The following is a 56,067-nucleotide window of genomic DNA, read 5'->3' on the forward strand; positions in this document are numbered from 1 at the left end:
ACCCCCGGCCCCACCTACCTGCGCCTGCTGCGCGGCGCAGTGCCCAGAATCCTGGACGAGTACGACTACCGCTTCGAACTGGGCAGGGCGGCCGAGCTGCGCACCGGGCGCGACGTCGTGCTCATCTCCACCGGGCTGATGACCATGCGCGCCCTGCAGGCCGCCACCCGCCTGGAGTCCGACCACATCGACGCGGCCGTCCTGCACGTGCCGACCATCAAACCCCTCGACACCGAGGCCATCCTGCGCGCAGCCCGTACCGACCGGCTCGTTGTCACGCTGGAGAACCACAGCGTGATCGGCGGGCTCGGCGAATCGGTCGCCGCCGCCCTGGCCTTCGCCGGCGCGGGCACCCGCATCGTCCCGATCGGCCTGCCCGACGAATTCCTGGCCGCCGGCGCCCTGCCCACCCTGCACGACCGCTACGGACTGTCCACCGACGCCGTCATCGCCACCATCCGGGCCGAACTGGCCCGCTCCTGACCCCCGGGGAAAGCTCATGCCCACTTCCGACCTGACCGCCATCGTCACCGGCGCGGGCTCCACCCGCGGCATCGGCCGCGCCACCGCCCACGCCCTCGCCGCCGCCGGCTGGAACCTCGCCATCCTCGACGTGGACGAGACCGGCGCCAAGGACACCGCCGAGCAGGTCGCGCGCCACCACAACGTGCAGGCGTTCGGCCTGGGCTGCGACATCACCGACGAGACCTCCGTCGAGGCCGCGCTCAGCCACCTCGCCGCCGCCGCGCCTGCCGTCGGGGCTCTCGTCAACAACGCCGGCATCACCTCACCGATCCCCTTCCTCCAAGTCACGGGGGCGGAATGGGACCGCATCTTCGCCGTCAACGTCCGCGGCGCCTACAACGTGACCCGCCGCGTCGCCGCCACCATGGCCGAACGCGGCTTCGGACGGATCGTCTTCCTGTCCTCGGTGTCCGCCGAGCGCGGCGGCGGCGTCTTCGGCGGCGTGGCCTATTCGGCCGCCAAGGCCGCCCAGCTCGGCTTCGCCAGAGCCCTGGCCCGTGAGCTCGGGCCGGTCGGCGTCACGGTCAACGCCGTCGCCCCCGGGCTCATTGACACCGACATCACCGCTGGCGCCCTGGACGAGGAACACAAGTCCCGCCTCCTGGACACCATCCCGGTCGGACGCACGGGCCACGTCGAGGATGTCGCCGACCTCATCACCTACCTGTGCCGCGAGGAGTCCGGATACATCACCGGCGCCACCTACGACGTCAATGGCGGCTCCCACATCCACTGATCGCTGCCACGCCCGCGAGACCTGGCCACTACGCGATGATCGAGCGCAGAGCCCCTGAATGCGATCCATGTACGCGATAAGGGACCATTATCACGTATATGAGTGATCATGGCGGCGCGGCGACCAGGAGCACTCCTCGCTGGAGAGGTGCGCGACTCCGGCACGTTATCCGGGACATCGCCGAAGGCGTCGCCCGGCGGGCAGCATGAGCGCCGCCCCGAAGATCACCGCCCTGCGCGGTGGACACGTCACGCTCGCCACGGCCGCCAACGCCTTCCTCGCGATCCCGCGCACCGCCAACCCGAACACCCACCGCGCCTACGCCTCGGCCATCGACCGCACCATCTCCCTGCTCGGCCGTGACCGGCCGCTCGCTGAGGTCGCCGACGCCGAGATCGGCACCGCGCTCGCCGAGCTGTGGGGTACCAGCGCGCCGGCGACCTGGAACCGCAACCGCGCCGCCGTCACCTCCTGGCTCACCTGGTGCCAGGCCAAGAAGCACTGGGCTGCGCCGTCGGTCCCGGCTGAGGCCGAACGCCGCAAAGAAACCGCCGACGAAACCCGCGCGGTCGCCAAGACCACCATCCACCGGCTGCTGTCACGCCGTGATGTTTCGCTGCGGGAGCAGGCTCTCTGGCGAATGCTCTACGAAACGGCGGCCAGAGCCGCGGAGATCCTCGCGCTGAACGTCGAAGACCTCGACCTGGAGCACCGCCGCGCACCCGTCCGCTCCAAGGGCGGCGCCGTCGAATGGGTGTACTGGGAGACGGGCACCGCCCGCCTGCTGCCCCGCCTGCTCCGCCTCCCCGACGGCAGCACGCGCACCCGCGGGCCGGTGTTCCTGTCCGAACGCCGCCCGGTCCCGGCCCGGCGGCCAGCCGCCGGCGACATCTGCCCGCACACCGGCCGCGCCCGCCTCGGCTACGACCGCGCCCGCGTCCTGCTCGACAAGCACGCCGGCCTCGACCTGCACCAGCTCCGCCACAGCGCCGCCACCCACCTCGGAGACGCCGAGATCCCCCTGCAGCTCATCATGGGCAAAACCCGGCACAAGAACCCTCGCACCGCCATGCGCTACGTCAAACCCGGCGCCGAAGCCATCGCCAAGGTCACCGAGGTCCTGGCACCCCGCCGCCGTACCCACTGACCCTCGTTAGAAGAGGCAGCCGACCGATCCGGAACCATCCTCGGCCGGATGGCTCTGGGTCTCCCCGGCCATTTGTCGCCGGAGCCCACAACCACGAGCGTGGTGGTCACGAATCCCTTCGCCTCTCGTACGGGGTTACCCCCGAGTCCGGCCGATCGCCGACAACACCAGAACGCCAGTAAGTCACCCGTCAGCACGTGATGAGAACGCACCGGCGGGGAACCGGACCTACTGGAATTTTCGTGTCGCGACGTACTGACGCTCACGTGTCGCTGCCACTGACATCACGTGTCGCAGGCCACTGACGTTCTCATGTCGCTTGGCAACTAGCGTTGTGGCATGAACACCCCGACAGCGGAAGCCGACATCGACGGCGACCTCGTTGACCGCCTGATCCGCACGCAGTGCCCGGAACTGGCGGGCCCGCTCACGCCCGTCGCCAACGGCTGGGACAACGTCATCTACCGCCTCGGGACGGACCTGTCCGTGCGGCTGCCGCGCCGCCAGGTCGCCGTCGAGCTCATCGTCAACGAGCAACGCTGGCTGCCGGTCCTGGCCGGGTACGTCGAGGTCGCGCTGCCCGTGCCGGTCAGGGCCGGCGTGCCCGGCGAGGGCTACCCGTGGCCGTGGACGATCGCGCCGTGGTTCGAGGGCCGCACGGTCGCCGACGTGCCGCCGTCCGACCGCGCCGGCATCGCCGTCCCGCTGGCCGACTTCATGACGAGCCTCCACCGGCCCGCCCCGCCTGACGCGCCGCGCAATCCCGTCCGTGGCGTCCCGCTCGCCGCCCGCGACGACGCGGTACGGCGGCGCCTGCGGTCCATCCCCCGATCAGCCGAGCTCCTCCCCCTCTGGGAGAAACTGGTCGCCCTCCCGGCCTGGCCGGGCCCCGCGCTCTGGCTCCACGGCGACCCGCACCCGGGGAACCTCCTGCTCGACGGGGAAGGGCTGGCGGCCGTCCTGGACTTCGGCGATCTCACCAGCGGCGATCCCGCCACCGACCTGGCCGCCGCGTGGCTGGTGTTCGACGAGCACGCGCGCGAGGTCTTCCGATCGCGCGTGGACGCCGACGAGGTGACCTGGGAGCGCGCACGGGGCTGGGCCCTTGTCATGGGCACCGCCCTGGCCACCAACTCGGCCGACAACCCCAGCATGGCGGCCATCGGCGAGCACGTCCTCGACCAGCTGCTTCTCACCTGACGCCGGCATACCGCCCGTCCCTGGCACGATCCCGCGGCCTGGGACGGCGTCTGCCACAAGAACACCAGGGGCAAGTGCGTGCCGGTGGGGCGAGCGGTGCCCGCCCCACCGGAAGGGACCCGGCGGAGGCCCGGTCAGCGGTGCTGCGCCGGCGACGCCTCGCGCGACGGCCGCGGCACGCGCTCGCGTCCGAGGCGGCTGGGCCACCACGCGCGCCCGCCGAGGTCCCGCACGAGCGCCGGGACCAGGAGGGACCGCACCACGAGCGTGTCCAGCAGCACGCCGAAGGCGACGATGAAGGCGATCTGCGCGAGGAAGGCCAGCGGGATCACGACCAGCGCGGCGAAGGTGGCGGCAAGCACGACCCCGGCGGAGGTGATCACCCCGCCCGTGGTGACCAGCCCGCGCAGCACGCCCTCGCGTGCCCCGTGCCGGGTGGTCTCCTCGCGTACCCGCGACATCAGGAAGATGTTGTAGTCCACGCCCAGCGCGACCAGGAAGACGAAGCCGTACAGCGGCACGGACGCGTCGCTGCCGGTGAAGCCGAACAGGTGGGTGAAGACCAGCGTCGAGACGCCGAGGGTGGCCAGGAAGTTCAGCGCCACGGTGGCCACCAGCAGCAGGGGCATCGCCAGCGAGCGCAGCAGGACGATCAGGATGAGCAGGATGATGGCCAGCACGACCGGGACGATGAGCAGCGTGTCCTTCTTCGCGGTCTCGGTCGTGTCGTAGCGCTGGGCGCTGTAGCCGCCGACCAGCACGCCGTCCTCGGTGTGCAGCGCGGCACGCAGCCGCTTGACGGTGTCCTGGGCGGCGTCGCCGTCCGGCGCGTCGCGCAGGGTGGCCTCCACCAGCACGCGCCCGCCGACCACCTTGGGCTCACCGCCCGGCCGGCCGTCGGCGGTCACCACCGCGGCTTCGGAGACGCCTTCGACGCCGCCGGCCTTCTCCGTCACCGCCGCCGCCCGCGCGGCCGGCGCGACGATCACCGCGGGCTGCCCGGAGCCGCCGGGGAAGTGCTCGCTCAGTGACGCCTGGGCGGCCACGGACGGCGCGTCGTTGATGAAGGTCTCGTCCAGGGGCACGCCCCTGGCGTTGAGCTGGGGCGCGAACAGGGCGAGGGCGGCGAGGGGAAGGACCGAGGACACCCAGACGAGGCGGGGGCGGCGGTCGACCAGCGCGGCCACGCGCTTCCACAGCCCGCTCGCGCCCGCGTCGGTCGGGCGGAGCTTGGCCGGCCACAGAGCGGCCCGGCCCAGCAGGATCAGGACCGCGGGCAGGAAGGTGAGCGTGCTGAGCGCGGCGCAGGCGATGCCGATGGCGCCCACGGGGCCGAGCGCGCGGTTGTTGGTCAGATTGCTGAGCAGCAGGGCGAGCAGGGCCAGCGCCACCGTCGCGGCGCTGGCCACGATCGGCTCGATCGAGCGCCGCAGCGCGATGCGCCCGGCGGTGAACCGGTCGGCCCCCGTGGCCAGTTCCTCGCGGAAGCGCGCGGTCAGCAGTAGCGCGTAGTCGGTGGCCGCGCCGATGACCAGGATGAACAGGATGCCCTGCACCTGGCCGTCGACCCGGACGACGTCGCGGTCGGCCAGGAAGTAGACCACGGCGCAGGCCAGCCCGAGCGCGAAGACCGCGCTGAGGATGATGATCAGCGGCAGCAGCACGCTGCGGTACACGGCCAGCAGGATGACCAGCACGGTGATCAGCGCGACGCCGAGCAGCAGGCCGTCGATACCGGCGAAGGCGTCGGACAGGTCGGCCCGGGTGGCCGCGGGGCCGGCGAGCTGCGCTTTCAGCCCCTCGACCGGTACCGCCGCGCCGATCCGCTCCAGGGTGTCGCCGAGGTCGCCGCCGAGGTCGGGGCTGAGCTGCACCACGCCCTGCAGCGCCTTGCCGTCGTCGGAGCCGATGGCGGGCGTGGGCGTGCCGACGACGCCGGGCGTGCCGCGCAGGGCGGACAGCGCGCGGGTGGCCGCCGCGCTCTGCCCGGGCGTGACGTCCGCGCCGTCCGAGGTCCACACGACGATGACCGGTTGCGTGTCGCCCTGGCGGAACGTCTCCTGCGCCTCCAGGACGCGCGTGGACTCCGCGCTCTGGGGCAGGAAGGCCGCCTGGTCATTGGTGGAGACCTCGGTGAGCTTGCCGGCGAACGGCCCCAGTCCGCCGCCCACGGCCAGCCAGGCCAGCACCAGCAGTGCCGGGATCAGCCAGCGGATCGATCGCCGCATCATGAGTCATCGTCCCTTCGTCACATCAGATAGCTCAATTATTAAGATACTCAATAATTGAGTTAATGTAACATGGTCAACATGAGCAGCGGTGACGAGGGGGATATCGATCTGCGCTCCTTCGCGGCCCGCCTGCGCAGGATGACCGCCGAGTTCAACCGCATCGCCCACGAGTTCGCCAACGAGCAGGGGCTGCACACCACCGACGTCCAGGCGCTGATCATCATCTTCGACGCCCCGTCGCCGATCACCCCGGGCAGGCTGCGCGAGGAGCTCAACCTCACCTCGGGCGCGGTCACCGCGTGCCTCGACCGGCTGGAGCGGGCGGGGCACATCCGCCGGGCCCGCGACGCGCACGACCGGCGCGTGGTCCACCTGCACTACCGCGACGCGGCCAAGGAGCTGGCCGCCGCCTTCTTCCGCCCGCTGGGCCGCAGCACCGACCGCGCGCTGAGCCGGTTCGGCCCCGACGAGCTGCGCACCGTGGCCGGCTTCCTCGACGCGATGAACGAGGAGCTGGGCGCGCTGCGCTCCTCGCCGGGATCCTCCTGACCGGGCGGAATCGCCACCCGCCCGCTGCGTGGAGGCCGCGGTCACCTGCCTGGCCGGCCTCCACCTCGCGGGCGTCTTCCGCCGATCCGGACGGAAGTCTCTAGGCGCTGTCCGGGCCGTAGAGCGCGGCGATGTCCTCGGAGCCGGCCCACCGGCTGTAGGTGGGCGACTGCGGCCAGCCCTCGGGCGAGTCCTGCCACTCCTCCTGCCGCCCGTACGGCAGCAGGTCGATCAGCGCGAACGTGTGGGTGAGCTGCTCGGTGCCCCGGCCGTTGGTGTGCCAGGTGCGGTAGACGCTCTCGCCGTCACGCAGGAACACGTTGACGGCGAAGCCTTCGCCGGGCCCTGCTCCGACGTCGGCGCCGAACGGGCTGTTCGCGGTGGAGTACCAGGTCATCCTGTTCCCCACCCGCCGCTTGTAGGCGAGTGCCTCGTCGATCGGGCCCTGGGTGACGATGACGAACCGGGCATCGTAGTTCTCCAGGAACTCCAGCCGGGTGAACTGCGCGGTGAACCCCGTACAGCCCGGGCACTGCCACTCCTTGCCCGGGAACCACATGTGGTTGTAGACGATCAGTTGCCTCCTGCCGTCGAAGACGTCCGCCAGCCGGACCGGTCCGTCCTCGCCTTCGAGGGTGTAGTCCGGCATCCGCACCATGGGCAGGCGGCGGCGCTGGGCGGCGATGGCGTCGAGCTCCCGGGTCGCGGCCTTCTCCCGGGCCCGCAGCGCTTTCAGCTCTTTCTGCCAGGTGCCGGCGTCGACGATGGGCGGTAGTGCGTTTGTCATGGTCCCTCACTGATCGGGTGTGCGACTTGTAGTGTGCAGGGGTAGACCTGCCCCGCCCACCGAATTCATCGCTGCCGGCCACTCCGATCGGAAATGCCACGGAAAGAGAGCGCGCCAAGGTCACAGGGTCAGCGGGCTCGGCTGGGCGTCGGGGCGCATGGCGGCGTCGGTGCCGCCGTCCACGTACAGGATCGCGCCGGTGGTGAAGCGGGCCTCGGGCCTGAGGAACTGATGCACCCAGAAGGCGATGTCCTCGGGCTCGCCGAACACGCCCAGCGGCATCGGGGTGGGAAAGGCGTCGGGGTCGCCGTCCGGCCCGGTGGAGCCGAGCATGAGCGGGGTACGCACCGCGCCGGGCGCGATGGCGTTGAGCAGCACGCCCTGCCGCGCCCACTCCGGGCTGACGGCCGTGCGGCGGACCCAACGGGCGAGCGCGAACTTCGAGGTGGCGTACGCGGACAGGCCGGGCACCATCGCGCGCAGCCCGGCGGGCATCGCCTCGGCCGCGGCCCGGGCCCGCTCCCGTGCGGCCTCCTCCTCCCCCGCCAGGGCCAGCTCGACCAGCTCATCGTCGATCATCGGGACGGTGGTCGCCGAGTTCGAGCCGATCACGACGGCACGTCCGGCGCCCGAGGCAGCCAGCGCGGGCCGCAGCAGCTCCAGCAGGCGGACCGGCCCGAAGTAGTTGATGGACATGACCGCCGCGGCGTCGGGCAGGCTCGGCCCGACGCCCGCGATCGCGGCGACGCCGTCCAGCCTCCCGCCGCAGCGGGCGAGGATCTCCCCTGCCGCCGTTTCCCTGCCCTCGGCGGTGCCCAGGTCGGCGAGGATGTCGGCGTCGTGCAGATCGACGCCGATGACGGTGTGCCCGGCGGCGGCGAGGGTGACGGCGCTGGCCGCGCCCATGCCCGACGCCGTTCCGGTGATGGCGAAGGTTGCCATGGTTCTCCTGACGTGAGTGCGGGCTTACGCGGGTGAAGGGGCGCTCAGGCCCGCCGTGACGAAGGCGATGACGGTCGCGGTCTCCGGCAGGGACACGACGGCGGCCGGCGCGGGCGTCGTCGATCGGCCGTAGACCTCCAGCAGCAGGGTGAAGGCCAGCCGCCACCGTTCGGCCACCTCGCGCACCGACAGATACGGCAGCGCCCGGCCCAGCATCACCTCGAAGGGCGCGGCGCCGAACCACGTCGAGACGTTCACCAGCCTCCCGCTGCGCAGCGCCACCCGCGCCAGCAGGTGGCACAGCATCCGCCCCTTCTCCGTACGCGACAGCTCCTCGAACGGCTCCACGATGGCCGCCACCAGATCGCGCACCTCGAACGGCTCTCCCTCGCCCCGCGACCGGCGGGCGACCACGTCCAGCCGGTCGGCCCACAGCGGCGACAGCTCCTGCTCCAGCAGCGCGGCGATGAGGCCGTCCCGTGAACCGAAGTGGTAGTGCACGGCCCCCGGGTTCAGCCCGGCCTCGGCGTTGATCGCGCGTACCGACACCTGCTCGAAGCCCTTGTCCAGGAACAGCCGCTCGGCCGCGTCCAGCAGCCGTGCCCGGGTCGTCGGGGAAATCTCTTTCGTCATGCCTCCCATCATGCGCCAATCAGTGATTGACTGGTGTGAAACCTTCTGAGGGGAGATCCCCGACATGGACGTTTTCCAGCAGGCCAGGCTCGGCCCTCTCTCCCTCCGCAACCGGATCATCAAGGCGGCCACCTTCGAGGGCATGGCCAGAGGCGCTCTGGCCGGCGACGACCTCATCGCCTTCCACCGCGCGCACGCCGCCGGTGGCGTGGCGATGACCACGGTCGCCTACTGCGCCGTCGCCCCCGAAGGACGTACCCAACGCCACCAGATCTGGATGCGCCCCGAGGCCCTGCCCGGCCTGCGCCGCCTAACCGACGCCGTGCACGCCGAGGGCGCCGCCGCCTCGGCCCAGCTCGGGCACGCGGGTCCGGTCGCCAACGGCAAGTCCAACCGCGTTCCCGCCCTGGGCCCGTCGACGTCGTTCAACTACCAGGCGATGCAGCTGACCCGGCAGGCCACCGCCGACGACATCGCACGCGTCACCGCCGCCCACGCCACCGCCGCCCGGCTGGCCATCGAAGCGGGCTTCGACGCCGTCGAGATCCACCTCGGCCACAACTACTTCGCCAGCTCGTTCCTCAGCCCCAGGCTCAACCGGCGTCGCGACGATTACGGCGGCTCGCTGGCCAACCGCGCCAAGGTCGCGCTCGGCGCCGCCCGCGCCGTGCGCGACGCCGTGGGCGACCGCATCGCCGTCCTGGCCAAGCTCAACATGGACGACGGCGTGCCCGGCGGGCTCTGGCTGGACGAGAGCCTGCAGGTCGCGCAGTGGCTCGAACGTGACGGCAGCGTCGACGCCCTGGAGCTGACGGCGGGCAGCTCGCTGCTCAACCCCATGTACCTCTTCCGTGGCGACGCCCCCCTCCGCGAGTTCGCCGCCACCTTCAAGCAGCCCGCCCGCCTGGGCATCAAGATCGTCGGCGACCGCTTCATCCGCGCCTACCCCTACCGGGAGGCGTACCTGCTCGACAGCGCCCGCCAGTTCCGAGCCGCCCTGCAGCTGCCCCTGGTCCTGCTCGGCGGCATCAGCCAGCGGGAGACCATGGACCTGGCCATGGCCGAAGGATTCCAGTTCGTCGCCATGGCCCGTGCCTTGCTGCGCGAGCCCGACCTGATCAACCGCATGCAGGCCAAGCCCGCCACCCGGTCGCTGTGCGTCCACTGCAACAAGTGCATGCCGACGATCTTCACCGGCACCCACTGCGTGCTGGCTTGACCCGGTGCGTGGCCTTACGCGGGCAGCAGATCGGCGATCAGCTTGCCGACCCGGTCCTTGATCTCGTCCCGGATCCTCCGGACGGCTTCGATGTCCTGCCCGGCCGGATCGTCGAGTTTCCAGTCCTCGTACCGCTTGCCCGGGAAGATCGGGCAGGCGTCCCCGCACCCCATGGTGATGACCACGTCGCTCGCCTCGACCGCCCCGGCGGTGAGAACCTTGGGCCGCTCGGCGGTGATGTCGATGCCGACCTCGCGCATGGCCGTCACGGCGACCGGGTTGACCTGCTCGGCCGGGGCGGACCCGGCCGAGCGGACCTCGATCCGGTCACCGCCCATGTGGCCGAGCCACCCGGCGGCCATCTGGGAGCGTCCCGCGTTGTGCACGCAGACGAACAGGACGGTGGGCTTGTCGCTCACGTGATCACCTTTCGCGGTGGAGCATTCATCGTGCTGTCAGCGCCCCGCGTGCGGCGGCGAAGCGGCCGCGCAGGGCCAGGGACAGGTAGACCAGGGCGATCAGGACGGGCACCTCGATGAGCGGGCCGACCACCCCCGCCAGCGCCTGGCCGGAGGTGACGCCGAAGACGCCGACCGCCACGGCGATGGCCAGCTCGAAGTTGTTGCCGGCGGCGGTGAAGGCCAGCGTGGCCGAGCGCTCATAACCCAGGCCGATCGCCTTGCCGGCGAGGAACGAGCCGCCCCACATGAGGGCGAAGTAGGCCAGCAGCGGCAGCGCGATGCGGGCGACGTCGCCGGGCCGGGAGGTGATGGTGTGCCCTTGCAGGGCGAACAGGATGACGATGGTGAACAGCAGCCCGTACAGCGCCAGCGGCCCGGCCTTCGGCAGGAACCGGTTCTCGTACCAGTCGCGGCCTCTGGCGCGCTCGCCCAGCCTGCGCGAGAGATAGCCGGCCAGCAGGGGGATGCCGAGGAAGATCAGCACGTACTGGGCGATGTCCCAGGCCGAGACCTGCAGCGCGTCTTGGGGCAGGCCGAGCCAGCCGGGCAGCACCTGCAAGTAGAACCAGCCGAGCGCGCCGAACGCGACGACCTGGAAGACGGAGTTGAGCGCCACCAGGACGGCGGCGGCTTCGCGGTCGCCGCAGGCCAGGTCGTTCCAGATGAGCACCATGGCGATGCAGCGCGCGAGCCCGACGATGATCAGGCCGGTCCGGTACTCGGGCAGGTCCGGCAGGAGTGCCCATGCCAGGGTGAACATGACGGCCGGGCCGAGCACCCAGTTCAGCGCCAGCGAGGCGAGCAGCAGGCGGCGATCGCCGGTGACCGTGCCGAGCCGGTCGTAGCGGACCTTGGCCAGGACCGGATACATCATCAGCAGCAGGCCGAGCGCGATCGGCAGCGAGACGTCGCCGATCTTCACCGCCTCCAGCGCGGTGTCCAGGCCGGGGACGAGGCGGCCGAGCAGCAGCCCGGCGGCCATCGCGGCCAGTATCCACACCGGCAGGAACCGATCCAGCACCGGCAGGGCCCCTATCACGCCCGTACCGGACCCGACGGTCGTCTGGGGTGGCGAGGAGGACATCGGGTTGCTCCTCAGACGGTCGCGGGCACGTCGAGCAGGGCGGACAGCTCGTTGAGAGCCTCGGGCACCAGCCGGTAGTACACCCAGGAGGCTCGCCGCTCGGAGGTCAGCAGCCCCACCTCCTTGAGCAGCTTCAGATGGTGGCTGATCGTCGGCTGGGCCAGATCGAAGGCGGCGGCGATGTCGCACACGCAGACCTCACCGCCGGCGTGACTGGCCACGATCGAGACGATGCGCAGCCGGACCGGGTCGCCGAGCGCCTTGAAGATCCGCGCCACGCCGGCCGCCTGCTCGGCGCCGAGCGGCTCGCGCGTCAGCGGGGGGCTGCAGGGCAAGAGCTCCAGGTCTTCCACGGCTCCCCTTCCATATAGACAGCTGTCGAAATCGACTACGGTCTATATTGACACACATCGAAATCGTTTGCGGCTGGTTGGCGGCATCCCGGCGGGGCGCCGGCTGCCGCCCACCCCACCGGGCGCGGGCTCAACAACAGGTCGACGCCCCGGCCTGGGCCCGCTCGGCGGGCACCGGCTCGTCCGCCTGCACCGGTTCGCCTGCCTGCACCGGTTCGCCTGCCTGCACCGTGTCGCCTGCCTGCGCCGTGTCGCAGCAGCCGGAGTCGCTCTGCTTGGCCAGGGTGTCGGCGTCGGCCTTGACCACGTACACCTCCCACGGCTCGGCGCCCGGGCCGTGGACCCACACCTTGTCCTGGAGGGCGTAGCAGCAGGTGGTGTCGCTCTCCTCGAAGGTGGCCAGCCCGGCGTCCTTGAGCCGCCGGGCGGCGGCATCGACCTGACCGGTGTCTTCGACCTCGACGCCCAGGTGGTCCATGCGGGTCGCCTCGCCCTCCTCACCCTCGATGAGCACCAGCTTGAGCGGGGGCTCGGCGATGGCGAAGTTGGCGTAGCCGGGCCGCAGCTTGGCCGGCTCGACACCGAACAGCTTGGAGTAGAAGGTGATCGAGCTCTGCAGGTCGGCGACGCGAAGGGCGAGCTGGACACGTGACATGACGGGCCTCCCACTGCTTGTTTCGACGGATGTCTAAGCTGACTTCAGTCTGCGCGGCAGCTTAGACATTTGTCAAATTAGAGACACATCGAATCAATGATGGCCGACGCTCACCTCCGGGATGTGGGGGCCGGTGGGAGTCGAGCCACTCGCCTGTCACGGCCATCCGGTTCCTACTCTTCGACGAAGAGTCCGCTCCCGCCCTTCCTCCGCCGCGCGTTGCTGACCACGAGGCCCGCATGTTAGGGCCGTGCTGACCGGCAGGTCCGCCACGACAACCTGCGGCTGGCAGTGGCCGGCTCTCCAACTAGCCACCGGGCTTAGTTAGAGGCCGGCGTGCTGCTCGACGTGGTGGCCCATCCGAGGGGGCGACGATGGTGCCGGCGTCTCGTCGCTAGCCCGCGATGAGGGCGTTCGCCTCCGTGATGAGCTTCTGTGCGGCGTTGTCAGGGGTCATCCGGCCGAACAGCACCTCGTTCGTGTACCGCTTGAGGATGTCCTCGATGGCGCTGGCGTGCTTCGGCGGGGCGGCGGGCGAGTCCATGAGCTCGCCCTTGATCTCGTCGAGGAAGTCCAGCGTCTTCTTGTCCGCGTTCGGCAGCTTGTCCCTGACCGCCGCCAGCACCTTGGTGCTGGCCGGCAGGCCGCGGTCGCTGAGGATGATCGCACCCGCCTCCGGGTCGTTGACCATGAAGTCGATGAACTTGGCTGCCTCGGCCGCGTGCGCAGACTTCGACGAGGCCGTGTAGAACATGGCAGGCTGCAGGAACATGCCGCCCGTGGTGGCGCCCTGGGCCTTCGGCATCCGCAGCAGCTCCACCTCCTTGCCGCCCGACGCCTTGTTGATCGAGCCGAGCTGGTTGCTCCACCACATCCCCATCGCGCCGTTGCGGGTGGCGAACAGGGACTTGTCCTCGCCGAGGGCGCTGAGCTCGGCGGTCTTGGCGGCGTCAGGAGAGCCCTTGGTCCTGATCAGGTTCTGGTGAACGGCCCACCAGGCCTTGAGCGTGCCGGGCGAGACGCCGAGCTTGTTGCCGTCGTAGAGGGACTCGCCCCGCTGGGCGGCGAAGATCTGCAGGAAAGCCGGGTTGAAGGCCTGCTGCGTGCCATAGACCTTGCCGCCGGTCCTCGCGGTGACCTTCGCCGCCAGGCCGACGTACTCCTCCCAGGTCCAGGCGGTGTCGTCGGGCAGATTCTGCCCCGCGTCCTTCATCGCCTTCGGGTCCACGACCAGGGACCAGGCGTTGACGCCGGTGGGGATGGCGAACTGCTTGCCGTCGATGGCCCCGGTGGCCAGCACCTTGCCGTCGATGTCGGCGGTGGTGACCGTGCTGGACAGGTCGGCGAGCGTGCCGCGATCGGCGTATTCCCGCAGGCCGCGGATCTCGATCGTGATGACGTCAGGCGTCTGGTCGCTCGCGACCTTCGTGGCCAGACTCTCGTAGTAGCTGCCGAAGTCGGAGAACTCCTCCTCGACGTCGATGCCCGGGTTCTTCGCCTCGAACTTCTTGATCGCCTCTTGCGTCATCTTCTGCCGCGCGTCACTGCCCCAGTAGGAGAAACGCAACTTGACCTCGCCGCCGGCGCCTTCTCCGCCGCAGGCCGCAGTGATCGCCAGCACGGCGGTGGCCAGCAACGCCGCCGTCCACGTCTTCTTGCCAGAGCCCACGGCTCTACCTCCTGGGGGTTGGGGGTGCAGGACCCGCTCTCGGTCCTGGGTCGTGACACTGCGGATCAGTTGCTTCCGCCCGGCCAGGAGAAGCCGAAGCCCAGTCTGAACGCCGATCGGCATCGCGAACATCGGGGCCTCACAACGACTCTCCCGTCGGTGTCAAAGAATCCCGCAAGATTACTGGGACAGCGAGGTGGTCGGCACCTGTCGAGGTGGCGGAGGTCGTTCCGTGGCCGAGTGACTGATTCGGCGAGTCGGCGGCAGCGGATCGGGGCCGCGGCGACGGCCGCGAACACCGCTTCTCGCGGGCGATGCCGTCACCGCATGGGACCCATGCGGAACGCTTGTTGGTCAACCGCCGGGCCGTCCGCCTACCGTGAGTTCGTGCCCCCTGCCATCGGACTCCACTTACTCAATGCCTTCGCCACCGCCGACCGCCGTGGCGCGGCCCGCATCGCCCGCCTGGCCGAGGATCTCGGCTACGAATCGCTGTGGGTGGCCGACCACGTCGTGCTCCCCGCCCCGCGCGTCGAATCCTCACCCCTCGACCCCGACGCGCCACTTCTCGACCCGCTCGTCTCCCTGGCGTTCCTGGCCGCCCACACCGACCGCATCCTGCTCGGCACCGGCTGCATCGTCCTGCCCCAACGCCATCCGCTCATCCTCGCCAAGCAGCTGGCCGGCATCGACGTGCTCAGCGAGGGCCGCCTGATCGCCGGCCTCGCTGCCGGATACCTGGAGCCCGAGCTCCGGGCGCTGGGCGTCCCGCCCGAAGAGCGAGGCACCCGTACGGCCGAGTTCCTGCGCGCCATGCGCGCCCTGTGGGAGGGCGACGGGCAGGGTTTCGCCGGCCGTCACATCTCCTTCCAGGGCGTGGTCGCCCACCCGCGCCCCCTCCAGCGGCCCCTGCCCGTCATCATGGGCGGCCACAGCACGGCGGCGCTGAAACGCTCGGTCGAGCTGGCCGACGGCTGGTACGGGTGGATGCTGGGCACGCGGGCGACCGCCGACCATCTGAAGGTGCTGCGCGAGCTGAGTGGCGGCAGGCGGCTCCACGTCTCCATCAGCCCGCCGCGCCGAGCGACCCCCGACGTCGTCGCCGCCTACGCCGACCTGGGCGTGGACCGCCTGATCCTCGTTCCTCCCCTCGGCCTGACCCTGGATGATCTGGCCGCGTTCGTCAAACAGCACGCTCCCTAGTGGCGTCGCCATCACCCATAAAGATCGTTTTTGGGGCGGCGAGGGTTGATAATGGCGTGTGCCGTTCACGCTGAGCCATGTCGCGGCGATCCTGCCGGTGCGGCGGTGGTTGCCGCCGTCTGCGCTGGCGGTCGGGGCGATGGTGCCCGATCTGCCGTACTACCTGCCGCTGCCGTTCTCCTCGGCGAGCACGCACGCGTGGTGGGGGCCGCCGCTGCTGGGAGTGCCGGCGGGCGTGGTACTGCTGGCGCTGTTGCACTGGGTGCTCCGGGCGCCGCTGGCCGCGCTGGCGCCTGAGGGGCTGCGCGCCCGGCTGCCCGACGCGGCGCGCCCGGCGCCGGTGGCGGTGGTGGCGGTGGTGGCGGCGCTGCTCGCCGGGATGGCCACGCATCTGGTCTGGGACGGGTTCACGCAGGTCGGCGGGTTCGCGGTGGCGCACTGGCAGGTGCTGCGGCTGCCGGTCATCGGCCCGCATCGGGTGTTCAACGTGCTCATGTACGCCAGCTCGGCGGGCGGCCTGGTGGCCCTGGCCGGATGGCTCGCGCTCTGGTACCGGCGGACCCCGGTCCGGCCGGGACGGCTGCCCGGCCTCGCGGGCCGGGTGCGCGGCGCGGTCCTGGCCGCGGTCGCGGGGGCCGGGATCGCCGGCGCCGCCGCCGGGGCGATGACCGATCGCGCCGCGGTGAGCGACTACGACCTGGTACGCAGCATGATCCTGGGAGGCGCCGACGGGGCCGCCCTGCTGCTCGCCGGCTACGTGCTCATCTGGCACGTACGGAACATGATGTGCATCCGGCGGGCGGCGCCGGACGCGGGCCCTTCCGCCTGACCCCGAAGAGGTCACCTTCCGTGGCCAGATCCTCGTCCCTGGAGTTCGTCACGTCCGATCGGCTTGACCATCCTGCTCGGTCAGGTGGTCGAGCAGGACCTCGCTGATGCCGGCGAGTTGCCGCAGTTGTTCCGGAGTGAGCAGGTCGATCAGGTGCTCGCGGACGCTGGTCACGTGCCGGGGAGCGGCGGCCTGGAGCGCGGCGAGCCCGTCGTCGGTGAGCACGGCCAGCCAGCCGCGCCGGTCGCCGGCATAGTGCTCCCGGCGCACCCAGCCCTTCTGTTCGAGCTTGTTGACCGCGTGTGAGATGCGGCTCGGCTTGGAGTTGGTCCAGTGCGCCAGCTCGCTCATGCGCATGGTGCGCTGAGACGCCTCCGACAGCAGGACGAGCAGCTCGTAGTAGGTGGGCGGCATGTCGGCCGCGGCCAGCAGATCGCGTTCGAGCCGGTCGGTCAGCAGGCGGGTGGCCAGCCCGAAAGTGCGCCAGGCGTGCTGTTCGTCGTCGGTGAGCCATCGCGTCATGGGAGCGATCGTACTTGATAGTTGCGCACTGAAATAAATCTAGGTACTGTCGTGCCAAATATTCCAGTGCTGAACTAAATCGAGTCGGAGTAATGCCCATGTATCCCAGCGAGCTCACCGGCACCTACACCCTCGACCCGGCGCACAGCCGGTTCGGCTTCGTCGCCCGCCACGCGATGGTGACCAAGGTGCGCGGCAGCATCCCCGTCCAGGAGGCCACCGCCCACCTGGACGCCGGCAACCCCGCCGCCTCCACCGTCCGCGTGGTGCTCGACGTGGCCGGCATCCAGACCGGCAACCAGATCCGCGATGACCACCTGCGTACCGGCGACTTCCTCGACGCGGCCGCCCATCCGCGCATCACCTTCGACTCCACCGTGGTCAAGCACCTCGACGGCGACGGCTTCGAGGTCACCGGGGACCTGACGATCCGCGGCGTCACCCGGCAGATCGCCATCCCCCTCGACTACACCGGCACGGCCGTCGACGCGCAGGGCCTGACCCGGGTCGGATTCGAGGGCGGAACGGTGATCAACCGCAAGGACTTCGGCATCACCTACAACGCCGTGCTGGAGACCGGCGGCGTGATGATCTCAGAGAGGATCACGCTGGAGTTCGACCTGTCCGCCGTCAAGACCGCCTGACCTGGCTGAAGAGCGCACGTCATCCCCCGGCAGAGGGCCGCGACCGGCGAGCAGGTGACGCCGGGCTGTGGTGCCGGCGGTCGCCGCTATGACCGGCCGTCCAGTGCCCGGCCGAGCACGCCGTACGCGGTCAGGCCGATGCCGAGCTGTGGGGAGAACGTCCGCCTCCGCCGCTCGTTGCACCGACTCGGGCTGCTACCAGTTCCGTCACGCCAGCTCGGCGGGCGTTCACTCCCCTGCTCCCGCCGTACCACGCCGGAGGCGACGGTCGCCGCCACGGTCCCGTAGTTCGGCTCCCGCATGCTCCAGCAGGAGGTCATTGGACAGGCGTGGGCGTCGTTCGGCTGGTCAAGGGTGGCGGCGGCCCCGGCTCGGCCGCCCTCCCGCACCAGCTCTGGGACGCCGCGGACTTGCCGTTCCGGGCGGGCCTGAACCTCTGGCGGCCGTACGAGCGGCTGAGCCCGGCGCGTCAGGAAGCGACGCTGCAGGCGGCGGCGACCGCGGTGCAACCGGCCACGGCCAGGAGGATCATTCCCGGCGGCACGCTCGGCCCGGCGCTTCAGCCCGCTCCATATCGGCGGTAAGGCAGCGCGTGGGGCGGTTCAGCAGACCAGGTAACGACGAAAAGGGGCAGTCCCCTGGTCGCGGTAGGTGTGCTCGCGAGGGTTACGGCTCGAACATCGAGGGACAAGTCCGGCGCGACAACGATCACTGGGCCGTTTCCGCAAATCGGAACTGGCAGGGACGGGAGTTGAGGAGCCGGGAGTAGCAGCACGCAATGCGGCTGGAGGTCATTTCCGGCGGATCAGCGCCAGTTCAGGCACCGGCCTCGAGGACGGCGAGGTCGCGCACCGCATAGCGGTGATGCTCGGCCTCTTCCTTCAGCACCACCTTGAGGCAGCGGCGCACGACGTACTCCTGGTCGGGAAACGGGTCCGCCGGCTTGCGACCGCATACCCGGTCGAGCTCGGCCTCGGTGAGCCCGTCGATGACACGCCGCATCGCGGCCATGCGGGCGAGCCGGGGCGCGAGCACCTCGTCGAGCGTCGGGGTGGCTTCGAGGGTGAGGCCGAGCTTCGCCGTCGCCTCGGGCGGCATCCCGCCGTAAGGGAAGCCCAACGGGTGGTACGGCGCTTGCTCCTCCAGCACGGCATTGCCGAGCCAGGCATCGCAGGCGAACAGCAGGTGCCGCTGGGTCTCGACAAACGACCACTCGCCGTTGACCTGCTCGTGCAGCTTGGCCTCGGGCAACAGCCTGGCCCGGTCGAGTGTCTCCGCCCACAGCGTCTCGATGGCGTCCCAAGCAGCCCGATAGTCGTCGGGGGACGAGGCGTCACGCGCCAGCACCCGCGCGGGGTGCCGCCGGTCGAGCTCGGCCTCGACGTAGGCGGTCACGTCGACGTCGTTGACGACGAGACGCTCGAAGTCGCCACCGAGGTAGACGTCGCTCCCATAGCAGTCGACGATCTTCAGACCGCTGACCTCGCAATCGCGGATCTCGAGACCGGCAAGGTCGCACAGGTGGATGCGGGCACCACGGAACTGGTCACTCTGGGCATACTCAGCAGCCATCGAGGCAGTCTGCCGCACCCGTCCCGCGCCCGTCCACCACGAAGGCAGACGCCTCGACGACGACGCGGCTTCGGAGTTGGTGGCCCGCGTGCGGGCGTCGGCGGCCCGGGCGGGATCTGGGGCAGCGGCACGGCGTGCTCCTCAGGGAGGCGGGGGCTGGTCAGTGGGGTTGCCCTCGGCAGCGGCTGCGAGGGTTTGTGGACGACTCCGACGGAGACCTTCACCCCGGCGGCGATGGTGCGGATGGATTCCCCGCGCCGGCGACGGTCGAGGATCGCGGCGCGTTTGTCGTCGTCGACCGCAGGTCGGCCTTGCCGTGCTTTCGGGCGGTCTCCAGGCCGTTCTTGCTCTTGCGGACGATGTCGCGGCGGCGGTCCTCGGCTAGGGCGAGGGCTCGGGCGAGGATGAAGGAGCGTCCGGTGTGCTCGTCGGCCGCGATGCCCTTCAGCACCTTGACGCCGACGCCCCGCTGGAACAGGTCGTTGAGGACGATCAGTCCTCCCAGGAGCTTGCGGCCAAGCCGGTCGACTTCCTGGACGGTCAGCAGGTCGCCTTCACGGTGACGCATACCCGTTTTGTCAGGTCAAAAAGAGGTCCTGGCTGCTCCAGAAACTCGGCTCGACGAGGACGGCAGCTGCGAGCGGCTCATCACGGGAGAGCCGCTCCCTGGCCGGTCACCGGCCCCCGCCTGCCGACGGGGCGGCCCGCCTGGCCCGCGCAGGCCTGATCCGCATGCTCGGCCTGCTCAGCGACACCCCGGCCCTGGTGGTGTCCGACCTGGGCGAGGTCCTTGCCCGGAACCGGGCGGCCGTCCTGCTGGCAGGCGACCCCACCGGCTTCTCCGGCGACCGGCGCCCCGTCGTGTACCGCTGGTCGCCGCCGCCCGTGCCGTGGCCCGCCCGAAGAGTGGGAGCAGCCGCGCCGGCGGCGGGTCTAGGGCGAAGGAGCGCCCTTGGCGAAGTGCGGCAGGACCATCTCGACCAGCGCGATGACGTCCTCGTCCGCCATCGGCTCGCCGGTCATGCCCATCCGGTGGAGCAGGGTTCCGACGACGACGTCGATGAAGAACAGGACCCGGCTCTCCGGCTCGCCGAACGCGTCCTGGAGCGCGAGCCGGTAGGGGTCCTGCAGCCGCGAGGACAGGATCTCGCGCAGGGCCGGATCGCTGACGGCGTCGCTGAACACGCCCGCGAACGCGTCGCCCACTCCGGGCTCGCCGATCTTCGCCGCGATCCAGTGGATGGCCGAGGACATGAACTCCGCCCGCGTGCCGCCCTCCAGCGGCACCGGGCCGAACGCGTCGAGCAGGCAGTCCACGACCAGCGCGCCCTTCGACGGCCAGCGCCGGTAGATGGTCGTCTTGGCGATCCCGGCCGCGGCGGCGATGCGGTCGACGGTGGCCCGCGCGTAGCCGAGCTCGTGGACCGTGCTCAGTGTCGCGGCGAAGACCACGGCGGTGACACCGGAACGCGGGCGGCCGGGCGGTCTGGCGGAAGTGGTCGAGCTCATGCTCACACGATACCCAAATGCGCTACCGTAGGTATCGAAACCTTCAGTAGCGAAACTCAGGAGGAGACGATGAGCGAGACCACTGCCACCGGGCGACCGTCGGCGCCGGACTGGCTGGCGATGACGGCCGAGGAGCTGTACGCCTACCAGGACGCGGAGAACCGATTCCGGGCGTCAAGCGCGGCGCGGGCGATCACCGGGGACCCGGATCCCGGCGCGGCGATCGACTGGCGACAGGTGACGCTCCCCGGCCGCGAGCTCCCGGTCCGGGTGCACCGGCCCGCACCCGGGGGCCGCGGGGACGCGGACCGGGCCGGTCTGCCGCTCGTGATCCACGTGCACGGAGGCGGCTTCGTGGGCACGGCCGTGCAGTCCGACTGGGTGACCAGCCACCTGGCCGCCCAGCTGCCCGCGGTCGTCGTGTCGGTCGAGCACCGCCTCCTCGGCCCGGACAGCCCGCTGTCGGCGGCTGTCGACGACGGCTGGGACGTGCTCAGGCACGTGCTGGACCACGCCGATCAATGGGGTGTCGACCCGGCACGGACCGCCGTCTTCGGCGAGAGCTGCGGCGCGCTGATCAGCACTCTGGCCGCGATCAGGGCCAGGGAGTCCGGCCTGCGCCTGCGGGCGCAGGTGCTGGTCAACCCCGCGGCGGACGTGACCGAGACGATGTTCGACCACCCCTCGATCACCCAGTACGCCGACAGCCCGGCTCTCACCGAGACGCAGCTGCGGCTGTTCCACCGGTACGCCGTTCCGCCAGGGGCCGACGCTCGGGCGCTGTCGCCGTTGCATGCCGACGACCTGGGCGGGCTGGCCCCGGCGCTCGTGCTGGTGCCGACCCACGACCCGGTGGCCGATCACGGCCGGCGTTACGCCGAACGGCTGCAGGCGGCGGGCACACCCACGCGGCTCACCGAGTACCCCGAGACGGGCCACGCGTTCCTGAGCATGCCGGGCGCGGTGCCGCAGGCCGAGGCCGCGCGAGCGGAGATCTTCGAGTTCCTCCGAGGGGCTCTGGCGGAGTGACGGTTCCGATGCAGCTGTGCCGGGAGGTCTCTCGTGGACAGCCCGGCCCGCCCCGGTGGCGGTCTCAGGGCATCATGGGCGGTCACCATCGATAACCGGACGATACCGTCCGGTTGTACGATGGCCGTTGTGACTGCCGCGCGCCGACCCAACAGAGGACCCAGAGCCGCGGCGGGAAACCGCGCGGCGCTGATCGCGGCGGCCCGCGAGGCGTTCGCCACCGCCGGCTACGGCGCCTCGCTCACCGAGGTCGCGCGGGCGGCCGGAGTCGGGCAGGGCAGCCTCTACCGGCATTTCCCCGATCGCGTCAGCCTCGCCCTGGCCGTGTTCGAAGGCAGCGTCACCGAGCTGGAGGCGCTGGCCGTCAAGCCCGGCAGCACCCTCGACGACCTGCTCGACCTGATCACCGAGCAGGTCATCGCCTCGACCACGTTCGTCACCATGGTCAGCGTGCCGCCGAATCCCGACCCCCGCATCCTCGAGGTCCGCGACCGCGTGGCGCGGCTGCTGGAGGCCCGGCTCGCCGAGGCCCAGCAGGCCGGGCGGATCCGCGCGGACGTGACCACCGGCGACCTGCTGCTGGCCATCGGCATGCTGGCCCTCCTGCTCGCCGAGTTCCCCGCGGCCGAGCGGGTCGCGACCGCCGCACGGATCTGGACGCTGCTCCGTCACGGCTTCGAGCCCTGAGCGCGGTCGCCGGCGGCGTGCCGGGCGGCACGGTAGCCGAAGACGACGGCGGGGCCGATGGTGGAGCCGGGTCCCGGGTAGGTCCGGCCCATGACCGACGCGGTGGTGTTGCCCGCCGCGTACAGGCCGTCGATGGCCGTGCCGTCGTCACGCAGCACGCGGGCGTGCTCGTCGGTGAGCAGGCCGCCCTTGGTGCCCAGGTCGCCGGGGTGGACGCGGACCGCGCGGAAGGGGCCCTTCTCCAGCGGGCCGAGGTTGGGGTTGGGCTTGACCCGCGGGTCGCCGTAGTAGTTGTCGTAGACGGTCCTGCCGCGGCCGAAGTCCTCGTCCACGCCGGTACGCGCGAAGCCGTTGAAGCGCTCGACGGTCGCGCCGAGCCGTACGGGATCGACGCCGATCTTCGCGGCCAGCGACTCCAGGGTGGGGGCCTCGGCGAGGAGCCCGGCCTTCCGCCATTTCCCGGCCTGCCCGGCCAGGGCGGAGTTCAAGTAGCGGCGGGTGTGCCGGACGTCGCTGACCAGCCACATCGGGCCGGGCACGTCGTGGGCCAGCATGTCGTGCCCGACGTCGATGTAGGACGCCGACTCGTTGGTGAAGCGCCCGCCGGTCGCGTCCACCATGATCGAGAAGGGGAAGGAGCGCTCCGAGACGAGGAAGCGGGCCTTGCCGTCAGGGCCCAGGAGGGAGGCGCCCCACCAGGCGTCGTCCATGAGCGCCAGCGCGCCGCCCGCCCGGGCGCCTGCCTCGATGGCGGTGCCCAGGTCGCCCTCGGGGGCGGAGGAGTATCCGGGGATGCCGTGGTGCTTCTGACGCCATTCGGTGTTGCCGGCGAACCCGCCGGCGGCCAGGACGACGCCACGCCGGGCCCGTACCCTGCGCTGCCGGCCGTCCCTTTCGACCACCGCTCCCACCACGGCGCCGTCCTCGGTGATCAGGTCCACGAGCGGCGCCGACAGCCAGACAGGGGTCTGCCGGCCGCGGACGATGTGCATGAGCGAGGAGGCGAGCGCCCCGCCGATACCGGTCGGGCGCTTGCCGGCGGCGAACTGGCCGAGTGACCGGAAGACGAAGCGGGCGCCGCGGACGAAGCCGCCGGGCGTGGACCAGGCGCGGGCCAGCAGCCACACGTCGTCGGTCATGAGCGGGAGCGGGATGCCGCTCTCCTTGGAGCGGGCGCTGTCGTACCAGTCGCCGAGCCGTCTGGTGTCGAAGGGGGCGGCCTCGATCGCGCGGCCCACCTTCCCTCCCGGCCGGTCGGGGTAGTAGTCGGGATAGTCGGGGGACCTGCGCCAGCGGACGCCACGACGGCCGAGGAAGGCCACCACCTCGGGGGCGGTCTCGACGAAGGCCCGCCTGCGTTCGGGCGAGGAGGCGGGGCCGGCGTCGCCGATGACCTCGTCCATGTACCGCAGGGCCTCCTCGGCGGAGTCGGGGACGCCGGCGCGGAGCATGAGCGGGTTGGCGGGCATCCAGAGACCGCCTCCGGAGACGGACGTGGTGCCGCCCCAGCGCGCGGTGCTCTCCACCACCAGGACGTCCAGCCCCTGGTCGGCGGCGGTGATGGCGGCGGTCAGGCCCGCCGCGCCGGAGCCCGCGACGAGCACGTCGACGATGCTGTCCCACTGGTCGGTCATCGCAGTCCCCTTTGGCGTCAGCCGTCAACCGGACGGGTGCGTCCGGTTGAGCTGTAGTCTGTGCGATGACCGCTCACCAGGTCAACAGGGCCGCGGTGCACGAAGTGCGCGGCCGGCCCCTAAGGCTCAGGCCCATGTGCAGGCTCAGGCACAGGTCCTGCGCTGTTCGGGACCGGGTGCGCTCACGCCGCGCCGAACGGCGGGATGTTGTGGTTGATGCGGAACAGCTGGTTCGGGTCGTACTTCGCCTTCAGCACGGCCAGCCGCCGGTAGTCCGCCTCGGTGTAGGCGCGCCTGACCCGCTCGGGAGCCGAGTCGTGGTCGAACAGGAACCCCGGAAGCCGGGCGCCGGTGTCCCACCGCCGGAGCCGCGCCAGCACCTCGTCGGCGGCCTGGCGTACCGTGCCGGCCTGCCCGGCCGGGGCCGGCATCCGCATCCACAGGTGGAAGGCCGCACCCTGGGTGCTGACCGCGTGCGGGCGGCGGGGCGGCCGGTTGAGCGCCCCGCCGAGGTGACGCAGCTCGATGCCGGGGAACGGCCCCCCGGGCGTCGCCGGGTCGATGAACGAGATCAGCTCCACCACGGCCTCGTCGTCCAGCTCGCGCAACAGCGCGCTGCGCAGGTGCGCCATGACCGGGTTCTTGGGGTCCTGGTAGATCTCGGTGATCTCCGGGTACGGCAGGGCGCCGCAGGTGTCCTTCTCCGGGCCGAGCGCGCGCAACGGCTCCACCAGCCGCGCGCCCCGCTCCTCCTCCCCCGCGAAGACCACCCGGACCTGCACGAATGAGCGGCCGCGGAACTCCTCGGGCAGTTGCGGCACGTCAGGGAGGCGCATCAGCGTCACGGATGACGACATCTCATCCGGCTGCTCCTCGGCCCAGGCCAGGTAGGAGCGGAGAACGCGGGCGGCGTGCCCGGGGTCCTCGCCGGGGTAGTAGAGCTCGCCACCGTAAACAGTGCGCAGCGGCAGCAGGTCGATCTCGGCCGCGACCACGACGCCGAAGTTGCTCTTGCCGCCCCGTACCGCCCAGAACAGGTCGGACTCCTGGGCGGGCGAGACGGTGCGGAGCAGGCCGTCGGCGGTGACGATGTCGAGCGAGCGGACGTGATCGGCGGCGAACCCGTAGGTGCGGCCGGTCAGCGGGAGCCCGCCGCCGGTCAGGTAGCCCATCACCCCGACCTGGCCGGAGGAGCCGCACAGCGGCGCGAGGCCGTGCTCGGCCGCCGCGGCGAGCACCTCGCCCCACCGCAGCCCGGCGCCGATCCTGGCGGTGCGGGCGCGCGGGTCCACCGACAGCTCGCGCAGCTCCCCGGTGGCGATGAACACGGCTCCGTCCGCGGGCACCGACTTGCCGTGCCCGGTGGACTGCACCGCGACCGGGCGTCCCGCCCGCGCCGCGAACCGCACGGCGGCGGCCACGTCACCGGCGTCGGCGGCGACCACGACGGCAGCGGGCCGGTGCTCGACCGTCAGCAACCAGCCGGAGCAGGCCGCCGCGAAGCCCTCGTCTCCGGGGTGGAGCGCGCGCCCCCGGATCCGCGCGCCCAGGCCCACCATGTCGTGCCAGGCCGCCTGCCCGACGTCGAGGCGGTCGGCGGTGACCTTCACCGAGGTGGCGGTGCGCGCCGGCCCGCCGTCAGGGGCGTACACCCGGACGGTTCCGATCCCGCGATACGCGGCTCCGTCAAGGTGCGCCTCGACCTCGATCCGCACGCTGCCCGAGTGACCCGCGGCCGGCGTGAAAGTCTCGGTGAGCTCGTAGGAGAGGTGGCCGGGCCGGCTCGCGCTCCAGGCTCCGGTGCCCACGCCGCGGGGAGTGCGCAGCGCGACGGTGCCGTCAGGTGCGAACGAAATGGTGAAGGGGCCGGTCTGGTCGTCGTCGTGCATCAACCCGGTCCAGAGCCCCACGGGGGTCTGGACTGTGTCGGAGCTCGTATCCAGCATGTCAGTCATCCGCCTTCTCATCTGCACAGGAAATGTTGGACTTGCCAACGTTGGCACGACCAACGATACACAGAATCGTGGGCCGGGCCAACAACTTGCTAGATTGACCCTCGTGGAGACGCCAGAGGGACCGCCGCCGCAGCGGCTGAGCACGCTGCCGAGCAGGTTGACCAACCAGGCGGCACAGACCGCCAACCGGATCGTGGATCAGGCGCTCGCCCAGGCCGGCATCAGGCGCTACCACTACGCCCTGCTCGCCGCGCTGGAGGAGTACGGCCCAGCCAGCCAGGCCGCCCTCGGCCGCCGCACCGGCATCGACCGCAGCGACATGGTGGCGACCGTCAACGAGCTCGCCGAGCGGCAGTTCCTCGAGCGCGCGCCCGACCCGGAAGACCGCCGGCGCAACATCGTCACCATCACCGCGACAGGCCGGAAAGAGCTCGCCCACCTCGACCGCCTGATCGCCGCCGCCCAGGACGCGTACCTCGCCCCGCTACCCGCCGCCGACCGGCGGAACCTGATCGACCTGCTCACCCGCATCATCGAGCATCACGACGGCAAGACCCGCTGATGCGTCATCCGGCGACCGGGCCGGGCGGTCACGGGCGCGGCGTCACCGGGGCCTGCCACATGGCGACGATCGCCTCGATGAGCCCGCCGGCCGTGTCGTGCCAGGTGGGCCGGAAGGTGGGGAGGTTCTCGGCCAGGGCCCGCTCCCGCTCGACACACATCTGCACCACGAGATGACGGGCCATGGCGACACGCTCTGAATAGAGCTCGGCGGGCAGGCCGGGCAGCGATCGGGTCAGGCCGTCCTGGAACAGCCGCAGGATCGGGGCGGCGGTCAGGGCCTCGTCGATCATTATGGCGCCGAAGGCGGGGTCGGCCATGACCTGCGCGGTGAAGCGGGCGTACCAGGTGGGGCTGCCCAGGCTCTCCAGGTGTTCGGTGTACGGGCGGACCAGGCACGAGACCCAGTCGCGCACGTCGGTGGAGCCGGCGATGCCGGTCATCATGCGTTCGCGCAGGCGCTCGATCTGGCCGGCGTGCTTGCGGGCGATCGCGCGGATCAGGTCGGCCTTGGTGCCGAAGTGGTAGCTGACCGCGGCGTTGTTGCCCTGCCCCGCGGCCTCGCTGATCTGGCGGTTGCCGACGGCGTGCACGCCACGTTCGGCGAACAGCCGCTCGGCCGCGGCGAGGAGCGCCTCCCGCGTCGCGTTGACCTGTTCGTCCCGCCTCATCCTGCTGATCATGATCTTTCACCGCACCGGGACTTCGTGTAGCCCGCGACGGCCCAGTCCCGCAGGTCGTCGCAGCTCCTCGGCCGGGCCGGCGAGGCGTGACGAGAGGACAGCCTACGCAACCGCGGGCCGGGAGCAACCCCGGCCGCTTGACCCGCCGGCTTGACAGGAGTCCGTCTCACGCTACAGTTTAAATCAATCAATTGATTTAATTTACTCCCCCGGCGCACGCCAGGTCGCGGCGTTCCCGGCCTCTCTCGTGACCGGGATGGTTGTGCCCGCCGGCGCGGGGCTCGCCTTGCCCGCTGGTCCGCAGTTCTTTCGAGGAGGAAACAGTGACGACGGTCCCGGAGTACGACATCGCCCGGGAGGCGACGTGCCCGCTCGACCCGGCGCCCGCGATGCGGGCACGGCAGGAGGAGGGCCCGCTGACCCGGGTCCGGCTGTGGGACGGCAGCACCCCGTGGCTGGTGACCGGCCACGCCGAGCACCGCGCCGTGCTCGGCCACCCCAAGGTCAGCGTCCAGCCCGCGAACGGCATCCCCCGGCTCTCCCCGTCGGAGGCCGCGGCCATGGAGAGCATGGCGGCGGCGGAGCGCGCGGAGAAGAAGAGCGCGGGCGGCACCAGCTTCATCATGATGGACGACCCCGAGCACGCCCGGCTGCGGCGCATGGTCACCTCGGCGTTCACCGTCAAGCGGGTCGAGGCGATGCGGCCGGCCACGCAGAAGATCGCCGACGACCTGATCGACGCCATGCTGGCCGGCCCGAAGCCCGGCGACCTCGTCGAGGCGTTCGCGCTGCCGCTGCCGTCGTTGGTGATCTCCAACCTGCTCGGCGTGCCGTACGACGACCACGAGCTGTTCCAGGCCAACAGCCGGACCATCATCAACCGCAACTCGACGCCGGAGCAGCGCGGGCAGGCCCAGCAGCGCCTGACCGGCTATCTGGACGGCCTGATCGAGGAGAAGCTCGCCAAGCCCGGCGACGACCTGCTGTCCGGGCTGGTCGAACGGGTCGAGGCCGGCGAGGTGTCCCGGCAGGAAGCCGCCCGGATGGGCGTGCTGATGCTGTTCGCCGGGCACGAGACCACCGCCAACATGATCACCCTGGGCACCCTGGCCCTGCTGCAGCACCCCGACCAGCTCGCGCTCCTGCGCGACGGCGACGACCCGAAGCTGATCACCACGGCGGTCGAGGAGCTGCTGCGCTACCTCACGATCACCCACGGCGGCCTGCGGCGGGTGGCCCTGGAGGACATCGAGATCGCCGGCCAGGTCATCAAGGCGGGCGAGGGCATCGTCGTGGTCAACGAGACCGCCAACCGCGACCCGTCCGTCTTCCCCGACCCCGACCGGCTCGACCTCCGCCGCAACGCCCGGCTCCACGTCACCTTCGGCTACGGGGTGCACCAGTGCCTGGGACAGCCGCTGGCGCGGATGGAGCTTCAGGTCGCCTACCTCGCCCTCCTGCGGCGCGTCCCCACCCTGGCGCTCGCCGCCGACGTCGAGCAGATCCCGTTCAAGCACGACGGCTTCGTCTACGGCGCCTACGAGCTGCCCGTCACCTGGTAAGGACCCCCATGAAGATCATCATCGAGCAGGACAAGTGCGTCGCCTCCGGACAGTGCGTGATGGCCGCCGACGACGTGTTCGACCAGCGCGACGAGGACGGCATCGTCGTGCTGCTGAACGAGGACCCCTCGCCCGAGCGGCTGGAGGACGTCAAGCAGGCCGCCATGGTCTGCCCGGCCCTGGCCATCACCGTCCAGGAGACGACGTCATGAGCGATCGGCTGATGTACCGGCGGCAGTTCTACATCGACGGCCAGTGGGTCGAGCCGGCGGGCGGCGAGGTGCTGCGGGTCGTCTCCCCCTCCAGCGAGGAGGTCGTCGGCGAGGTGCCGGTGGCGACCGCCGAGGACGTCGACCGCGCCGTGGCCGCCGCCCGCGCCGCCTTCGATCACGGCCCGTGGCCCCGGATGACGCCGGACGAGCGGGCCGACGTCCTGGTCCGCGCCGCCGACCTGTTCAGGAAGCGCGGCGCCGAGATCGCGGCGGTGCTGGTGGAGGAGATGGGCGTGGCCAGCAGCCAGGCCCCTTTCCAGACGGCGACGGTCGCCCCGGTGTTCCAGTACTACGCGGAGCTGATCCGCACCTACGCCTTCGACCGGGTGGTGCGCTCGGGAGGCATGGCCGGGCTGGTGACCTCGGAGCCGGTCGGCGTGGTGGCCGCGATCGTGCCCTGGAACGCCCCGGTCACCCTGTCCGCCTGGAAGGTCGCCCCGGCGCTGGCGGCCGGCTGCACCCTGGTGCTCAAGCCGCCGCCGGAGACGCCGCTGAGCCCGTTCATCCTGGCCGAGGTGCTGCACGAGGCGGGGGTGCCGGCCGGCGTGGTCAACGTCGTGCCCGGCGACCGGGCGGTCGGCGAGCACCTCGTCACCCACCCGGGCACCGACAAGGTCGCCTTCACCGGCTCGACCGCCGCCGGCAAGCGGATCATGAGCCTGTGCGGTGACCAGGTCAAACGGGTGTCCCTGGAGCTCGGCGGCAAGTCCGCCGCGCTCGTCCTCGACGACGCCGACCTGGAGAGCGTGATCCCGAAACTGGTCGGCGGCGCCATGCACAACTCCGGCCAGGTGTGCGCAGCGCTCACCCGGATCCTGGTCCCCAGGTCGCGGTACGCCGAGGCCCTGGAGTCCGCCGCGGCCAAGGCCGTGACCGTGCCCGTCGGCGACCCGCACGACCCGGCCACGGTGGTGGGTCCGCTGGTGGCCGAGCGGCAGCGCGACCGCGTCGAGGGCTACATCAATCTGAAGGAGGGCTTCCGGGTGGTGGCGGGCGGCGGACGCCCTCGTGACCTGCCCAAGGGCTGGTACGTCGAGCCGACCGTCCTCGGCGACGTCGACAACGCCATGCGGGTGGCGCAGGAGGAGATCTTCGGGCCGGTCCTGTGCCTCATCCCGCACGACGGCGACGACGACGCCGTCCGCATCGCCAACGACACCCGTTACGGCCTGTCCGGCAGCGTCTGGTCCGCCGACCCGGTCCGTGGCCTGGCCGTCGCCCGCCGCCTGCGCACCGGCGGGGTCATCGTGAACGGCAGCCCCTCCCCCATGCCGCTGACGCCCTTCGGCGGCTTCAAGGAGTCGGGCCTGGGCCGCGAGCTCGGCCCAGAAGGGCTGCAGAGCTTCCTCGAACTGCGCACCATCGGCATTCCCGCCGAGCTCGGGGAGGCCCGATGAAGGTCGCCGTCTCGTACGAGCCGAACAAGCCGCTCGTCCTGGAGGACCTGCCCACCCCGGAGATCGGCCCCAGGGACGTGCTGGTGCGGGTCGCGGCCAGCGGCATCTGCCACACCGACCTGACCTCCATCAATCGCGCCGAGCGGACGACGCCCCTCGTGCCCGGCCACAAGGCGTGCGGCACCGTCGAGGCCGTCGGCCCCGACGTGCGCCGGGTCAAGGCCGGGGACCGGGTGCTGGCCTCGGTCTCGCCCGCCTGCGGCGCGTGCTGGTGGTGCGTCAACGGGATGTCCAACCACTGCGAGCGCGGCGCGGCCCGGATGGCGCCCCGCTTCGACCTGCCCGACGGACGCCGGGCGCCCGCCCTGTGCGGGTGCGGCTCGTTCGCCGAAGCCATGGTCGTGGACGAGGCGACCGTCGTCGCCGTGCGGACCGACCTGCCCGACGAGCAGCTCGCCCTGCTGGGCTGCGGCGTGATGACCGGCGTCGGCGCCGCGCTCAACACCGCAGAGGTCCGGCCCGGCTCCAGCGTGGCCGTCATCGGCTGCGGCGGCGTCGGCCAGTCCGTCATCCAGGGCGCCCGCATCGCCGGCGCGTCCGTCATCGTCGCCATCGACCCCTCCCCCGGCCGCCGCGAGGCGAGCCTGCACGCGGGCGCCACCCACGCCATCGACCCCGCCGGCGGCGACCCCGTCGAGCAGGTACGCGCCCTCACCGGCGGGCGCGGCGCCGACCACTCCTTCGAGGCGGTCGGCCTGCCCCACCTCATGGTCCAGGCGTTCGACCTGGCCCGCGCCGAAGGCACGGTCACCCTCATCGGGATGCCGCCGGCCATGGACGCCACCCTGACGCTGCCCGCGATGTCGGCCATCTTCACCGGCAAGCGCATCCAGGGCTCGGTGGCGGGCGGCTCCCAGATCCTGCGCGACTTCCCCCGCTACATCCGCCTGGCCGAGACCGGCCGGCTCGACCTGTCCTCGATGGTGTCGAGACGCATCACCCTCGACCAGGTCAACGAGGGCATCGAACTGCTGGAGCGAGGTGAGGGCGTCCGCACCGTGATCGTGTGACCCGCAGACCCGACGTCGCCGCGGCAGCCACGATCGCCGGCTGCCGCGGCTCCCCACCCCGGAGCCCCCGTTGACAGACACCACCGCCGCGAACGCGCACCCCAGGGCCCGACGAGAGGTCCTCGTGGCACTCAGCGGCCTGCTCCTCGCGCTCTTCGTCGCGACGCTCAGCAGCACCGTGGTCACGACCGCGCTGCCTAAGATCATCGGCGCGTTGCAGGGCACGCAGACGCAGTACACCTGGATCGTCACCGCCACCCTGCTCACCACCACCGCCACCACCCCGATCTGGGGCAAGCTGGCCGACCTGTTCAGCAAGAAGACCCTCGTCCAGGCCTCCGTGACCGTCTTCGTCCTCGGCTCGCTCGCCGCCGGGCTGAGCCAGGACCCCGGCCAGCTCATCGCCGCCCGCGCCGTGCAGGGCATCGGGGTCGGCGGCGTGCAGGCCCTCGTCCAGATCGCGCTCGCCGCGATGATCCCGCCCCGCGAGCGCGGCCGCTACAGCGGCTACCTCAGCAGCGTCACCGCCGCCTCCACCATCGGCGGCCCGCTGCTCGGCGGCCTCATCGTCGACACCTCGTGGCTGGGCTGGCGCTGGTGCTTCTTCATCGGCATCCCGGTCGCCGCCATCGCCCTGGTCCTGCTCCAGCGAACGCTGCGCCTGCCCGTCATCCGCCGCGACAACGTAAAGATCGACTACCTCGGCGCGACGCTGATCGCCGCGGGCGTCAGCGTGCTGCTCATCTGGATCTCCTTCGTCGGCGACGCCTTCGACTGGGCCTCCTGGCAGACCGCCGCCATGCTGGCCGGCACGCTGGTGCTGCTGGCCATCGCCCTGTGGGTGGAAACGCGGGCCGCCGAGCCCATCGTGCCGCTCGGCATCGTCCGGCAGCGCACCACCGCCCTGGCCATCACCGGCAGCCTCGCCGTCGGCACCGCCATGTTCGGCGCCGCCGTCTTCCTCAGCCAGTACTTCCAGGCCGGGCGCGGCTACACCGCCACCCAGGCGGGCCTGCTCACCATCCCCATGATGGCCGGCATCCTCGTCTCCTCCATCGTCGCCGGCCGGCTGATCAGCAGGAGCGGGAAGGTCAAGCCGTTCATCGTCACCGGCGCGGTCCTGCTGGCGGGCGGGTTCGCCGGGCTCGGCACCATCGACCACACCACCTCCCTCGTCCTCATGAGCGCGGCCATGCTCTGCGTCGGCCTGGGCGTCGGCATGACCATGCAGAACTTCGTCCTCGTCGTGCAGAACGCCGTCCCGCTCAAGGACATCGGCACCGCCAGCTCCACGGTCTCCTTCTTCCGCTCCCTCGGCGGGACGATCGGCGTCTCCGTCCTGGGCGCCGTCCTGGCCCGCCACGTCGAGGAACTGACCACACACGGCACCGCCGTCCGCGCCGCCTACGGCGACGCCACCGGCCGCATCTTCCTCATCTGCGCCGCCGTCGCCGCGCTCGGCATCCTCGCCGCCGTCCTCCTCAAGCCGGTCACCCTCCGTACGAGCCTCGACAAACCCGACTCGGCCCCATCGGTCGCCCGGTCCGTCGCCATCGCCACCGAAGCGGTGGACGCGACCGCGCCCCTCGACCAGACCTCCGTCCTCTCGGCGGCGGACGACCCCGGCCCCGCGCCCGGCGAAGTACGCGCGCAAGGGAAGCTGGGCCCCTGACGCCCGGCTGACGCGAGCCGTCACCGCCTGAGCAGCCCGGGGACCGCGTCGTGGAACGGCGGGGAACCGGGTGGAACGCCCATCGGTAGGGATCTCTATCGATGGGCGGAGCCGGAATGTTCAGACATGTTCTCTCGGGTGGGCTCGTACTCGTACTGATCGCGGCCGGCTTCGCCCGATCGGGTCCCGCCGACGTCCGTACCGTGGCGGACCCCACGGTCATCCCCGCCCCGCTGAGCAGTTGCGGGTTCGGTACGGGCGCCACCACGACGACGCCCGGGATGCCCGACCACCAGGAGGCCGTGAGCCCGGCGGAGAGGCAGGCGCACACGGTGGCCTTCAGCGGTGCGAAAGTCGTCGTGAAACCGGGCACGGTGCGGCAACCGGTCAGCATCGGGATCACCGCGCTGACCGGCGCCGGCGTCACCGTCCCCCAGGACATGACGAACGTGACGGGCAAGGCCGTCGCCGGGTTCCGGTTCACGCCGCACCCGATGCAGTTCGCGGCCCCCGTCGAGGTGACGCTTCCGTACGACGCGACGCTCCTCACGGACGACGTCACCGCGCAGGACCTGTACACGTACTTCTTCGACGAGGCGAGCCTGTGCTGGCAGCCGCTCCAGCGCGTGAAGGTGGACGAGGCCGGCCACACGGTGACCTCCCTGACGGACCACTTCACCGACATGATCAACGCGGCGGTCTCGACGCCGGAGCATCCCGCGAACGAGTCGTTCGACCCCAACCAGCTCAAGGGCGTCCAGGCCGCCGATCCCGGCTCGAAGGTCAACCTGATCGCGCCGCCGCAGCCGGGGAACACGGGCGACAACCGGCTGAGCTATCCCATCGAGGTTCCGCCGGGCCGGCTCGGCCTGCAGCCGCAGCTCAACGTGTCCTACAGCTCGGAGTCCGGCAACGGCTGGATGGGCGTGGGCTGGGACCTGTCCACACCGTCGATCACGATCGACACCCGGTGGGGGGTGCCGCGCTACGCCGCGGACAAGGAGACCGAGACCTACCTGCTGAACGGCGCGCAGCTCACGCCGCCGGCCAACCGCGGAACGCCGCAGCCGCGCAGCTCGGAGAAGACGTTCCACGCGCGGGTCGAGGGCACGTTCATGCGGATCGTACGGCACGGCTCCTCCCCCAAGGACTACACCTGGGAATGCACCGACAAGTCGGGCGTCCGGTGGATCTACGACACGACGCTGAAGGACGGCGCCGGCAACGTCTACACATGGGCCCTGCGGGAGGTCCGCGACCTGCACGGGAACGTCGTCCGGTACGACCACGAGCAGGTGGACGTCCCCGGCGCCGAGCCGGGCCGCAACCTCTACGTCACGAAGATCACCTACAGCGGCCACTACTCCGTCACCTTCCTCCGCGACCGGGACCTCGGCGAGCCTCTGCGGAAAGACCAGATCATCGACGCGCGCGGCGGGTTCAAGCAGGTCACCGCCGACCTCTTACGCCGCATCGACGTCAGGCTGGACGACACCCTGATCCGCCGGTACGCGTTCGCCTACACCACGGGCGCGTTCGGAAAGACGCTGCTGGCCTCCATCGCGCAGCTCGACAGCCAGGGTGCGCCGTTCAACAAGCACGATTTCAGCTACTACGACGACATTCGCGACGCGCAGGGCAACTACCAGGCGTTCAGCCCGGCCGAGTGGACCTCGCCGAGCGACCACCTCAGCAACGAGCTGCTGAACCTCACGCCCAGCCACCAGGGCGACGCGAGCGCGCTCAGCGCCGGCAGCAGCCTCAGCGAGGGCGCGCACCTCTACCTCGGGGTCGGAGGGTCGCCCTCGAAGACCAACTCGGTCGGCCTGAAGGTCGGCGGCGGCCACACCTCCAACGAGGGCGTGCTGGCTCTGATCGACGTGGACGGCGACGGGCTGCCGGACAAGGTGTTCCGCGACCACGACCAGGTGAGGTACCGCAAGAACCTGTCCGGCCCTCATGGGCAGACGCGGTTCGCCGGCGACTCGCACCCACTGGACCTGCCCGGGATCCTGGACGAGACCAGCAACACCCTGACGCTCGGCGTCGAGGGCTTCCCCGGCGGCGTCGCGGCGCAGGCCGACTTCGTCAACGCCTTCAGCACCACCGCGACGTACTTCGCCGACGTCAACGGTGACGGCGTCAGCGACCTGGTGAAGGGCGACAGCGTCCTGTTCGGCCGGGTCGGCGCGGACGGCACTCCGGTGTACGGCGTCAGCGGTGACACGCCGGTGCCCGTCAGCCCCGGCCATCTGGAAACGGACGGGTTGTTCGACTTCAGCCAGGACCGCGACCGGCTGAACGAGTCGTTCCCCCTGCTGGACAGCGTGCGCCGCTGGGTCGCGCCCTTCGACGGGACCGTCAAGGTGGAGGGGCCGGTCAAGCTGGCGAGCACGAAGTCGGTGGACGGCGTTCGCGTGGCCGTCCAGCATGAGGACGCGGAGCTCTGGTCCGCCACGATCGGCCCCGAGGACCCGGCCGAGCACGCGCCGGAGGGGGTGGACTCCGTCGCGGTGCGTCGCGGCGACCGGCTGTACTTCCGTGTCCAGTCGGTCTCCGACGGCACGGACGATGAGGTGTCCTGGAATCCCCAGGTCAGCTACCTCGGCGTGGCTGATGTCCGGGACGTCAACGGGCTCGCGCCGTACGTCTACAGAGCCTCGGACGACTTCACGCAGGGCGGGCGGTCCACCGAGGTGAAGGTGCCGCTGGACGGCACGATGCACCTGTCGGGCGACGTCCGCAGGTCGCGTGCGACCACCGACGACGTGACCGCGGTGATCACGGCTGACGGGACTCCGCTGTTCCAGCAGAAGATCACGGGCGACTCCCTGCCCATCGACGTGGACGTGCCGGTCCAGAAGGGGCAGACGCTCAAGTGGCGGCTCCAGATCGACTCGCCGATCGACCTGGGCGCGCTCACGTGGACACCCGAGGCGACCTACGTCGAGCACCCAGACATCAAGGTGTCCCCGCCCTACGACGTCGACATGTACCCGATCGACGAGCTCACCGGCCCGCAGGGCTCCTTCACCGTCGCCGCCGGAGGCGACCTCACCATAGATCCGAGCCTCGCCTTCGATTTCGGCACGGCGAAGCCCAGCGGGCGGGTCGTCTTCACGGTGAAGAGGCGCGGCGCCCTCGTGGCCAAGAAGACCTTCGACGTCCACGAGGGCGTGCTGACCTCGCCGGGTCAGTTCGGCATCCAGGCCGCCACGGGCGACGAGCTGTTCTTCGACTTCAGCACGCTCGACCCGCGACTGCGCTCGTTCCTGACCGGCCAGGCGGTGAGGGCCGGCGACCAGGACGCGCCGAGCGCCTTCCACAGCGCGGCGGTCGAGGGCGCGTTCCCGCAGCCGTACCGGGGGTGGGGCGCCGCCGGGTACAACGGCGCCCGCGCCACCCAGCCGATCGCGCAGGACGACCTGGTCATCGACGACGGTTTCGGCGACCAGTTGCCCGGCAGCGTCGATCAGACCGGGTTCGGCCAGGACCCGCGCGTCAAGCCGCCGAAGGTCGTGCCGTTCGCTCCCTCGCCGGCGCAGAACCGGTGGGGCGTCGGGGACTCGTCGTGGATCGGGCCGGAGGGCGGCAGCAGCGCCCGGTTCGGCGGCGGGTCGGTCGATCTGCCCAGCCCCGCTGACCTGGGCGACGCCGTGGCCGTGCCGCGGCTGTCGCGCTCCCGGCAGATCTCGCTCTCCGGCGGGATCGGCCCGGCGGGAGCCAGCGCTGCCAAAGGCGACAGCACCGGCCAGCTGGACTTCATGGACATGAACGGGGACCGCTTCCCCGACGTGGTCAGCTCGGGCGGCATCCAGTACACCGACCCGACCGGCGGCCTCGGGGACACCCGTGGCCCCCTTCCCGACGGGGCGGTACGCCGTACCGGAACCGAGTCCGGAAGCATCAGCGCGGGCAGCGCGGCGCGAGTGATCGCGACCGGGCGCGGCTACGCGAGCCCGCCGGGAACCACGACGGCGGCCACCGCGACGGCGGGCAGCGACATGCCGCCGCTGGGCATCGGCGGGAGCCTCGGCGCCAGCGACGCCGACCAGCAGTTCGACCTGCTGGACCTGAACGGTGACGCCCTGCCGGACCGCGTGTACTCCGACGGCCGGGTGGCGCTCAACCTGGGCTACCGCTTCGGCGCTCCGGAGCCGTTCCGCAACCCGGGCCCGCTCAACAAGGGCAGCGGCGTGGACGCCGGGCTGAACCTCGGGTTCAACACCGACTTCTACGGCTTCGCCGGCGGCGTCTCCTACGACGAGAGCAGCACCTCCAGCTCCAGCACGCTGATGGACATGAACGGCGACGGCCTGCTGGACCGGGTGATCTCGGGCGATCCCATCAAGGTGGGGCTGAACACCGGCAGCGGCTTCGAGCAGCCGGTGGAGTTCCGCGGCAGCCTGAAGTCGGTGAACACCGACGCGAACGCGCGGCTGGGAGCGGCGGCGTACTTCACGTTCTCGATCTGCTTCCTGACTGTCTGCGTGGTCGTCAACCCGGGAGGGCACGCCTCCAAGGGCACGTCGCGGACCGAGGAGGCGCTGCGCGACCTCAACGGGGACGGGTACGCCGACCACGTCTCCTCGACGAAGGACGACCAGCTCGTCGTCGCCGAGAACCGGACCGGGCGGACCAACCTGCTGAAGACGGTCGCCAGGCCGCTCGGCGGGCGGCTCGACTTCGACTACAGCCGGGACGGGAACACCTTCGGGCAGCCGCAGTCCAGGTTCGTGCTCTCTCGCGTGGCCGTGGACGACGGCCGCGCCGACGACGGGCCCGGGCAGGTGAGCACGTACACCTACGACGACGGCGTGTACGACCGGCTGGAGCGGGAGTTCGACGGGTACAAAACGGTGGTCTCGCACGAGGACACGCGGCGCGTCACCCGGACGTACCGGACGGATGGCCACTACACCCGCGGCCTGGTCGTTTCGACGGTGACGGCCGATGACGACGGCCACAAGTTCGTGGAGACCACGAACACCTACACGCTCGACGGCGATCCCGCCGACACGACCGCCACGATCTTCCCCGCTCTGACGCGGACCGACGTGCGGTACTTCGAGGGAGCGGCGACCGCCGGCAAGTCCACCTTCACCACCTACGAGTACGACAACGTGGGAAATATCACGAAGTCATTTGACGCCGGGGACGCCGGCGCGGCCGACGACGTGGACACCCGGATCGGGTACTCCGCGTGCGTGCCCGGCTCGCCCGACGTGATCGACGTGTTCAGCGGCGGCACGCTGCTCCGCCACCGCGAGTCGACCGTGGACTGCGCCACGGGGGACGTCACCCGGCAGGTGGCCGAGCTCGCCGACGGTTCGTCCGCCGTCACCGATCTCGCCTATTTCGACAACGGCAACCTGCGGACCTGCACCGGGCCCGCCAACAGGAGCGGGCAGCGGTACACGGAGACCTACGCCTACGACGCGGTGGTCTCGACGTACGTGGAGTCGGTGACCGACAGCTTCGGCTTCCGCTCCACCTCCACGCACGACCTCAGGTTCGGGCTGCAGGAGTCCGGCACCGACCTCAACCAGCAGACCGTCCGCAACACCTACGACGCGGCCGGCCGGCTGTCCTCGGTGACCGGGCCATACGAAGCCTCGTCCGGGCACCACACGGTCGATTTCGAGTACCACCCCGAGGCTTCCGTGCCGTACGGGATCACCCGGCATTTCGACGGCCAGGCCGGTGACCCGCTGGACACGATCGACACGATCACGTTCACCGACGGCCTGGACCGCGTGATCCAGACCAAGACGGACGCGACGGTGGCGCACGTGCCGGTCGTGGTGGTGTCCGGGCGGGTGGTCTACGACGCGCTCGGGCGTGCCGTCGAGGAGTTCTTCCCCGTGACCGAGGCGAAGGGGCCGGGGAACACCACCTTCACCGCGGCCTTCGACACGGTGGCGCCGACGGCCAAGACCTATGACGTCCAGGACCGCGTCACCAAGGTCGTCCTCCCGGACCGGACGACCTCCACGGCCCGGTACGGCTTCGGGCTCTCGCAGTTCGAGACGGTCGCGACCGACGCCAACGGCAAGGTCGTGCGGACCTATCGGGACGTACGCGGGCAGATGACCTCGATCAAGGACAGCGTCAGCACGACCGGCTTCGGCTACGACGCGCTCGGCCAGCGGACGTCGATCGTGGACGACAAGGGCAACACCACGACCATGTCGTACGACAACTTCGGCCGCAGGACCGTCGTGGCCGATCCGTCCTCCGGACGCACGGAAACCGTCTACGACCTGGCCGGGAACCCGATCAAGAAGATCAACGCCGCCGGGGCGGCCGTCCAGTACACCTACGACTTCAACCGGCTGAGCGGCGTGCGGTACCCGATCTTCACCGGGAACAACGTGACCTACACCTACGGCGGGCCCGGCGCGCCGAACAACACGGCCAACCGGATCGCCGCGGTCGTGGACGGCGCCGGCAGCGTGGCGCGGGAGTACGGGCCGCTCGGCGAGCTCACCAAGGAGACGCGGACCGTGCACGCGCAGGGCAGCCACGTGCTCACCTTCACCACGCAGTACCGGTACGACACGTGGAATCGGGTGCTCGACCTCACCTTCCCCGACGGCGAGGTGCTGACCTACCACTACGACAGCGGCGGGCAGGTGGACGCGGCGACCGGGCTCAAGGGCGGCACCACGTACCAGTACCTCAAGCGGCTGGACTACGACAAGTTCGGCCAGCGCGCGCTGGCCGACACCGGTAACGGCACGCGGACGCAGTACACCTACGACCCGCTGACACGGCGGCTGCAGAACCTGCGGGCGAGCCTGGCCCAGGGCACCGTCTTCGAGAACACCACCTACGGCTACGACGGGGTCGGGAACCTCACCTCGCTCCAGAACGCCGCCGGCCCGCCGTCGTCGGAGTCGTTCCAGTACGACGACGTGTACCGGCTCACGCACGCGCAGGGCACCTTCAAGAGCGATCCGTACACGCTGGACCTGCGCTACGACAGCATCAGCAACATCACCAGCAAGGCGCTGACGCACGGCAAGGACAGTTACACCAACGCCTACACCTACGGCGGGGCGCACGCCGCGAGCCAGATCGGGATCCAGTCGTTCGCCTACGACGCCAACGGCAACCAGATCAGCAGGAACCAGCAGCCGCGGCCCCGCCGCCAGCTGATCTGGGACGAGGACAACCGCCTGGCCTGCGACCACGAGAACGTCCAGTCGAAGGACCTGCCCCAGTCCCCCGACTCGTGCGACAACGCGGGCGGCGCGCCCAACGCGCGGTATTTCTACGACGACCAGGGCACGCGGGTCGTCAAGGACGGCGCGCAGTTCCACGTCTATCCGAACCAGAACTACTCCACCAACGGCAACAAGGAGTACAAGCACATCTACGTCGGCTCGACTCGGCTGCTGACCAAGCAGGTCGAGCAGCCGCACAAGGTCGAGGACCGGCAGTTCTACGCTCACAACGACCACCTCGGCTCGACCGGGTACGTCACCGACAGTTCGGGCGGCCTGGTGGAGACACTGAAGTACATCCCGGGCGGGGAGACGTGGGTGGACGACAAGCCGTCCCAGCCGGTGCCGCTGGAGTTCGGCGGGAAGGAGCTCGACGACGAGACCGGGATGTACTACTTCGGGGCTCGGTACTACGACCCGCGGACCGCGGCCTGGCAGAGCGCCGATCCGGCTCTGCCGGACTCGGGGACGACCTCGCTCGCCCTGTCGTCGTACCTCTACGGCAACGCCAACCCGCTGCGGTACACCGACCCGGACGGGCTCTCGCCCGCGTCCGGCTCCTCCGGGGATCAGCCGCCCCCGCCGCTGACGGCCGAGGACGGATATTACGCGGAGTACTCGACCTCCACCGGTGAAGGCGCGACGCACTACTCGATCGCCGAGGACGGCCAGCCGTACGCGGACTACCGGGTCGAGTACCCCGAGCCGGTGAGCCAGGGCAAGGCCGGCCTCATGGCCAGGTTCCAGCGAAGCCTCGCCGGAAGGATCCTCGCCAAGGCCATGGACAGCCGCGCACCCGTGATGACCAACCAGAAGGGCGGCGGCGTGCAGGCCACGCCACGCAGCGAGGCCGTCGACAACACCGTCAAGAGGGGGTTGTCGGCCGCCGAGGACGTCGGGCCCGGGCGCGGCGGCAAGGGCGGCGGCGGCCGGCTCCAGTCGGGCATCGACCCGGTCGCCAGGGCGGGCAACGTGGCGGACGCGGTGGGACGGGCCGGTTTCTGGGCCGGGCTCATCCACGGGATTTTCGCCGACTACGAGACCATGCAGGACGCGAAGGCGCACGGGCGCACGTACAGCGAAGAGGTCGAGCAGCGGCATCGGGACTACAAGTACACGACCATCTTCCCGTGGGGCTTCGTCATCGAGAACAAGGAGTACTGCCCGGACGACAGCTGCATCCAATAGGTGGTGCATGATGACGGGATGCCGACTCTCCCGTTCGTCCAGAACGACGGTGATTCCCGCGTCAAGCGCCCGGCACAGGCGGATGAGCGCACGACGATGGTGGCGTTCCTGCGCTGGCATCGGAAGACCCTGGAGCACAAGTGCGCCGGCCTGGCGCCGGCGCAGCTCGCCCAGCGGGCGGTGGGCCGGTCGGCGCTGTCGCTGCTCGGCCTCGTGCGGCACGCGGCCGAGTCCGAGCGCTTCTGGTTCCGCCGGGTGATGGCGGGGCAGGAGCCGCCGCCCCTGTTCTCCTCCCCGGCCGCCCCCGGCGGCGCGTTCGAGGTGGCGGGGGCGGACGCGCGGATGGTCGCCGAGGCGTGGCGGGCCTGGCAGGCGGAGATCGCGTTCGCCGACCGGCTCGTCGACGCGGCCCCCGACCTCGGGCTCACCGGGAACGAGCCCGGGGAGGGGCCCGTGTCGCTGCGCTGGGTGCTGATGCACATGGTGGAGGAGTACGCGCGGCACAACGGCCACGCGGACCTGCTCAGGGAACAGATCGACGGCGCGGTGGGGCTCTGACCGCACCCGGTTCGCGACGGCGGGCGACGGCCCGACACGCGGTTCAGCGGGGCGAGCCGGCCCGGGTGAAGTGACCGCGCGCGACCAGGTCGGTCGTCACCACGATGGCCACGGCCTCGGCGGCCAGCAGCGCCACCAGCACCACGAGCTGCACGACCCCGGCCTCGATCGGGCCGGCCCCGCCGAGCAGCATGCCCACGAAGGCGCCGGGCAGCGTGACCAGGCCCACGGTCCTGGTCTGGTCGAGCGCCGGCACCAGAGCCTGGTTCGCCGCCGGCCGGCAGATCTCCAGCGCCGCGTCCCTCGGCAGGAAGCCCAGCGCCAGCGCCGCCTCCACCTCTCCCCTGCGCTGGGCCAGCTCGTCCACTGCCCGCCGCCCGGCGAGCGAGGTGGCGGTCATGCAGCCGCCCAGCAGGATGCCCGCGATGGGGATCACCACGATCGCGTCCATGGAGATCACTCCGGTGCCGGCCAGCAGGGCGAGCACCGGGACGACGCCCGCGGCGATCGGCACCGCCGCCCACCAGGCCGCCCGGTCACGGGTGATGCGCCGGCCCGCGGTGAAGGCCGCGACGCCGTACATGAGCAGGATGAACCCCGCCGCCGCCGCGAAGTAGGCGACCACCCACGTGATCAGGGCGGAGACCGCACCGAGCTGCACCGCCGCCCGCAGGCAGGCGGTCAGCACGGCCCGCCCGTGGCCGAGCCGGCCCAGCCACGCCACCATGGCACCCAGCCCGATGAGGGCCACCAGGATCACGGGGAGAAGGGGGGTCAGGGAGATCAGAGAAGAGGAGCGCACAGCCAGTACTATCCCGCCGCCGGCCGGTCGGCGGAGTCCGGCAGGTCACGCGGGCCACCCTGGCCGCACGCGATCCGCTGACCGTCGAGCCACTGAGCTCGGCAATTCGGTGAACGTGGCCGAGGCCGTCGCCTTGCCGGCCTCGTACCGCGTGATCGTCCCTGACCCCTGCCGGAGGACCTCGCCTCCTGCCCGCGCGCGTCCAGCGGCCCGACCACTCGGTGGTCACCCGTGACGCTTTGGCGTATTCGAAAAGGCAGGCCACCCTCGGGTGCTGCTGCACAGACAGAGCGCCTCTATCGGCGAAGTGCCGCGTAGTCAAAGTCTTGTCCGGAGAGATTAGCAACCACTTCATCGATGACTGGGGCGAGGTTGGGGCCCGATGAATTCCGGGTCATCCGTCCGGCTCGGCCGTTACGCCACGCCGTGCTCATCGATCACGACTGGCACCTGGACGCGTATCTTGATCAGGACGGCGCGCAACGGATCGGCGGACTATGGATGCTCGCCTCCCGTTCTCCCCGCTCCCTGATTCACCTTCCGATGCGGACCAATCGCCCTCCGGCCGGGGAGACGACAGGCCGGCGACTTGACCTCGTGTTGATGCACCACTCGCTCCAGTTCGCTCCCTCCCGGTGGAAGCAGGTGCGCGGATGTCTTGGGCCCGGCCGCCCCCAGACCGTCGACCTGCCTCAGGCAGGGCGCACCGAGGCTGTCCCGGCCGACCACCAGGCCCGCCATCACCGCGAGAACCGGGATCTTTTCCACCAGCGCCTACACGCCGAGACGCTGTTCATGACGGGCAGCGCGAAGGTGTTCCGCGAGACTGCCGGGCTCTTTCTCGATGTCGCCGGAAAGGGACCAGGCCATGTCCCGCTCCACCCGAATGCCGCGCACTTCTGCATCGAGCTCCACTCGAATGACGGCTTCCTCGGTAATGCACGGGAGATTCACATCGAGTACTGCGACCAATGGCACCGATCGGGCCTGGAGCAGCGCGGTTGAGGAGGGCCATTGGCATCCTTCCCTCAGCAGCCGAGTGGGTGGCTCGGCTGGAGGCCCTGCCGGCGGGCCCAGGTGGCGAGGCGCTGGATGGCGGCGTGGTCGGGGCTGCCGGGAGGTGCGGTGATGAGGACGATGAGCTGTTCCTGATCGTCGAGGCTGGTCAGGGCCTGCCAGTCGAGGTTGAACGGTCCGGCGATGGGATGGTGGAGCTGGTTGTGGCCGAAGGGCTGCACGGTGACCAGGTGCTGGCTCCACCAGGTGCGGAAGTCGTCGTCGTGGGCGGACAGGTCGCCGACGAGCTCGTGCAACCGGGCCTGGTCGGGGTAGGCGCCGGCGGCCATGCGCAGGCTGGAGACGGCTTCTCGGGCGCGGACGCGCCAGTTGGCCTGCATGGCTCGGACGTACGGGTCGAGGAAGATCATGCGGACGTAGTTGCGGTGGCCGGGTGGCAGGGCGGCGAGGTCGCCGAGCAGGGCGGCGGCGAGCTGGTTCCAGGCCAGGATGTCCAGGTAGCGGCCGAGCACCAGGGCAGGGGTGTCGACGAGGTTGGCCAGCAGCCGCAGCGTCTGCGGGGCGACCTGCTGCTCGGCCTCGGCCGGCGGCTCCGGCACGGCGGGGTCGGCGAGGTGGAACAGGTGCCGCTGCTGGTCGTCGTTCAGCAGCAGGGCCCGGCCGATCGCGGACAGGACCGCGCGGGAGGCGGTGCGGATGCGGCCCTGTTCCAGCCGGCTGTAGTAGTCGGTGCTGATGCCGGCGAGCTGGGCGACCTCTTCCCGGCGCAGTCCGGGCACCCGGCGCGGGTAGGCCGGTTCGGGCAGACCGTGCTCGGCTGCGGTGACTGCGGCGCGCCGGGCGGTCAGGAAGTCGGCCAGCACCCCTCTCGGAGAAGCGAGAGGCGGGTTGCCTGGGCTGTCCATGTCAGCCAATGATGGCATCCAGATGGTCAAACTTCCGGGGAAACCCGTTCCCTGGAACAACCGGCTCTTCCAGCTCAGCGCGTTGTCAGTAACGGTAGTGGAGGAAGGGCGGCCGACCCTGCAGTATCTGGAGGGGGGCTGTGGGGCCGGCCGCTCTCCTTGTCCATCTCGGCACGGGAGTCGGGGGCGGCGGCGCGGTTGCCGCTCGTGACGTGGATCCGTGCTGCCGACTTCCCGTGCCGACGGCGGTCCAGTCCTCGGGCGCGTGGTGGACGATGATGTCCCCGCGACGCGGCGTATAACCGTCCTCGGTACGCCGCGCGACGGATCACCGGAACATCGTCCAGGCACCAGTGATCGCCCCCGCCATCAGAAGATCACGATCTCATCCCCGGCGCTCCAGGTGGTAGGCAGGCCGAGGGTTGCCGGGGGCTCGGTGCGCAAGCCGGCCGTGGACCTCAGCCAGGGCTGAACCAGCGGGTGAGGGCCATCTTCAGGCGGTCGGGGTCCGCGCCGGCCCAGGCGACGTAGCCGTCGGGACGGATGAGCAGTGCGGGCGCCGGGGCGTCGTCGGCGGTCGCGATCACGCGGTGCACGCGTCGTTCCAGACTTCCGCGAGGTCGGCGAGGTCGTTCCCGCCGGTGAGGTCGAGCAGCTGGGGCCGGACCCCAGCGAGGCGGAGGTCGCCGGCGAGAAAGAGGCCGGTGGGTCCACCGCCGACGATGATGACGTCTGACATCACTGGCGCTTCCTCAGGATACGCGACTGTATCTAACGGCGGACGCCGCAGGTTACCGCGATAAGGTACGCAAGTGGATCGTAAGCACGAGCAGGTCGAGGGCAAGAGCGGGGCGCAGGCGGTAGAACGGCGAGCCGACGGCGACCCGGCCCGGGACCGTGGCGCCTCCCGTCGGCGCGGCTCCGAGCTAGAGGACGCGATCCTCGACGCCGCGTGGGAGGTCCTGGTCGAGCACGGCTATCTCGGCTTCACCTACGAAGCGGTCGCCGCCCGCGCCGGCACGAGCCGTCCCGTGCTCTACCGGCGCTGGCCGCAGCGCGACGACCTGCTGCTGGCCACCCTCACCAAGTTCTGGCTGCCGATCACGGTGCCCGACACTGGCAGCCTCCGCGATGACGCGATCGGCTTCCTGCACAACGCCGACGCCGACCGCGCGGGCATGATCATGCTGATGAGCGTGCAACTGGTGGACTACTTCCGCGACAGCGGCACCAGCCTCAGCGAGCTACGCGACACCCTCCTCGCGCCGGGTCAGGCGACCCCGTTCGAGATGATCGTCGCCCGTGCGGTTGAGCGGGGTGAGCTGCCCGACGTGCCGCGTTCGTCCCGGGTGGTGAACCTGCCGCTGGACCTGTTGCGCCATGAGATGTTCATGACGATGCGCGCGGTGCCGGAGGAGTCGATCGTCGAGATCGTGGATGCGGTGTGGCTGCCGCTGCTGGGGGTGCCCAGCGCCCCGGCTCCACCGGCGTGACCGGCACCGGCCGTGGTTTTTATTCAGGCCGGCGTGATGTGCGTCCAACCCGCATTGACCTTGCCGTTCTTTAGCCCCGTGAACGTGCCCTGGTCGTCGATCCTGGCAGTGGAGATCCCGCCGTTCCCCTGGTGGTAGAACAGCAGGTTTCTGTTCGTGGGGACGATGCGGCTCCAGCCCGTATTGACCTTGCCGTCCTTCAGGCCCGTGAACGTACCCTGGTCGTCGATCCTGGCCGTCGAAATCCCGCCATTCCCCTGGTGATAGAACAGCAGATTCCCGTTCGTCGGGACAATGTGCGTCCAACCCGTATTGACCTTGCCGTCCTTCAGGCCCGTGAAAGTGCCCTGATCGTCGATCCTGGCCGTCGAAATCCCACCGTTCCCCTGGTGATAGAACAGCAGGTTTCTGTTCGTGGGAACGATACGGCTCCAACCCGTATTGACCTTGCCATCCTTCAGGCCCGTGAACGTACCCTGGTCGTCGATCCTGGCCGTCGAGATGCCGCCATTCCCCTGGTGATAGAACAGCAGATTCCCGTTCGTCGGGACAATGTGCGTCCAACCTGCGTTGACCTTGCCGTTCTTGAGTCCTGTGAACGTGCCCTGGTCGTCGATCCTGGCTGTCGCGATGCCGCCGTTCCCCTGGTGGTAGAAGAGCAGGTTCCTGTTGGTGAGCACGATGTGCGTCCAACCCGCGTTGACCTTGCCATCCTTCAGCCCCGTGAACGTACCCTGATCGTCGACCCTGGCCGTCGAGATCCCGCCGTCACCGTCACGGTAGAACAACAGCTCATCGGACATGGAAACCACCTCTTCAGTGATCGTGGATTTGCCTGCGCTCCGGCGAGCTCGGCGTCCTGGCCGCCACCGAGGCTGCTCGATACGGCTCGTGACGTGTCCCGTCACGCCCGCAAGTGTCCCCGGGCGGCAGTCGCCGAACCTGAGCCCGCGGAACCTTTGCCAGACCACAGGCAAAGTGATCCACCCGTACGACCGGTGCGCGGCGGCGATGTTGCCGACGGCGACGAGCACGCCGATCAGCGCCTTCTCCCGGCCGGCGCGTAATGGTGCCGGCATCGGGATGGGCGTCTGACAGGCTGATCATGTGACAGGGAGCGCATCTGATCCTGATGACCGGTTCCGAGATCGGCGGGAACGGAAGTACGGGTACGACTTCATCGACGAGGTGCTGGTGCGCTGTCCTCGGTGCGACGGGTGCGCTGTCGTCTTGGCGCATCCGGAGCCCCTCGATGACGGCGAGGCGGCTTCCACCGGGGTCATGAGCTTCCGCCGCCGCTTGCGCTGCAGGGAGTGCGGCTACTTCAGGGACGAGACGGTCGGCTCCGCGGCCGTCGGCGGCCCTGTCGATCCGTTCTTTCAGCGGCCGGTTTGGTTGCAGGCGAGTTGCTGCGGACGTGTGCTGTGGGCCTACAACGTCCGGCACCTCGACCTCTTGGCGGCCTACGTGGCCGCGAAGCTGCGCGAACGTGGAGATCTTGTGGCTGGGGCTCCGGCGAGCCTGGTCGAGCGCCTGCCCACGTGGCTCAAGACCGCCAGGAACCGTGCCGAGGTCCTGCGGACGATTGGGCGCTCGCGCTCGACGCTGCCCGCTGATTGATAGCGGGGTCACGAGCCGTCCTCCCGTCTGGCTGGCTTCTGGGATCGCGCAAGCTCTCCCTCGCAGGCGGCCGGGCCGGTGAGGATGCTCTCGCGATCGATGAGAACGTCGATGGTGCGGATCCTCGTTGATGGCCCATCGTCCCGGCGTCAGAGCGAGCCCGGCTGCTCGGGAAGGTCGGGCTCCAACACCCTCGCGCCGCCCGGCCGCGGCAACCGTAGGCGGGGATCAGCGCTCGACCTCGTAGTGGAGATGGGTGACGCCCGGCGCCGGGACGGCTTCGACGAGGCGGAGGCGTACGTGCTCGGGGAGCGCCTGGAAGAAGGGGCGGCCGCCGCCGAGCAGGATCGGCACCTGGTGGAGGATCACCTCGTCGACGAGCCCCGCCCGCAGTGCCTCGGTCGCGACGCCGCCGCCCATCAGGCCGACGTCCTTGCCACCGGCGGCCTGGCGAGCCGCGGCGATCGCATCCTCGATGCCGGTGGTGACGAGGGTCTGGCGCTCGGTCACCTCCGGTGCCGGCCGATGACTGAGGACGAACAGCTGGGCCGCCGGGTGCGGGCTGCCGCCGCCGAAGTGGTCGGAGTCCTCGTACGTGTTGCGTCCCGCGACGACCGCGCCCACGCGTCCGGCGAGGGCGTCGAAGATCCGGGCGCTGTTCCCGCTCAGCCGGAACCCGTCGAACACCTGGCTGGGCGTATCGCCGGCGAAGTACCAGTCGAAGAGCGTCGTTCCGTCGCCGAGGCCGCGACCGGCGCCGGGGTCGCGGCCGATGATGTACCCGTCGACCGACACTGCGGGTGCGCTGATGACCTTGCTCATCTCCGCGATCCTTCCTTGGAGTTCCTTCAAGAGACTCCATGACCGTAGCACCACAGAGTTCCCTAAGGGAACCCCAATTGGTAGGCTGGCTTCCATGCAGCGCACGAACTTCAGCGAGATGGCGTGCTCGATCGCGCGCACGCTCGACGTCATCGGCGAGCCCTGGTCGCCGCTGGTCCTGCGTGACGTGTGGGTCGGGCTCACGCGGTTCGAGCAGATCCAGGCCGACCTCGGCATCTCGCGCAAGGTCCTGACCGAGCGGCTCAACCACCTCGTGGAGCACGGAGTCCTCGAGCGCCGGCCCTACGACCGGCGGCCACGCTACGAGTACGTCCTGACGGAGAAGGGCACCGAGCTCGTCGACCTGCTCATGGTCATGGCCGGGTGGGGGGACAGGTGGCTCGCGGGCGAGGCCGGCCCGCCCGTGCTCTACCGCCATCACGCCTGCGGTGAGATCAGCAGGGGGGAGCTGCGCTGCGCCCACTGCGGCGAGCCGATGCACGCGGGCGACGTCGACGTGCTGCCGGGTCCCGGCGCGGCCGCGTGATCGAGGCGCGGCGGCTGCGCGCGCTGACCACGGGCCTTGCTGTGATCACGCGGCCGTTGCAAGATGTGCAGCGAGTGAAGGCGAGGGCCTTGCGTGCTGCACGGACGATCTCGGGAGACCGCGGCCATCGAGCGGCTCCTCGCACAGGCAAGGGCGGGGCACAGCGGGGTCCTGGTGATCAGGGGCAGGCCCGGCAGCGGCAAGTCGGCGCTGCTCGCCCACGCCGCCCACGCCGCCCGCGCGGCCGGCGGCGCGCGGCGGCTGTCCGCCACGGGCGCCGAGGCGGAGGCCGGGCTGCCGTTCGCGGCCGCGCACCTGCTGCTGCGGCCCGCGCTCGGGCACCTGTCCGCGCTGCCCGACGTGCAGGCCGAGGCGATCAAGGGCGCGTTCGGGCAGGCGCGCAGCCCGCGCAGGGACCGCTTCCTCATCGGGCTGGCCGGTCTCAGCCTGCTGGCGGAGTACGCGGCATCAGGCCCGCTGTTGTGCCTGGTGGACGATGCCCACTGGCTGGATCACGCCTCCGCCGACATGCTGCAGTTCATGGCGCGCCGGCTCGACCGGGAGGGGATCGCGCTCATCTGCGCGGCCCGTGACGGTGACCCCGCCCTGGCCGGGCTGCCCGATCTGACGCTCGGGCCGCTGTCGGACACCGACGCCACCGGGCTGCTCGACGAGCGGCTGGGGCCGCTGCTCGCGCAGGTGGCCGCCGCGGCGCCTGAGACGCGGTTGGAGTTGCGGTCGTAGCCGTAGTCGCGCCTGACGCAGCTGGTGTCGGTGGAGTCCTGTGCCCTGGTCAGGCGTCCGGTGGCGTCGTAGACGTAGTCCTGCCAGCCGCCGTCGGTGCCGGTCCTGCTGACCCACTGGTCGTGGACGGAGGCGTCCACCCAGTCGTAGAGGAGCAGGGTGCCGTCCGCGCGGCGGTAGTCGCGCTCGACGATGCTGCCCGCCTCGTCCCAGAACGAGGTGTAGGTGATGCCGCCGGGCAGGGTCTGCTTGGAGATCATGCCGTCGGAGTCGTACGTGGCCGTGAACGTGCCCGCCACCGAGTCCGTCATCGCGATGGGCAGGCCGCGCGGCTCCTCCTCCACGTCGTAGACGTAGGTGGTCGAGGAGGGCACGTTGTCGCTCACCTTGACCGGGCGGTCCATCGCGTCGTACTCGGTGGTGGTGACGCCGCCGCGGCCGTCGTCGTACTTCGTCCGGCGGCCCAGCGCGTCGAACTCGGTGGAGACGGCGGAGCTGCCGGTGGTCACCTTGGCCGTCCGGCCGGTCGTCTGGTCGTAGGCGATCGTCTGGGCCGGCACCGCCGCGCCGAGGCCGCCGGTAACCGCCATGGTCGTGGCCCGGCCGGCGGCGTCGTAGCCGAACGAGCTGGTCCTGGTGGTGGTCCCGGAGGTCTCGGTGACCTTCGCGGGCCGGCCGTACCTGTTGTACTCGGTGACCTTCGCCGGCGCGCCGGCCGGGCTGATCCGGCAGGCCAGGTCGGCCCACTCCGGCCGGCCCGCGCACGTGCCGGTGCCGGTGGCGCTCCAGTACGTGGTGGTCGTGGCGGCGCCGCTGGGCAGCTTCGTCTCGGTGACCCGGCCCTGGGCGTCGTACGCGGTGGCGCGGACCAGGTTCAGCCCGGCGGGGTCCTGGACGGTGCCGGTCGCCTGGCCGGTGTTCCAGTCGTAGGTGGTGACGGTGGTGCGGACGTCGCGGTCCGCGCTCTCGCCCGGCACGGCGGCGCCGACGGTGACCTTGGTGGGCAGGGCGCTCGCCTTGGCCGTGGCCGGACGGCCCGTGTCGTACTCGGTGACGGTGTGCTCGCGGGCGGCGAGCCAGGCACCGCCGGGCACGACGACGGCGTGCAGCGGGCCGTACCGTTCGAGCTCGCGCTGGCCGTCGTCGCTGTAGACGTAGACGGTGGACATCAGGTCGGCGCGGACGGCCTGGTTCACCTCGGCCAGGCCGAGATGGACGAGCCTCGGCTCCTCCTCGGGCGTGCTGGTGGCCAGCTCACGGTTGCGGGCGGTGAGCTGGCGCACCATGTTGCCCAGGCTGTCGTACTCGGTGACGGACAGGCCGTAACCGGCCGCGAGGTGGTTGACCTCGTTGCCGGCGGCGTTCAGGTAGGACACCTCGGCGTACCAGTAGTCCTCCTTGTACTCCACCTCGGTGCCGGTGTGGGTGCCGGGGTGCGGGCCGGACGGGAAGATCGCCGTACCGGTCACGGCGGTGTCCACCTGTCCCCAGGCGTCCACGTCGCCGGCGCCGAGCTGGACCGGCGCGGTGCCGCGCGCCGTCCAGCGGCGAGGTCATCGCGACCGCCGCGGCGGCCGCGCTCGCGGTGGCGTTCGTCGCGGTGGTCGCGGGACCGAGGGCGGTCCGCCGTGCCACGGCCTTCGGGCGGGCGGCGGCCTTCAGGTCCGCGGCAGAGGTGCCGCCCGCCGTCACCTCGGCCGTGGCGGACCAGGGTGAGACGCGCTCGCCGTCACGCACGCGGGCGCGGAAGGCGTACCCGGCGCCTGCCTGCAGCCTGGCCAGGCCGAAGTCGGCGGGCAGCACGGTCACCGCCGTGCCGCTGGTGACCGTTCTGGTGAAAGTCAGCGTCTTGCCGCCGGTACGGCGCAGCTCGAAGTCCGCCTGGAGCTCGGCGACGTCGGGAACGGCGGCCACGCCGCGGAAGGCGGGAGTGAGGGTGGTGGTGCGCCGCGGCGTGCCCGGGGTGGTGGGCCCGGCGTCGGCCCGTGGCGCGGGCAGCGGACCCGGCGCCGGAGCGCTCTGCCGCAGGCGCACCGTGTCGGCGACGGCGGCCTGCTGGACGGCGAGTAAGAGGATGAGGATGGACACGACGGCGCCCGTTAGACGTCTCATACATGCTCCTGCCCGGAAAACGGGGATCCTGCGAGCAGTTCAGGCGAGCACGATCTTGAGGTCAAGGGATCTTCGAGGAGACCGGCAACGCGTGCTGAAGCCCTACCGGCCGGGGGCCTCATGATGCCTATCCGGCGAGCCGGCGATGCTGATCCGCCCGCGCGCGGCCGCCTCGGTCCAGGATCGTCAGGCGGCCGCGCGGATCGGCCGCCGCGACCGGAGCAGGCGGCTACGGGCCGTTCGTGCCGTCGCGCGCCTCGATGACCGGGGCCATGAATTCCTGGAAACGCGCGAACTGCTGCCGATCCATCTTCAGCGGCACCCCGTTGGCGATCCGGTCTTTGTACCGGGCGCCGATCGTCACCCTGAAACCGTCACCGTGTGGTTTCGCGTCCACTCCGAGGAACGCCACGTGATATCGCCTGGCCTCGGTCAGGCAATGGAAGATTTCGAAGGTCCTGCCGTCCTGCACCAGGATGTACTCGCCGATCGCGAACTCCGCTGCCATGGCTTCCCGTTCATGCCGCCTGCCGTGCCCGGTGTCAGAGCCGTCCCGGGGCACAGGCCATGAAGGGAGACTCCTGCCAATTACACCGCAGATCGGACGGCACAAGATCCGCTTCCCCTCGGGCACCCACCGGCCGGCGAGGTGCTACCCCTGGATGAGGCCGAGTTGCCGCAGCTGCGAGTAGATGTCGACGACTCCCCAGAGGTCGGCGATCTGGCCGTCGGCGAAGCGGGCGATGAAGATCTCGCGGTAGGTGACGGATCTGCCGGTCGGAGGCATGCCCCGGTATTCACCGGTGTTGGTCCCGGTGACCGTCTGCCGAGCGACGATCTTGTCTCCGTCGGCGAGCAGGTCATCGAGCGTGACGTGAATGTCGGGGAACGCGCGCAGGAGCGTCTCCCACACGCGCCTTTGTGCCTGCACCGCGGTCAGGTCAGTCCGCTCCGCCGTGTGGAAGCGCCCCTCCGGGTGGATGAACGCGTCGATCGCCTTCGAGATGACCTCCAGATCGCCGCTGTTGATGGCGTCGTGAAAGCGGTGGTACGTCTCCTTGTTGCGAGCTTCCTGATCTGCCGGCATGTCACTTCTCCTTTGGTCGGGCCGCCTGGCGGCCGTACGAGGTCTCAGGAGTCAAGACGAGACAGCCCCTCGGATTGTGATGCCGGCACCGCACCACCAGGTTGTGCCTGAGCGTCATGCCTCCCACTACATAACGGGATAGCAATACTGATCTTAGACAAGATAACCCGCAAGCCATAACGTCGGAGGTGTTCGCAGCGGAGACAGAGTACGGAGGATCCCTCATGCCCACCGTGGCCGGCCACCTGAGATCCGATGCCACGCATCGGACGACCCCCACGGGGTGGACACTACGGGCCGTCGTCAGCGCGCACGTGGTGGCGATCGTCGGCCAGCCGGTGTTCGCCGGCGCGTATCTGACCGGCGACTTCGACAGTCTGCGCTGGCACGCGGTCGGCGCCGACGTGGTCACCTCCATCGGCTACCTGCAGGTGATCGTCGCTGCCGTGGTGTGGATCCGGCTGCGCCAGGTCTGGCCGTTCCCGGTTACGATGGCGGTGGTGGCAGCCGAGACCGCCCAGTACTTCGCCGGGCTGGACGGCGCGCTGTGGCTGCACATCCCGTTGGGCGTGATGACCGTCGCCGCGCTCGTCGTGCTGTTCATCGCCGTCTGGCGCCGGCCCCTGCCGCGGCGGGAGGCCCGCGATGCGTGAGCGTGGGCTGACCAGGCGGACGGCGCTGGGCATCGGCGGGGCGCTCGGGCTGATGGCGGCCACCGGCCTGTCGGCCTCGGCGGCGCTGGCGCGCAGGCCGTCGATCACCGGCGCCGAGCTGCGCAGTGCCCTGCCACTGCCGCCGCCTTTCCAGGTGCCGCTGCCGATTCCCGCCGTAGCGGCGCCGGTCAGCACCTCGGGCGGCGTCGACCGTTACGCGATCACTCAGCGCGAGGCGAGCGTGGAGATCCTGCCCGGGGTCCGGACGCCGCTGTGGACGTATGGCGGCACCTTCCCGGGTCCGACGATCGAGTCGCGCCGCGGCCGGCCGGTCACCGTGACGCACCGCAACGAGCTGCCCGTGCCGACCGTCGTGCACCTGCACGGCGGACGGACCCCGGCGGCTTCCGACGGATACCCGACCGACCTCGTCCTGCCCGAGGGCCGGCAGGACGCAACCCCGCACATGGGGCACGGCATGCCCGGCATGCACGCCGGCATGCACGATCCGCGGGCCGTGGTGACCAGCCTGACGCGGGACTACACCTTCCCGCTAGACCAGCGGCCGACGCTGCTGTGGTATCACGACCACCGGATGGACTTCACCGCCCCCGCGATCTGGCGCGGCCTGGCCGGGCTGCAGATCGTCCGCGACGACGCGGAAGAGGCGCTCGGCCTGCCCGCCGGGCGGCGCGAACTGCCCCTGATGATCGCCGACCGGGCGTTCGCCGCCGACGGCGGCCTCGCCTACCCCGCACTCGACCCCACCCTGCGGGAGCGGCCGGGCGTGACCGACCCGTATCTCGCCGGCGTCCTCGGCGACGTGATCCTGGTCAACGGCGCCCCCTGGCCCGTGCACGAGGTCGACGCCGTCCGCTACCGGCTGCGCATCCTGAACGCCTCCAACGCCCGCCACTACGAGCTCGAGGCGGTCACCGACGACGGCCGCCGGCTCGATCTCGTCCAGATCGGCGCCGACCAGGGGCTGCTCGCGGCTCCGGTCACCCACCGCGTCCTGCCGATCGCGCCGGCCGAACGCTACGACGTGATCATCGACTTCTCCGGAGTGCCGGTCGGCGGCCGCGTCAGAGTCCTCAACCGGCTCGGCTCCGGCCGTACCCGCGACGTGCTGGCCTTCCGGGTCGCGCGCACCGCCACCGACGGCAGCCGCGTCCCGCGTACGCTCGCGGCCGATCTGCCGGCCTGGCGCAGGTCGGACGCCGTCAGGGTGCGCGAGTTCGCCTTCCGCACCGGGCGGATGCGCGGTGGTCACGGATGGCTGATCGGCGGGCTGCCGTTCGACCCCGCCCGCTCCGACGTCACCGTCGGCCTGGGCGACGTCGAGGTGTGGCGGCTGATCGCCGACGTCCATCATCCCGTCCACCTGCACCTGGTCGGGTTCCGGGTGCTCTCACGCAACGGCCGGCCGCCGCTGCCGCACGATGCGGGGCTCAAGGACACCGTCTCCCTGCGGCCGGGCGAAGCGGTGGAGATCATCACCCGGTTCGACGGTTACCGCGGTCGTTACCTCTTCCACTGCCACAACGCCGAGCACGAGGACATGGGCATGATGGCCAACTTCGAGGTCGTCTGACGTTTCCGCAGCTCGGAAGGGGCCTGTCCGGCCGCGGCGGACGCCCGCGAAAAACAAAGGGCAAGGAGGTCACGCACTCCTTGCCACTCTCAACGTATAGCGCAGCAGGGGGCTTGCGGCAAGACCCGGGTCATGCCGCAGAATCGTCGAGCCGAGGCCGGAACCAGCGGAAATCAGGGGTTCGCCGACATCTACGTCGCGCGGAGGTGCGGGTGGGCGCACCTCCGGACGCGCTGGGCAGCCGGCCGGAGTGCCACCTCGTCGAATGGGAGTTCCATGATTGACGTGATCATCGCCGGCGGCGGGCCGACCGGCCTGTGGCTGGCCAGTGAGCTGCGGCTGGCCGGAGTGCACGTGGTCGTGCTGGAGAGGCTGACCGAGCCGACCAGGCAGTCACGCGGACAGGGCCTGCACACGCGCAGCGTCGAGATGATGGACCAGCGCGGCCTGCTCGGCCGGTTCCTCGCCGTCAGCGAGAAGTTCCAGGCCGGCGGTCTCTTCGGCGGCATCGTCAAGCCGTGGCCGGACCGGCTGGACACGGCCCATCCGTACGGTCTGGCCACTCCGCAGCCGGTCACCGAGCGGCTGCTCAACGAGCGCGCCCTCGAGCTCGGCACCGAGATCCGGCGCGGCTGCGAAGTGACCGGGCTGAGCCAGGACGAGGACGGGGTGAACGTCGAGCTGGCGGACGGCACGCGGCTGCG

At 70.8% G+C, this 56,067-nt stretch carries 53 protein-coding genes and 2 pseudogenes (1 of these 55 only partly in view); 29 read left to right on the forward strand and 26 right to left on the reverse strand.

What is annotated here, in order from left to right; genetic code table 11:
• From ETD85_RS14935 to ETD85_RS14950, 4 genes are all read left to right on the forward strand, one after another.
• Positions 1 to 483: transketolase C-terminal domain-containing protein (locus ETD85_RS14935; protein WP_276617227.1), on the forward strand; the 483-nt coding region annotated here is incomplete at its 5' end.
• Between the two features lie 16 nt (positions 484 to 499).
• Positions 500 to 1,261 (forward strand): SDR family NAD(P)-dependent oxidoreductase, encoded by a 762-nt coding sequence (locus ETD85_RS14940; protein ID WP_138690300.1) that lies wholly within the window; start codon positions 500 to 502, stop codon positions 1,259 to 1,261.
• A 205-nt stretch (positions 1,262 to 1,466) separates the two neighbouring features.
• Positions 1,467 to 2,408 carry a tyrosine-type recombinase/integrase gene (locus tag ETD85_RS14945; protein WP_138690301.1) on the forward strand — a complete coding sequence of 314 codons (942 nt, stop codon included), beginning with the start codon at positions 1,467 to 1,469 and terminating at the stop codon, positions 2,406 to 2,408.
• A gap of 339 nt (positions 2,409 to 2,747) precedes the next feature.
• Positions 2,748 to 3,608: an aminoglycoside phosphotransferase family protein gene (locus ETD85_RS14950; RefSeq protein ID WP_138690302.1), complete on the forward strand. Its 861-nt coding sequence runs from the start codon at positions 2,748 to 2,750 to the stop codon at positions 3,606 to 3,608.
• Between the two features lie 134 nt (positions 3,609 to 3,742).
• Here the strand turns inward: ETD85_RS14950 and ETD85_RS14955 are convergent, their stop codons facing one another.
• Positions 3,743 to 5,839 carry an MMPL family transporter gene (locus ETD85_RS14955; protein ID WP_138690303.1) on the reverse strand — a complete coding sequence of 699 codons (2,097 nt, stop codon included), beginning with the start codon at positions 5,837 to 5,839 and terminating at the stop codon, positions 3,743 to 3,745.
• A gap of 78 nt (positions 5,840 to 5,917) precedes the next feature.
• Here ETD85_RS14955 and ETD85_RS14960 point away from each other — a divergent pair, with 78 nt between their 5' ends.
• Positions 5,918 to 6,388, forward strand: coding sequence for a MarR family winged helix-turn-helix transcriptional regulator (locus ETD85_RS14960; RefSeq protein WP_138690304.1), 471 nt, complete (start codon positions 5,918 to 5,920; stop codon positions 6,386 to 6,388).
• 100 nt (positions 6,389 to 6,488) lie between these two features.
• Here the strand turns inward: ETD85_RS14960 and ETD85_RS14965 are convergent, their stop codons facing one another.
• The 3 genes from ETD85_RS14965 to ETD85_RS14975 form a co-directional block, all read right to left on the reverse strand.
• Positions 6,489 to 7,175, reverse strand: coding sequence for a DUF899 domain-containing protein (locus ETD85_RS14965; RefSeq protein ID WP_138690305.1), 687 nt, complete (start codon positions 7,173 to 7,175; stop codon positions 6,489 to 6,491).
• 120 nt (positions 7,176 to 7,295) lie between these two features.
• On the reverse strand, positions 7,296 to 8,117 hold the full coding sequence (locus ETD85_RS14970; RefSeq protein ID WP_138690306.1) for an SDR family oxidoreductase: 822 nt from the start codon (positions 8,115 to 8,117) through the stop codon (positions 7,296 to 7,298).
• Positions 8,118 to 8,141: 24 nt separating this feature from the next.
• On the reverse strand, positions 8,142 to 8,750 hold the full coding sequence (locus tag ETD85_RS14975) for a TetR/AcrR family transcriptional regulator (protein ID WP_138690307.1): 609 nt from the start codon (positions 8,748 to 8,750) through the stop codon (positions 8,142 to 8,144).
• A 64-nt stretch (positions 8,751 to 8,814) separates the two neighbouring features.
• On the opposite strand from ETD85_RS14975, the gene ETD85_RS14980 reads away from it, so the two are divergent.
• Positions 8,815 to 9,969: an NADH:flavin oxidoreductase gene (locus ETD85_RS14980; RefSeq protein ID WP_138690308.1), complete on the forward strand. Its 1,155-nt coding sequence runs from the start codon at positions 8,815 to 8,817 to the stop codon at positions 9,967 to 9,969.
• A gap of 14 nt (positions 9,970 to 9,983) precedes the next feature.
• On the opposite strand, the gene ETD85_RS14985 is transcribed toward ETD85_RS14980, so the two are convergent.
• The 5 genes and pseudogenes from ETD85_RS14985 to ETD85_RS15005 form a co-directional block, all read right to left on the reverse strand.
• Positions 9,984 to 10,388: an arsenate reductase ArsC gene (locus ETD85_RS14985; protein WP_138690309.1), complete on the reverse strand. Its 405-nt coding sequence runs from the start codon at positions 10,386 to 10,388 to the stop codon at positions 9,984 to 9,986.
• Positions 10,389 to 10,413: 25 nt separating this feature from the next.
• On the reverse strand, positions 10,414 to 11,514 hold the full coding sequence (gene arsB, locus ETD85_RS14990) for an ACR3 family arsenite efflux transporter (RefSeq protein WP_138690310.1): 1,101 nt from the start codon (positions 11,512 to 11,514) through the stop codon (positions 10,414 to 10,416).
• 11 nt (positions 11,515 to 11,525) lie between these two features.
• The gene (locus ETD85_RS14995) at positions 11,526 to 11,867 is read right to left on the reverse strand and encodes an ArsR/SmtB family transcription factor (RefSeq protein ID WP_138690311.1); all 342 of its coding nucleotides are present in this window, start codon (positions 11,865 to 11,867) and stop codon (positions 11,526 to 11,528) included.
• Positions 11,868 to 12,108: 241 nt separating this feature from the next.
• Positions 12,109 to 12,522 (reverse strand): annotated as a pseudogene (locus ETD85_RS15000) (ArsI/CadI family heavy metal resistance metalloenzyme); the annotation flags it as partial.
• A 394-nt stretch (positions 12,523 to 12,916) separates the two neighbouring features.
• On the reverse strand, positions 12,917 to 14,191 hold the full coding sequence (locus ETD85_RS15005; RefSeq protein ID WP_170246680.1) for an extracellular solute-binding protein: 1,275 nt from the start codon (positions 14,189 to 14,191) through the stop codon (positions 12,917 to 12,919).
• 387 nt (positions 14,192 to 14,578) lie between these two features.
• Between ETD85_RS15005 and ETD85_RS15010 the strand changes: the two genes are divergently transcribed.
• Both ETD85_RS15010 and ETD85_RS15015 read left to right on the forward strand, forming a co-directional pair.
• On the forward strand, positions 14,579 to 15,394 hold the full coding sequence (locus ETD85_RS15010; RefSeq protein WP_170246681.1) for a TIGR03619 family F420-dependent LLM class oxidoreductase: 816 nt from the start codon (positions 14,579 to 14,581) through the stop codon (positions 15,392 to 15,394).
• A gap of 58 nt (positions 15,395 to 15,452) precedes the next feature.
• Positions 15,453 to 16,223, forward strand: coding sequence for a DUF4184 family protein (locus tag ETD85_RS15015; protein ID WP_138690315.1), 771 nt, complete (start codon positions 15,453 to 15,455; stop codon positions 16,221 to 16,223).
• A gap of 48 nt (positions 16,224 to 16,271) precedes the next feature.
• Here ETD85_RS15015 and ETD85_RS15020 read toward each other — a convergent pair whose 3' ends face one another.
• On the reverse strand, positions 16,272 to 16,745 hold the full coding sequence (locus ETD85_RS15020; protein ID WP_206058316.1) for a MarR family winged helix-turn-helix transcriptional regulator: 474 nt from the start codon (positions 16,743 to 16,745) through the stop codon (positions 16,272 to 16,274).
• A 98-nt stretch (positions 16,746 to 16,843) separates the two neighbouring features.
• On the opposite strand from ETD85_RS15020, the gene ETD85_RS15025 reads away from it, so the two are divergent.
• A complete protein-coding gene (locus ETD85_RS15025; protein ID WP_240779155.1) occupies positions 16,844 to 17,389 on the forward strand; it encodes a YceI family protein in 546 nt (181 codons plus the stop codon).
• Positions 17,390 to 17,475: 86 nt separating this feature from the next.
• Here ETD85_RS15025 and ETD85_RS15030 read toward each other — a convergent pair whose 3' ends face one another.
• Complete coding sequence (locus tag ETD85_RS15030; protein ID WP_170246682.1) at positions 17,476 to 17,709, reverse strand: hypothetical protein; 234 nt, start codon at positions 17,707 to 17,709, stop codon at positions 17,476 to 17,478.
• 9 nt (positions 17,710 to 17,718) lie between these two features.
• Between ETD85_RS15030 and ETD85_RS15035 the strand changes: the two genes are divergently transcribed.
• Positions 17,719 to 17,973, forward strand: coding sequence for a hypothetical protein (locus ETD85_RS15035; RefSeq protein ID WP_138690319.1), 255 nt, complete (start codon positions 17,719 to 17,721; stop codon positions 17,971 to 17,973).
• A 232-nt stretch (positions 17,974 to 18,205) separates the two neighbouring features.
• Here the strand turns inward: ETD85_RS15035 and ETD85_RS15040 are convergent, their stop codons facing one another.
• A complete protein-coding gene (locus ETD85_RS15040) occupies positions 18,206 to 18,961 on the reverse strand; it encodes a DinB family protein (RefSeq protein WP_138690320.1) in 756 nt (251 codons plus the stop codon).
• Between the two features lie 220 nt (positions 18,962 to 19,181).
• Positions 19,182 to 19,529 (reverse strand): recombinase family protein, encoded by a 348-nt coding sequence (locus ETD85_RS15045; RefSeq protein WP_138690321.1) that lies wholly within the window; start codon positions 19,527 to 19,529, stop codon positions 19,182 to 19,184.
• A gap of 158 nt (positions 19,530 to 19,687) precedes the next feature.
• Here ETD85_RS15045 and ETD85_RS64640 point away from each other — a divergent pair.
• Positions 19,688 to 19,834, forward strand: a pseudogene (locus ETD85_RS64640) (MmyB family transcriptional regulator); the annotation flags it as partial.
• A gap of 60 nt (positions 19,835 to 19,894) precedes the next feature.
• On the opposite strand, the gene ETD85_RS15050 reads toward ETD85_RS64640, so the two are convergent.
• Complete coding sequence (locus tag ETD85_RS15050) at positions 19,895 to 20,470, reverse strand: TetR/AcrR family transcriptional regulator (RefSeq protein WP_138690322.1); 576 nt, start codon at positions 20,468 to 20,470, stop codon at positions 19,895 to 19,897.
• 69 nt (positions 20,471 to 20,539) lie between these two features.
• On the opposite strand from ETD85_RS15050, the gene ETD85_RS15055 reads away from it, so the two are divergent.
• Both ETD85_RS15055 and ETD85_RS15060 read left to right on the forward strand, forming a co-directional pair.
• Positions 20,540 to 21,499: an alpha/beta hydrolase gene (locus tag ETD85_RS15055; RefSeq protein WP_138690323.1), complete on the forward strand. Its 960-nt coding sequence runs from the start codon at positions 20,540 to 20,542 to the stop codon at positions 21,497 to 21,499.
• A 129-nt stretch (positions 21,500 to 21,628) separates the two neighbouring features.
• Entirely contained in the window at positions 21,629 to 22,186 is a 558-nt protein-coding gene (locus tag ETD85_RS15060) for a TetR/AcrR family transcriptional regulator (RefSeq protein ID WP_138690324.1), read from the forward strand.
• Here ETD85_RS15060 and ETD85_RS15065 read toward each other — a convergent pair.
• Both ETD85_RS15065 and ETD85_RS15070 read right to left on the reverse strand, forming a co-directional pair.
• Positions 22,168 to 23,820: an FAD-dependent oxidoreductase gene (locus ETD85_RS15065; protein ID WP_138690325.1), complete on the reverse strand. Its 1,653-nt coding sequence runs from the start codon at positions 23,818 to 23,820 to the stop codon at positions 22,168 to 22,170. The two genes, ETD85_RS15060 and ETD85_RS15065, sit on opposite strands and share 19 nt — an antisense overlap.
• 182 nt (positions 23,821 to 24,002) lie before the next feature.
• Positions 24,003 to 25,775 (reverse strand): FAD-binding oxidoreductase, encoded by a 1,773-nt coding sequence (locus ETD85_RS15070; protein ID WP_240779156.1) that lies wholly within the window; start codon positions 25,773 to 25,775, stop codon positions 24,003 to 24,005.
• Positions 25,776 to 25,878: 103 nt separating this feature from the next.
• On the opposite strand from ETD85_RS15070, the gene ETD85_RS15075 reads away from it, so the two are divergent.
• Positions 25,879 to 26,337, forward strand: coding sequence for a MarR family winged helix-turn-helix transcriptional regulator (locus ETD85_RS15075; protein WP_138690326.1), 459 nt, complete (start codon positions 25,879 to 25,881; stop codon positions 26,335 to 26,337).
• Positions 26,338 to 26,365: 28 nt separating this feature from the next.
• On the opposite strand, the gene ETD85_RS15080 is transcribed toward ETD85_RS15075, so the two are convergent.
• Entirely contained in the window at positions 26,366 to 27,007 is a 642-nt protein-coding gene (locus tag ETD85_RS15080; protein ID WP_206058318.1) for a TetR/AcrR family transcriptional regulator, read from the reverse strand.
• A 335-nt stretch (positions 27,008 to 27,342) separates the two neighbouring features.
• Between ETD85_RS15080 and ETD85_RS15085 the strand changes: the two genes are divergently transcribed.
• The 7 genes from ETD85_RS15085 to ETD85_RS15115 all read left to right on the forward strand — a co-directional run bounded on the left by ETD85_RS15085 (position 27,343) and on the right by ETD85_RS15115 (position 41,967).
• The gene (locus ETD85_RS15085) at positions 27,343 to 28,581 is read left to right on the forward strand and encodes a cytochrome P450 (RefSeq protein WP_240779157.1); all 1,239 of its coding nucleotides are present in this window, start codon (positions 27,343 to 27,345) and stop codon (positions 28,579 to 28,581) included.
• Between the two features lie 8 nt (positions 28,582 to 28,589).
• Complete coding sequence (locus ETD85_RS15090) at positions 28,590 to 28,793, forward strand: ferredoxin (RefSeq protein ID WP_138690328.1); 204 nt, start codon at positions 28,590 to 28,592, stop codon at positions 28,791 to 28,793.
• Positions 28,790 to 30,250 carry an aldehyde dehydrogenase gene (locus tag ETD85_RS15095; RefSeq protein WP_138690329.1) on the forward strand — a complete coding sequence of 487 codons (1,461 nt, stop codon included), beginning with the start codon at positions 28,790 to 28,792 and terminating at the stop codon, positions 30,248 to 30,250. Before ETD85_RS15090 ends, ETD85_RS15095 begins: the two co-directional genes overlap by 4 nt.
• The gene (locus tag ETD85_RS15100; protein WP_138690330.1) at positions 30,247 to 31,320 is read left to right on the forward strand and encodes a Zn-dependent alcohol dehydrogenase; all 1,074 of its coding nucleotides are present in this window, start codon (positions 30,247 to 30,249) and stop codon (positions 31,318 to 31,320) included. Before ETD85_RS15095 ends, ETD85_RS15100 begins: the two co-directional genes overlap by 4 nt.
• A 70-nt stretch (positions 31,321 to 31,390) precedes the next feature.
• Entirely contained in the window at positions 31,391 to 32,992 is a 1,602-nt protein-coding gene (locus ETD85_RS15105; RefSeq protein WP_138690331.1) for an MDR family MFS transporter, read from the forward strand.
• A 116-nt stretch (positions 32,993 to 33,108) separates the two neighbouring features.
• On the forward strand, positions 33,109 to 41,409 hold the full coding sequence (locus ETD85_RS15110; protein WP_170246683.1) for a SpvB/TcaC N-terminal domain-containing protein: 8,301 nt from the start codon (positions 33,109 to 33,111) through the stop codon (positions 41,407 to 41,409).
• A gap of 18 nt (positions 41,410 to 41,427) precedes the next feature.
• Complete coding sequence (locus ETD85_RS15115) at positions 41,428 to 41,967, forward strand: DinB family protein (protein WP_138690333.1); 540 nt, start codon at positions 41,428 to 41,430, stop codon at positions 41,965 to 41,967.
• Positions 41,968 to 42,010: 43 nt separating this feature from the next.
• On the opposite strand, the gene ETD85_RS15120 is transcribed toward ETD85_RS15115, so the two are convergent.
• Entirely contained in the window at positions 42,011 to 42,769 is a 759-nt protein-coding gene (locus tag ETD85_RS15120) for an ABC transporter permease (protein ID WP_240779158.1), read from the reverse strand.
• Positions 42,770 to 43,195: 426 nt separating this feature from the next.
• Between ETD85_RS15120 and ETD85_RS15125 the strand changes: the two genes are divergently transcribed.
• Positions 43,196 to 43,774 (forward strand): hypothetical protein, encoded by a 579-nt coding sequence (locus ETD85_RS15125; RefSeq protein ID WP_206058319.1) that lies wholly within the window; start codon positions 43,196 to 43,198, stop codon positions 43,772 to 43,774.
• 23 nt (positions 43,775 to 43,797) lie between these two features.
• On the opposite strand, the gene ETD85_RS15130 is transcribed toward ETD85_RS15125, so the two are convergent.
• The 3 genes from ETD85_RS15130 to ETD85_RS15135 form a co-directional block, all read right to left on the reverse strand.
• Positions 43,798 to 44,691 carry a helix-turn-helix domain-containing protein gene (locus ETD85_RS15130; protein ID WP_138690335.1) on the reverse strand — a complete coding sequence of 298 codons (894 nt, stop codon included), beginning with the start codon at positions 44,689 to 44,691 and terminating at the stop codon, positions 43,798 to 43,800.
• A gap of 458 nt (positions 44,692 to 45,149) precedes the next feature.
• On the reverse strand, positions 45,150 to 45,287 hold the full coding sequence (locus ETD85_RS63105; protein WP_170246679.1) for an aromatic-ring hydroxylase C-terminal domain-containing protein: 138 nt from the start codon (positions 45,285 to 45,287) through the stop codon (positions 45,150 to 45,152).
• On the reverse strand, positions 45,275 to 45,430 hold the full coding sequence (locus ETD85_RS15135; RefSeq protein ID WP_138690336.1) for an FAD-dependent monooxygenase: 156 nt from the start codon (positions 45,428 to 45,430) through the stop codon (positions 45,275 to 45,277). The genes ETD85_RS63105 and ETD85_RS15135 overlap by 13 nt, the downstream gene beginning before the upstream one ends.
• A 73-nt stretch (positions 45,431 to 45,503) precedes the next feature.
• On the opposite strand from ETD85_RS15135, the gene ETD85_RS15140 reads away from it, so the two are divergent.
• On the forward strand, positions 45,504 to 46,184 hold the full coding sequence (locus ETD85_RS15140) for a TetR/AcrR family transcriptional regulator (RefSeq protein ID WP_138690337.1): 681 nt from the start codon (positions 45,504 to 45,506) through the stop codon (positions 46,182 to 46,184).
• Between the two features lie 23 nt (positions 46,185 to 46,207).
• On the opposite strand, the gene ETD85_RS15145 is transcribed toward ETD85_RS15140, so the two are convergent.
• Positions 46,208 to 47,263 (reverse strand): hypothetical protein, encoded by a 1,056-nt coding sequence (locus ETD85_RS15145; protein WP_138690338.1) that lies wholly within the window; start codon positions 47,261 to 47,263, stop codon positions 46,208 to 46,210.
• 151 nt (positions 47,264 to 47,414) lie between these two features.
• On the opposite strand from ETD85_RS15145, the gene ETD85_RS15150 reads away from it, so the two are divergent.
• Positions 47,415 to 47,804, forward strand: coding sequence for a hypothetical protein (locus ETD85_RS15150; RefSeq protein WP_206058320.1), 390 nt, complete (start codon positions 47,415 to 47,417; stop codon positions 47,802 to 47,804).
• A 228-nt stretch (positions 47,805 to 48,032) separates the two neighbouring features.
• On the opposite strand, the gene ETD85_RS15155 is transcribed toward ETD85_RS15150, so the two are convergent.
• On the reverse strand, positions 48,033 to 48,626 hold the full coding sequence (locus ETD85_RS15155) for a dihydrofolate reductase family protein (protein WP_138690339.1): 594 nt from the start codon (positions 48,624 to 48,626) through the stop codon (positions 48,033 to 48,035).
• Positions 48,627 to 48,720: 94 nt separating this feature from the next.
• Between ETD85_RS15155 and ETD85_RS15160 the strand changes: the two genes are divergently transcribed.
• Positions 48,721 to 49,173, forward strand: coding sequence for a winged helix-turn-helix transcriptional regulator (locus ETD85_RS15160; protein WP_138690340.1), 453 nt, complete (start codon positions 48,721 to 48,723; stop codon positions 49,171 to 49,173).
• 93 nt (positions 49,174 to 49,266) lie between these two features.
• Positions 49,267 to 49,917: an AAA family ATPase gene (locus ETD85_RS15165; RefSeq protein ID WP_138690341.1), complete on the forward strand. Its 651-nt coding sequence runs from the start codon at positions 49,267 to 49,269 to the stop codon at positions 49,915 to 49,917.
• 1,254 nt (positions 49,918 to 51,171) lie between these two features.
• On the opposite strand, the gene ETD85_RS63110 is transcribed toward ETD85_RS15165, so the two are convergent.
• From ETD85_RS63110 to ETD85_RS15175, 3 genes are all read right to left on the reverse strand, one after another.
• Positions 51,172 to 52,029, reverse strand: a complete 858-nt coding sequence (locus tag ETD85_RS63110) for a hypothetical protein (RefSeq protein ID WP_170246684.1) — start codon at positions 52,027 to 52,029, stop codon at positions 51,172 to 51,174.
• A 229-nt stretch (positions 52,030 to 52,258) separates the two neighbouring features.
• Positions 52,259 to 52,537, reverse strand: coding sequence for a hypothetical protein (locus ETD85_RS15170; RefSeq protein ID WP_138690342.1), 279 nt, complete (start codon positions 52,535 to 52,537; stop codon positions 52,259 to 52,261).
• 144 nt (positions 52,538 to 52,681) lie between these two features.
• A complete protein-coding gene (locus tag ETD85_RS15175; RefSeq protein WP_138690343.1) occupies positions 52,682 to 53,116 on the reverse strand; it encodes an ester cyclase in 435 nt (144 codons plus the stop codon).
• A 224-nt stretch (positions 53,117 to 53,340) separates the two neighbouring features.
• Between ETD85_RS15175 and ETD85_RS15180 the strand changes: the two genes are divergently transcribed.
• From ETD85_RS15180 to rox, 3 genes are all read left to right on the forward strand, one after another.
• Entirely contained in the window at positions 53,341 to 53,769 is a 429-nt protein-coding gene (locus ETD85_RS15180) for a hypothetical protein (RefSeq protein WP_206058321.1), read from the forward strand.
• Complete coding sequence (locus ETD85_RS15185) at positions 53,762 to 55,363, forward strand: multicopper oxidase family protein (RefSeq protein ID WP_138690344.1); 1,602 nt, start codon at positions 53,762 to 53,764, stop codon at positions 55,361 to 55,363. Before ETD85_RS15180 ends, ETD85_RS15185 begins: the two co-directional genes overlap by 8 nt.
• Positions 55,364 to 55,639: 276 nt before the next feature.
• Positions 55,640 to 56,067, forward strand: the 5' end (the start) of a protein-coding gene (gene rox, locus ETD85_RS15190; RefSeq protein WP_138690345.1) for a rifampin monooxygenase. Its footprint extends 1,009 nt past the window's final position; the window shows 428 of its 1,437 coding nt (coding positions 1-428); the start codon lies at positions 55,640 to 55,642; the stop codon falls past the right edge of the window.

The organism is Nonomuraea zeae (genome assembly GCF_005889725.1).
Classification (GTDB): Bacteria; Actinomycetota; Actinomycetes; order Streptosporangiales; family Streptosporangiaceae; genus Nonomuraea; species Nonomuraea zeae.

Coding starts and splice junctions, on each gene's coding strand:
- ETD85_RS15160 (WP_138690340.1), top strand. CDS start 48,721: ATGCAGCGCACGAACTTCAGCGAGATGGCGTGCTCGATCGCGCGCACG.
- ETD85_RS14960 (WP_138690304.1), top strand. CDS start 5,918: ATGAGCAGCGGTGACGAGGGGGATATCGATCTGCGCTCCTTCGCGGCC.
- ETD85_RS15090 (WP_138690328.1), top strand. CDS start 28,590: ATGAAGATCATCATCGAGCAGGACAAGTGCGTCGCCTCCGGACAGTGC.
- ETD85_RS14970 (WP_138690306.1), bottom strand. CDS start 8,117: ATGGCAACCTTCGCCATCACCGGAACGGCGTCGGGCATGGGCGCGGCC.
- ETD85_RS15175 (WP_138690343.1), bottom strand. CDS start 53,116: ATGCCGGCAGATCAGGAAGCTCGCAACAAGGAGACGTACCACCGCTTT.
- ETD85_RS15080 (WP_206058318.1), bottom strand. CDS start 27,007: ATGAGGCGGGACGAACAGGTCAACGCGACGCGGGAGGCGCTCCTCGCC.
- ETD85_RS15025 (WP_240779155.1), top strand. CDS start 16,844: ATGTATCCCAGCGAGCTCACCGGCACCTACACCCTCGACCCGGCGCAC.
- arsB (WP_138690310.1), bottom strand. CDS start 11,514: ATGTCCTCCTCGCCACCCCAGACGACCGTCGGGTCCGGTACGGGCGTG.
- ETD85_RS15100 (WP_138690330.1), top strand. CDS start 30,247: ATGAAGGTCGCCGTCTCGTACGAGCCGAACAAGCCGCTCGTCCTGGAG.
- ETD85_RS15055 (WP_138690323.1), top strand. CDS start 20,540: ATGAGCGAGACCACTGCCACCGGGCGACCGTCGGCGCCGGACTGGCTG.
- ETD85_RS15050 (WP_138690322.1), bottom strand. CDS start 20,470: ATGAGCTCGACCACTTCCGCCAGACCGCCCGGCCGCCCGCGTTCCGGT.
- ETD85_RS15030 (WP_170246682.1), bottom strand. CDS start 17,709: ATGACCTCCTGCTGGAGCATGCGGGAGCCGAACTACGGGACCGTGGCG.
- ETD85_RS14950 (WP_138690302.1), top strand. CDS start 2,748: ATGAACACCCCGACAGCGGAAGCCGACATCGACGGCGACCTCGTTGAC.
- ETD85_RS15155 (WP_138690339.1), bottom strand. CDS start 48,626: ATGAGCAAGGTCATCAGCGCACCCGCAGTGTCGGTCGACGGGTACATC.
- ETD85_RS15070 (WP_240779156.1), bottom strand. CDS start 25,775: ATGACTGACATGCTGGATACGAGCTCCGACACAGTCCAGACCCCCGTG.
- ETD85_RS15040 (WP_138690320.1), bottom strand. CDS start 18,961: ATGGCTGCTGAGTATGCCCAGAGTGACCAGTTCCGTGGTGCCCGCATC.
- ETD85_RS15135 (WP_138690336.1), bottom strand. CDS start 45,430: ATGTCAGACGTCATCATCGTCGGCGGTGGACCCACCGGCCTCTTTCTC.
- ETD85_RS15185 (WP_138690344.1), top strand. CDS start 53,762: ATGCGTGAGCGTGGGCTGACCAGGCGGACGGCGCTGGGCATCGGCGGG.
- ETD85_RS14955 (WP_138690303.1), bottom strand. CDS start 5,839: ATGATGCGGCGATCGATCCGCTGGCTGATCCCGGCACTGCTGGTGCTG.
- ETD85_RS15145 (WP_138690338.1), bottom strand. CDS start 47,263: ATGCCGGCACCATTACGCGCCGGCCGGGAGAAGGCGCTGATCGGCGTG.
- ETD85_RS15045 (WP_138690321.1), bottom strand. CDS start 19,529: ATGCGTCACCGTGAAGGCGACCTGCTGACCGTCCAGGAAGTCGACCGG.
- ETD85_RS14940 (WP_138690300.1), top strand. CDS start 500: ATGCCCACTTCCGACCTGACCGCCATCGTCACCGGCGCGGGCTCCACC.
- ETD85_RS15065 (WP_138690325.1), bottom strand. CDS start 23,820: ATGACCGACCAGTGGGACAGCATCGTCGACGTGCTCGTCGCGGGCTCC.
- ETD85_RS14945 (WP_138690301.1), top strand. CDS start 1,467: ATGAGCGCCGCCCCGAAGATCACCGCCCTGCGCGGTGGACACGTCACG.
- ETD85_RS15095 (WP_138690329.1), top strand. CDS start 28,790: ATGAGCGATCGGCTGATGTACCGGCGGCAGTTCTACATCGACGGCCAG.
- ETD85_RS15180 (WP_206058321.1), top strand. CDS start 53,341: ATGCCCACCGTGGCCGGCCACCTGAGATCCGATGCCACGCATCGGACG.
- ETD85_RS15110 (WP_170246683.1), top strand. CDS start 33,109: ATGTTCAGACATGTTCTCTCGGGTGGGCTCGTACTCGTACTGATCGCG.
- ETD85_RS15115 (WP_138690333.1), top strand. CDS start 41,428: ATGCCGACTCTCCCGTTCGTCCAGAACGACGGTGATTCCCGCGTCAAG.
- ETD85_RS15130 (WP_138690335.1), bottom strand. CDS start 44,691: ATGGACAGCCCAGGCAACCCGCCTCTCGCTTCTCCGAGAGGGGTGCTG.
- ETD85_RS14965 (WP_138690305.1), bottom strand. CDS start 7,175: ATGACAAACGCACTACCGCCCATCGTCGACGCCGGCACCTGGCAGAAA.
- ETD85_RS14975 (WP_138690307.1), bottom strand. CDS start 8,750: ATGACGAAAGAGATTTCCCCGACGACCCGGGCACGGCTGCTGGACGCG.
- ETD85_RS14980 (WP_138690308.1), top strand. CDS start 8,815: ATGGACGTTTTCCAGCAGGCCAGGCTCGGCCCTCTCTCCCTCCGCAAC.
- ETD85_RS63110 (WP_170246684.1), bottom strand. CDS start 52,029: ATGAGACGTCTAACGGGCGCCGTCGTGTCCATCCTCATCCTCTTACTC.
- ETD85_RS15170 (WP_138690342.1), bottom strand. CDS start 52,537: ATGGCAGCGGAGTTCGCGATCGGCGAGTACATCCTGGTGCAGGACGGC.
- ETD85_RS15020 (WP_206058316.1), bottom strand. CDS start 16,745: ATGACGCGATGGCTCACCGACGACGAACAGCACGCCTGGCGCACTTTC.